At 74.2% G+C, this 43,077-nt stretch carries 38 protein-coding genes (1 of these 38 running past the window's edge); 21 read left to right on the top strand and 17 right to left on the bottom strand.

Annotated elements, in window-relative coordinates; genetic code table 11:
- Positions 1-35 precede the first annotated feature (35 nt).
- Together ABT014_RS04295 and ABT014_RS04290 are read left to right on the top strand one after the other, a co-directional pair.
- On the top strand, positions 36-4,205 hold the full coding sequence (locus ABT014_RS04295) for an RHS repeat domain-containing protein (RefSeq protein ID WP_350636877.1): 4,170 nt from the start codon (positions 36-38) through the stop codon (positions 4,203-4,205).
- A 93-nt stretch (positions 4,206-4,298) separates the two neighbouring features.
- Complete coding sequence (locus tag ABT014_RS04290) at positions 4,299-4,925, top strand: hypothetical protein (protein ID WP_350636875.1); 627 nt, start codon at positions 4,299-4,301, stop codon at positions 4,923-4,925.
- 98 nt (positions 4,926-5,023) lie between these two features.
- Here ABT014_RS04290 and ABT014_RS04285 read toward each other — a convergent pair whose 3' ends face one another.
- Together ABT014_RS04285 and ABT014_RS04280 are read right to left on the bottom strand one after the other, a co-directional pair.
- Positions 5,024-6,574, bottom strand: coding sequence for a DEAD/DEAH box helicase (locus ABT014_RS04285; protein ID WP_350636873.1), 1,551 nt, complete (start codon positions 6,572-6,574; stop codon positions 5,024-5,026).
- Between the two features lie 183 nt (positions 6,575-6,757).
- The gene (locus ABT014_RS04280) at positions 6,758-6,961 is read right to left on the bottom strand and encodes a cold-shock protein (RefSeq protein WP_350636871.1); all 204 of its coding nucleotides are present in this window, start codon (positions 6,959-6,961) and stop codon (positions 6,758-6,760) included.
- 579 nt (positions 6,962-7,540) lie between these two features.
- Between ABT014_RS04280 and ABT014_RS34575 the strand changes: the two genes are divergently transcribed.
- The 3 genes from ABT014_RS34575 (at position 7,541) to ABT014_RS04265 (ending at position 11,941) form a co-directional block, all read left to right on the top strand.
- Positions 7,541-7,684: a hypothetical protein gene (locus ABT014_RS34575; RefSeq protein WP_502894838.1), complete on the top strand. Its 144-nt coding sequence runs from the start codon at positions 7,541-7,543 to the stop codon at positions 7,682-7,684.
- A 601-nt stretch (positions 7,685-8,285) separates the two neighbouring features.
- Positions 8,286-9,785, top strand: a complete 1,500-nt coding sequence (locus ABT014_RS04270) for a hypothetical protein (RefSeq protein ID WP_350636867.1) — start codon at positions 8,286-8,288, stop codon at positions 9,783-9,785.
- A 239-nt stretch (positions 9,786-10,024) separates the two neighbouring features.
- Positions 10,025-11,941, top strand: a complete 1,917-nt coding sequence (locus ABT014_RS04265; protein WP_350636865.1) for an AfsR/SARP family transcriptional regulator — start codon at positions 10,025-10,027, stop codon at positions 11,939-11,941.
- Positions 11,942-11,987: 46 nt separating this feature from the next.
- Here ABT014_RS04265 and ABT014_RS04260 read toward each other — a convergent pair whose 3' ends face one another.
- Together ABT014_RS04260 and ABT014_RS04255 are read right to left on the bottom strand one after the other, a co-directional pair.
- Entirely contained in the window at positions 11,988-12,170 is a 183-nt protein-coding gene (locus ABT014_RS04260; protein ID WP_350636863.1) for a hypothetical protein, read from the bottom strand.
- Between the two features lie 163 nt (positions 12,171-12,333).
- Entirely contained in the window at positions 12,334-13,083 is a 750-nt protein-coding gene (locus tag ABT014_RS04255; RefSeq protein WP_350636861.1) for a PP2C family protein-serine/threonine phosphatase, read from the bottom strand.
- A gap of 301 nt (positions 13,084-13,384) precedes the next feature.
- On the opposite strand from ABT014_RS04255, the gene gcl reads away from it, so the two are divergent.
- Positions 13,385-15,166: a glyoxylate carboligase gene (gene gcl / locus ABT014_RS04250; protein ID WP_350636859.1), complete on the top strand. Its 1,782-nt coding sequence runs from the start codon at positions 13,385-13,387 to the stop codon at positions 15,164-15,166.
- A 115-nt stretch (positions 15,167-15,281) separates the two neighbouring features.
- Here gcl and ABT014_RS04245 read toward each other — a convergent pair whose 3' ends face one another.
- Positions 15,282-16,694 (bottom strand): RICIN domain-containing protein, encoded by a 1,413-nt coding sequence (locus ABT014_RS04245; RefSeq protein WP_350636857.1) that lies wholly within the window; start codon positions 16,692-16,694, stop codon positions 15,282-15,284.
- Positions 16,695-17,111: 417 nt separating this feature from the next.
- Between ABT014_RS04245 and ABT014_RS04240 the strand changes: the two genes are divergently transcribed.
- Complete coding sequence (locus tag ABT014_RS04240) at positions 17,112-19,007, top strand: RICIN domain-containing protein (RefSeq protein WP_350636854.1); 1,896 nt, start codon at positions 17,112-17,114, stop codon at positions 19,005-19,007.
- Positions 19,008-19,018: 11 nt separating this feature from the next.
- Here ABT014_RS04240 and ABT014_RS04235 read toward each other — a convergent pair whose 3' ends face one another.
- Together ABT014_RS04235 and ABT014_RS04230 are read right to left on the bottom strand one after the other, a co-directional pair.
- Entirely contained in the window at positions 19,019-19,318 is a 300-nt protein-coding gene (locus ABT014_RS04235) for a DUF4190 domain-containing protein (RefSeq protein ID WP_350636937.1), read from the bottom strand.
- Between the two features lie 125 nt (positions 19,319-19,443).
- A complete protein-coding gene (locus ABT014_RS04230; RefSeq protein ID WP_350636852.1) occupies positions 19,444-19,596 on the bottom strand; it encodes a hypothetical protein in 153 nt (50 codons plus the stop codon).
- A 95-nt stretch (positions 19,597-19,691) separates the two neighbouring features.
- On the opposite strand from ABT014_RS04230, the gene ABT014_RS04225 reads away from it, so the two are divergent.
- Positions 19,692-20,333: a TetR family transcriptional regulator gene (locus ABT014_RS04225; RefSeq protein WP_350636850.1), complete on the top strand. Its 642-nt coding sequence runs from the start codon at positions 19,692-19,694 to the stop codon at positions 20,331-20,333.
- A 44-nt stretch (positions 20,334-20,377) separates the two neighbouring features.
- Here the strand turns inward: ABT014_RS04225 and ABT014_RS04220 are convergent, their stop codons facing one another.
- On the bottom strand, positions 20,378-21,541 hold the full coding sequence (locus ABT014_RS04220) for a caspase, EACC1-associated type (RefSeq protein WP_502894845.1): 1,164 nt from the start codon (positions 21,539-21,541) through the stop codon (positions 20,378-20,380).
- A 96-nt stretch (positions 21,542-21,637) separates the two neighbouring features.
- Positions 21,638-22,018, bottom strand: a complete 381-nt coding sequence (locus ABT014_RS04215; protein WP_350636846.1) for a hypothetical protein — start codon at positions 22,016-22,018, stop codon at positions 21,638-21,640.
- 215 nt (positions 22,019-22,233) lie between these two features.
- Between ABT014_RS04215 and ABT014_RS04210 the strand changes: the two genes are divergently transcribed.
- The 4 genes from ABT014_RS04210 to ABT014_RS04195 all read left to right on the top strand — a co-directional run bounded on the left by ABT014_RS04210 (position 22,234) and on the right by ABT014_RS04195 (position 26,364).
- Entirely contained in the window at positions 22,234-23,064 is an 831-nt protein-coding gene (locus ABT014_RS04210; protein WP_350636844.1) for a S1 family peptidase, read from the top strand.
- 124 nt (positions 23,065-23,188) lie between these two features.
- On the top strand, positions 23,189-23,806 hold the full coding sequence (locus ABT014_RS04205; protein ID WP_350636842.1) for a TetR/AcrR family transcriptional regulator: 618 nt from the start codon (positions 23,189-23,191) through the stop codon (positions 23,804-23,806).
- Between the two features lie 33 nt (positions 23,807-23,839).
- Positions 23,840-25,465 (top strand): acyl-CoA dehydrogenase family protein, encoded by a 1,626-nt coding sequence (locus ABT014_RS04200; protein WP_350636840.1) that lies wholly within the window; start codon positions 23,840-23,842, stop codon positions 25,463-25,465.
- Positions 25,462-26,364: an amidohydrolase family protein gene (locus tag ABT014_RS04195; protein ID WP_350636838.1), complete on the top strand. Its 903-nt coding sequence runs from the start codon at positions 25,462-25,464 to the stop codon at positions 26,362-26,364. The genes ABT014_RS04200 and ABT014_RS04195 overlap by 4 nt, the downstream gene beginning before the upstream one ends.
- A 35-nt stretch (positions 26,365-26,399) precedes the next feature.
- Here the strand turns inward: ABT014_RS04195 and ABT014_RS04190 are convergent, their stop codons facing one another.
- Entirely contained in the window at positions 26,400-27,185 is a 786-nt protein-coding gene (locus ABT014_RS04190; RefSeq protein WP_350636836.1) for an inositol monophosphatase family protein, read from the bottom strand.
- Between the two features lie 119 nt (positions 27,186-27,304).
- Here ABT014_RS04190 and ABT014_RS04185 point away from each other — a divergent pair, with 119 nt between their 5' ends.
- The 3 genes from ABT014_RS04185 (at position 27,305) to ABT014_RS04175 (ending at position 28,913) form a co-directional block, all read left to right on the top strand.
- Positions 27,305-28,270 carry an Lrp/AsnC family transcriptional regulator gene (locus tag ABT014_RS04185; protein ID WP_350636834.1) on the top strand — a complete coding sequence of 322 codons (966 nt, stop codon included), beginning with the start codon at positions 27,305-27,307 and terminating at the stop codon, positions 28,268-28,270.
- Positions 28,271-28,336: 66 nt separating this feature from the next.
- Complete coding sequence (locus ABT014_RS04180; protein WP_350636832.1) at positions 28,337-28,576, top strand: DUF2277 domain-containing protein; 240 nt, start codon at positions 28,337-28,339, stop codon at positions 28,574-28,576.
- Positions 28,577-28,625: 49 nt separating this feature from the next.
- A complete protein-coding gene (locus ABT014_RS04175; protein WP_350636830.1) occupies positions 28,626-28,913 on the top strand; it encodes an Imm32 family immunity protein in 288 nt (95 codons plus the stop codon).
- A gap of 11 nt (positions 28,914-28,924) precedes the next feature.
- On the opposite strand, the gene ABT014_RS04170 is transcribed toward ABT014_RS04175, so the two are convergent.
- The 3 genes from ABT014_RS04170 to ABT014_RS04160 form a co-directional block, all read right to left on the bottom strand.
- On the bottom strand, positions 28,925-30,079 hold the full coding sequence (locus tag ABT014_RS04170) for a damage-control phosphatase ARMT1 family protein (RefSeq protein ID WP_350636828.1): 1,155 nt from the start codon (positions 30,077-30,079) through the stop codon (positions 28,925-28,927).
- A gap of 35 nt (positions 30,080-30,114) precedes the next feature.
- Positions 30,115-30,600: a DUF2269 family protein gene (locus tag ABT014_RS04165; protein WP_350636826.1), complete on the bottom strand. Its 486-nt coding sequence runs from the start codon at positions 30,598-30,600 to the stop codon at positions 30,115-30,117.
- A 124-nt stretch (positions 30,601-30,724) separates the two neighbouring features.
- The gene (locus ABT014_RS04160; RefSeq protein ID WP_350636824.1) at positions 30,725-31,420 is read right to left on the bottom strand and encodes a 4'-phosphopantetheinyl transferase family protein; all 696 of its coding nucleotides are present in this window, start codon (positions 31,418-31,420) and stop codon (positions 30,725-30,727) included.
- A 277-nt stretch (positions 31,421-31,697) separates the two neighbouring features.
- On the opposite strand from ABT014_RS04160, the gene ABT014_RS04155 reads away from it, so the two are divergent.
- A complete protein-coding gene (locus ABT014_RS04155) occupies positions 31,698-33,086 on the top strand; it encodes a choice-of-anchor A family protein (RefSeq protein WP_350636822.1) in 1,389 nt (462 codons plus the stop codon).
- Positions 33,087-33,137: 51 nt separating this feature from the next.
- Here the strand turns inward: ABT014_RS04155 and ABT014_RS04150 are convergent, their stop codons facing one another.
- The gene (locus ABT014_RS04150; RefSeq protein WP_350636820.1) at positions 33,138-33,629 is read right to left on the bottom strand and encodes a F0F1 ATP synthase subunit B family protein; all 492 of its coding nucleotides are present in this window, start codon (positions 33,627-33,629) and stop codon (positions 33,138-33,140) included.
- Positions 33,630-33,788: 159 nt separating this feature from the next.
- Between ABT014_RS04150 and ABT014_RS04145 the strand changes: the two genes are divergently transcribed.
- The 4 genes from ABT014_RS04145 (at position 33,789) to ABT014_RS04130 (ending at position 40,213) form a co-directional block, all read left to right on the top strand.
- Positions 33,789-34,166 (top strand): CU044_2847 family protein, encoded by a 378-nt coding sequence (locus ABT014_RS04145; protein ID WP_350636818.1) that lies wholly within the window; start codon positions 33,789-33,791, stop codon positions 34,164-34,166.
- Between the two features lie 8 nt (positions 34,167-34,174).
- Positions 34,175-36,073: a VMAP-C domain-containing protein gene (locus ABT014_RS04140; RefSeq protein ID WP_350636816.1), complete on the top strand. Its 1,899-nt coding sequence runs from the start codon at positions 34,175-34,177 to the stop codon at positions 36,071-36,073.
- 74 nt (positions 36,074-36,147) lie between these two features.
- Entirely contained in the window at positions 36,148-37,164 is a 1,017-nt protein-coding gene (locus ABT014_RS04135; protein ID WP_350636814.1) for an AAA family ATPase, read from the top strand.
- Positions 37,154-40,213 (top strand): TIR-like protein FxsC, encoded by a 3,060-nt coding sequence (locus ABT014_RS04130; RefSeq protein WP_350636812.1) that lies wholly within the window; start codon positions 37,154-37,156, stop codon positions 40,211-40,213. Before ABT014_RS04135 ends, ABT014_RS04130 begins: the two co-directional genes overlap by 11 nt.
- Here ABT014_RS04130 and kynU read toward each other — a convergent pair.
- Together kynU and ABT014_RS04120 are read right to left on the bottom strand one after the other, a co-directional pair.
- Positions 40,188-41,414, bottom strand: coding sequence for a kynureninase (gene kynU / locus ABT014_RS04125; protein WP_350636810.1), 1,227 nt, complete (start codon positions 41,412-41,414; stop codon positions 40,188-40,190). The genes ABT014_RS04130 and kynU overlap by 26 nt on opposite strands.
- A complete protein-coding gene (locus tag ABT014_RS04120; RefSeq protein WP_350636808.1) occupies positions 41,411-42,241 on the bottom strand; it encodes a tryptophan 2,3-dioxygenase in 831 nt (276 codons plus the stop codon). The genes kynU and ABT014_RS04120 overlap by 4 nt, the downstream gene beginning before the upstream one ends.
- Positions 42,242-42,421: 180 nt before the next feature.
- On the opposite strand from ABT014_RS04120, the gene ABT014_RS04115 reads away from it, so the two are divergent.
- The gene (locus ABT014_RS04115) at positions 42,422-42,856 is read left to right on the top strand and encodes an Lrp/AsnC family transcriptional regulator (RefSeq protein ID WP_350636806.1); all 435 of its coding nucleotides are present in this window, start codon (positions 42,422-42,424) and stop codon (positions 42,854-42,856) included.
- Between the two features lie 11 nt (positions 42,857-42,867).
- Here the strand turns inward: ABT014_RS04115 and ABT014_RS04110 are convergent, their stop codons facing one another.
- A protein-coding gene (locus tag ABT014_RS04110; RefSeq protein ID WP_350636804.1) for a RidA family protein crosses the window boundary here: on the bottom strand, positions 42,868-43,077 show its 3' portion. The gene runs 192 nt beyond the window's last position; only the last 210 of its 402 coding nucleotides appear in the window; its start codon lies beyond the right edge, outside the window; its stop codon occupies positions 42,868-42,870.

Raw genomic sequence — 43,077 nt, 5'->3', positions numbered from 1 at the left:
CGCACGTGCGGGTCGAGACCGGCGGGGTGTCCGCCATGTCCACCCAGGCCGACCACTACTACCTGCGCGGCATGGACGGCGACCGCAACGACCCCGCCGACAGGACCAGGAAGCGCACCGTCACCGTCGACGACGGCCAAGGCACCACCCTGACCGACGACGACGCCTGGGTCGGCTACGAGTACCGCACCGAGCAGTACGACAAGCCCGGCGGCAAGATCCTCTCCAAGACCGTCAACACCCCCTGGAAGAAGACCACCGCCACCCGCGTCCGGGACTGGGGCACCACCACCGCCAACCTCACCGCCACCCGGATCACGCGGACCTTCACCTCGCTCGACAACGGCACCGGCAGCTCCTGGCGCGAGACCCGCACCAACACCACCCAGGACGCCTACGGCCGGGCCGCCCAGGCCGAGGACCTCGGTGACGTCACCGTCGGCACCGACGACAAGTGCACCCGAACCACCTTCGCCGACAACACCACCGCCTGGATCCTCAACGGCGCCGTCCGTGCCGAGACCGTCTCCGCCGACTGCGCCGCCGACATCAACCGGGACACCCAGCCGGACGGCAGTTCGGTGGTCTTCTCGGACGTCCGGGCGCGGTTCGACGGCCAGGCCTACGGCGCCGCACCCACCAAGGGCGACGTCACCCTCACCGAGACCCTGAAGTCGCAGGCGGGAACGGTCGCCACCTACCTCGACGCCGCGAAGACCTTCGACATCTACGGTCGGACGCTGATCAGCACCGAGCTGGCCTCCACCACCGTGTTCGACACGACGGGTGCCACCGGACCGGTCACCACCCCGCACCCCTCGGCCCGGGTCAGCACAGCCTCGTACACCCCGGCGACCGGCCGTCCGACCAGGTCCACGGCCGTCTCACCACCCGCCAAGGCCGGCGACGCCGCCACGGTACGTACCACCTACACCGACTACGACCTGCTGCGTGGGCTGACCGTCGACACCGTCGACGCCAACAACCGCAGGACCGATCAGACCTACGACGCGCTCGGCCGCACCCTGAAGGTCTGGTTGCCGAACCGCTCCAAGGTCAACGGCCAGAGCCCCAACCGCCAGTTCGGCTACGAGGTCGCCGAGGGCAGGATCGCCTCGGTCGCGACCCTGACCCTGAACGCCGACGGCTCCCAGGACACGTCCTACACCCTGTACGACGGTCACGGGCGGGCACGGCAGACGCAGTCGCCCGGTGACAACGGCGGCCGACTGCTGACCGACACCTTCTACGACGAGCGCGGCCAGGCGGCTCTGACCTACGCGCCGTACTACGCCACCGGCGCACCCTCGACCACGCTGTTCAAGGTCGAGGACGCGACCGGCGTGGAGACCCAGACCGCCACGGCGTTCGACGGCCTCGGACGCGCCGTCAGGTCCACCGTCCTCGCGGGCAACGGCGCAGGCACCCCGCTCGCCACCACCCTCACCGAGTACGACGGTGACCGGGCCACCGTCACCCCGCCCGCCGGTGGCACCCCCACCACCACCATCAGCGACGCGACCGGCAGGACCACCGAGCTACGGCAGTACAGATCCGCGCTGCCCACCGGCGCCTACGACAGCACCACCTACGGGTACGACCCCGCCGGTCACATGACGAGGCTGACCGACCCGGCCGGTACCGTCTGGACCTGGCAGTACGACCAGCTCGGCCGGCTGCGCAGGACGGTCGACCCGGACGCCGGCACCACCACGAAGGCGTACAACGACCGCGGTGAGCTGATCAGCACCACCGACGGCCGCAACAAGACCGTGGTCACCGTCTTCGACAACCTCTCCCGGGTCGTCGAGACCAGGGACGGATCCGCCGGCGGGCCGCTGCTGACCTCCCAGACCTGGGACCCGAGCGGAAACCTCAACTCCCTCGCCACCTCGACCCGTTACAGCACGGTCAACGGAACCACCTACCAGTACAAGACCACCTACTCGCTGTTCGACGTGCTGTCCCGGCCGACCCGCACGACGCTGTCCGTGCCGTCCGTGCCCGGACAGGAGGCGCTGGCCGGCAACTACGTCAGTGGCACCGTGTACCGCCTCGACAACCTCCCGCAGAGCGTCAGCTACCCGGCCGCGGGCAACCTCGCCGCCGAGTCGCTCGCCTTCACCTACGACGCGCGGCACCGGCTGACCGCAGCATCCGGCCTCAGCAGTTACCTCACCGGGCAGACGTTCAGCCTGACCGGCAAGCCGCTGCAGTCCACCCTCAGCAACGGCACCGCAGGAAAGGACGTCTACCTCACCAACGGCTACGAGTGGGGCACCCAGCGCCTCGCGTCCAGCCGCACCGACCAGTACGGCATCGCCGTCCCGGCGCGCGCCGCCGTCTACACCTACGACCAGAGCGGCAACATCACCTCGCTGACCGACACGTCCCGCACGGGCACGGACCGGCAGTGCTTCCAGTACGACTACCTCACCCGTCTCACCGAGGCCTTCACCCCCACCGGCACCAGCTGCCCCGGCACACCCGACGGTGCCACCCTCGGCGGCCCCGCCCCGTACTGGACCAGCTACACCTACAACACCAACGGCACCCGGGCCACCGAGACCGACCACGACCCGGCAGGTAACACCGCCCAGCAGACCACCACCACCTACAGCTACCCGGCGGCCACCGCCGCCCGGCCGCACAGCCTCACCGGCACCAGCACCGTCACCGGCGGCACCGGACCCGCCGTCACCCGGACCTACGACTACGACACCGCCGGCAACACCACCGGACGCCACCTCAAGGCCGCCGGCGACCAGACCCTCAGCTGGAACACCGAGGGCAAGCTGGAGCAGGTCACCGGCGGGGGCAGGACCACCAACTACGTCTACGACGCGAGTGGCAACCGGATCCTGGCGCACACCGCGGACACCGGGGCGCCGGCCGCCGAGAACTGGACCCTCTACCTCGGCAACAGCGAGCTGAACCTGCTCAAGGGTGCGGCCAAGCCGACCGCCACCCGCTACTACGCCATCGGCACCGCCACGGCGGTGCGCACCGACGACGGCAAGGTGGTCTTCCAGCTCGCGGACCACCACGGCACGGCCGAGCTCAACATCGACGCCACCACGGGTGCGGTGACGCAACGCCGCAGCACGCCGTTCGGCGAGGACCGCGGCACCGCCCCGACCGCATGGTCCGGCACCCGCGGCTTCGTCGGCGGAACCAAGGAGGCCACCGGCCTCACCCACCTCGGGGCCCGCGACTACGACCCGGCCACCGGCCGTTTCATCAGCGTCGACCTCATCCTCGACGTCGACGACCCGCAGCAGTGGAACGGCTACGTCTACTCGCACAACAACCCGGTCAACCGGGCCGATCCCGGCGGCCTGTACGACCCCGACCAGCGCGCCGCGGAGATCGAGGCCCGGCGCAACAGCGGGAGTTCCTTCTGGGCCCAGATGACCAAGCTGTTCAACCAGATCGCGGACGAGATGGCGGCGGCGGCCAGTGCCCGGCGCGAAGCCTCGCAGAGCCAGGACCGGACCACCCGGCACAACCAGGCCGTGGCCGTGGCGGCGGACGAGATCAAGAAGCAGGTCAAGAGCATGGGGGTGAAGAACTTCACGGTCACGGTCAAGTACAACAGGGTGGACGACGCGAACAAGGACCTGATGTACCCCGGCTTCAAGAGCCCCGAGTCGACGTTCGGCCTGGTCGACATCCTCGGATACGACGCGGACAGTGACGTCTACTACGTCTGGGAGGTCAAGTCCGCCAGCGAGGCCGCCAGCGCCGTTCCCGAGGCCCAGTGGTACGTGAGCCGGATGAAGGCCAACGGCCAGAAGGCGGTGCTGGGTTGGACCATCGGCGGCCCGTACGACGTGCACGCCAACGGTGACAAGGTGATCGGCCCGGCCCCGGGAGCGGTCATCTACGGCAAGCCCAACGACCGGGACTTCAAGCGCGTCTCGACCTCCAGCCCGGCGTCCGTCGCCGCCCAGCAGGGGGCTCAGCGGGTGCCCAGCCCCAGCCCGGGCCCCGGGCCGGGTGAGTACGCCGGCACGATCTACCAGCCGGGGCTCGGAACCCGGCCGCTCGGCCCCAGTGTCGGAGGCCCCAGCGCGCTGCTGGTGGTGCCGTTCGTCGTGATCGGTGCCGTCGGTGTGGTGGCGGCGCTGCCCGAGGAGGCTGCGGCGGCCGGGGCCGTCGCCACCGTGGCGGTCACCAAGGCCATGTTCGACCTGGCCGCGTGACCGGCCGCACCCCGCAGTGATCTGATGGTCGGGATCCGGCCCGGTCCGTAGTGTCCGGGCCGGATCCCGACCTCGGAACGACAGGAGGATCTGTTGAATCATCTGGACGACCTGATCCGGCAGTACGCCGCACCCGAGCTGGAGGAGGCGGGCTTCACCCGCGCTGGGCGTTCCTTCAGCCGGATCTCGGAGCGGGGGGACGCCGCGTTCCTCGAGTTCGCCGACTTCCCGCTCGGGCCGATGGTCGTGCTCTTCGACGTCTCGCTCGCTCTCACCCCGCGGGCGCACTGGGAGTGGCTCCGCCGGCAGACCGCTCCGCAGTACCTCGGGCCGCCGGAGAGCTCCAGCCCCTTCTTCCGGTGGTGGTGCCCGCCGCCCGACCGGTTCGCGCAGGACCCGGAGGACGAACCGCAGACCTGGATGTTCGGCCCGCTGACCGACGAGCGGGAGTTCGGCGCGGCGCTCGCCCTGGCGCTGCGCAGCACCGCCGTCCCGCAGCTGCTCCACCTGCTGGACCGGGACAACCTGCTGGAGGAGAGCCGCAGTTCGCGGATCGCCCGGATGAAGGGCCTCGGCTCGCCGCTGGAGCGGCAGATCATGGCGATGGTGGACGACGCGCCCGTAGAGGCGGTCGAGGCGGCCCTGCGGCAGCGGCCCGAGGGGGAGGGGCACCGGGACTTCGCACCGTGGGTCCGGGCCCGGCTGGCCGCCCGGGCGTAGCGCTCGTACCGGCCGGGCGTGCGCCTCGGACGCGGACGCGGACGGAGCAAGGGCGGGGAGGCCCGAAGACCTCCCCGCCCTTGCTCGTTCCGTCAGGGTCAGCGCGGCTGGCCGCCGGCGCGGCGGGCCGCGCCCGGGCGGGAGCCGGAGGTGCCGGACGAGCCGGCGGTGGCGCCGCCGCTGCGGGCGGGGTGGGCCGGGCCGCCGGTGCGGGCGCGCCGGTTGCGGTTGGCACCGGGCGAACGGCGCGGGCGCTCGATCACCGGGTCGGGGATCACCACCGGGACGCCGCTGGGCACCCGGGCGCCGGTGATCTTGACCAGCTCCTCGCCGGTCGAGTGCACCTGGGCCGAGTTGGGGGTGATGCCGGCGGTCGCCATCAGCCGGGCCATCTCGCGGCGCTGGTTGGGCAGGACCAGGGTGACGACGGTGCCGGACTCGCCGGCCCGGGCGGTGCGCCCGCCGCGGTGCAGGTAGTCCTTGTGGTCGCCCGGCGGGTCGATGTTGACCACCAGGTCGAGCCCGTCCACGTGGATGCCGCGGGCCGCGACGTTGGTGGCCACCAGCGCGGTCACCGCACCGGTCCGGAACTGCTCCAGCGTGCGGGTGCGCTGCGGCTGCGACTTGCCGCCGTGCAGCGCGGCCGCCTTCACCCCGCTGTTCAGCAGGTCCTGCACCAGCCGGTCGGCGCCGTGCTTGGTGTCGGTGAACATGATCACGCCGCCGTCGCGGGCCGCGATCCGGGTGATCGCCGCGTGCTTGTCGGAGTTCTGCACGTGCAGCACGTGGTGCTCCATCGTGCTGACGGCGGCCGCGGACGGGTCCACCGAGTGGGTGACCGGGTCCTTGAGGAAGCGGCGCACCAGCCGGTCGACGTTGCGGTCCAGGGTGGCCGAGAACAGCATCGTCTGGCCGTCCGCCTCGACCTGCTCCAGCAACTCCGTGACCTGCGGCAGGAAGCCCATGTCGGCCATCTGGTCGGCCTCGTCGAGCACCGTGACGGAGACCTCGCCGAGCCGGCAGTCGCCCCGCTCGATCAGGTCCTTGAGGCGCCCCGGGGTGGCCACCACGACCTCGGCGCCACGGTTGAGCGCGTGCGCCTGGCGCCCGATCGACATGCCGCCGACCACGGTCGCGATCCGCAGCCGCACCGTGTGGGCGTACGGGATGAGCGCCTCGGTGACCTGCTGGGCGAGCTCGCGGGTGGGCACCAGCACCAGGGCGAGCGGGGTGCGCGGCTCGGCCCGGCGGCCCGCGGTGCGGGCCAGCAGCGCGAGGCCGAAGGCGAGGGTCTTCCCCGAACCGGTGCGCCCGCGGCCGAGCACGTCCCGGCCGGCCAGCGAGTTGGGCAGGGTGGCGGCCTGGATCGGGAACGGCGAGGTGACGCCCTGGCGGGCCAGTGTGGCCAGCAGCGACTTCGGCATGTCCAGCTCGTCGAAGGACTCGACGGCGGGCAGGGCCGGGGTGGTGCTCACCGGCAGCGCGAACTCGCCGCTCGGGCCGGCCTGGCGAGGCCGGCGGCCCGCACCACTGCCAGGGCGCGGGGTGGAGCGAAAACCGGAACGTGCGCCGGAGCGCGAGCCGGAGCCGGCACCCCGGTAGGACGAGCGGTTGGAATTGACCACAGAAAAACCTTCCTCGGGCGGCACGGCTCCCGGGAAGGCTCCACGGCGCGCGGGCGTCGGGGCATCGCAAGAACGGGCCGGGGATCGGGCGGTGGCGGGGCGGCGTCCGACGCGGCGCCCGCAGACACGCCAAAAAGGGCCCGCACCGTGCGAGTGCGCGGTGCGGGCCCCGGCTGCGCCGGCGGATGCCGGTGCAGCATCACGTACTTAGAGGGGGCGAATGTTCTCCGCCTGCGGGCCCTTCTGGCCCTGCGTGACGTCGAACTCGACCTTCTGGCCCTCGAGCAGCTCACGGAAGCCGCTGGCGTTGATGTTCGAGTAGTGGGCGAAGACGTCCGGGCCGCCACCCTCCTGCTCGATGAAGCCGAAGCCCTTTTCCGAGTTGAACCACTTCACAGTGCCATTAGCCATTTAAAGAATCTCCTTCAGGGGACCTCGAGACCCGCACCTCGCGGATTTCGCGTCGCCGTGATGATGACCCGCCCGGGAAAACAAGCCGGGAAACAAAAATGCGCCTGTCGGTCACAAGCCAACAGGCGCACACAAAGTTCATGGGAACCAAAACTGCAACTGGTACCGACTGTAGCAGGCCGGGGGCCGGAACGGGTGATCGCCGGGCCACCAGTTTCCGGGCGGCCCGTAGGGCCCGGTCCGGGCGGGGGCTCGGGGGCGGGGCCGGGTGGGGGCCCGGGTGGGTCCGGATGGGCCCACCGCGCGGCGTCCCGGGGCGTCCGGGCCCGCAGGTGGGGGCCGGCGGGCCCGTTCGGGCCGGCGTCCGACGGTGCGCCGGCGATCTTCGACCCCCCTCGAAGTTCACCCTCCGGGGTGCAAGATCCGGATAACTATTCAACTCCGATGCGCCCAGGTATGGCGCGCCCCGATTGGGTGGGGCGCATACTGGCGATGATGACGAATTCAGCCGCAGCCCGGCGACACCTGCCCACCAGTCCCTTCAAGGCTCCTGTCCCGCCGGTCCCCAAGCGGTTCGCCGTGGGTGACCGGGTTTCGCACGACCGCTACGGCCTGGGCCGCGCGATCGCCGTCGAGGGCGACGGCGAGATCGCGGTGCTGGTCGACTTCGGCTCGCGCCAGGAGCGGCTGGTCCAGCCCTTCGCGCAGCTGTTCAAGCTCTGAGGGTGTTCAAGCTCTGAAGGTGCGGACGGCCCCGGCGGCCTGAGGGTCTCCGGGTCCGATGCGCCGGAGCCCGCGCCCCCGCGCTCCCGTGATCCGGCACGCCCCGAGTGGTGCGCGCCGGCGGATACGGTCGCGCGACCACCGCGATACGCCGCTTTGCCAGGATGGGTCCCGGCGGTGCGGCGACCGGTTGGCACGGGGCGATCCGGCAGCACGCCGCCGCACGGGGACGGCGGACAGCCGGACGGTCACCGACCGGTCCGGCCTGACACCACGGGGGAGTGGGCAGTTCGAACCGAGGGGGCCCGGCTGCGGGCCCCCGGTGCGTACCGCGGATCGCGGGGGCGGTGCCCTCGAAAGGTCCGGTACGAACCACGGCTGGCCGGCCGTCCGGCCCAAGGGTGCGCCGGTGGGACTCAGTCCCACCGGCGCACCCTTGTGTTTTCCGGGCCCACGTGGGCTGGGACGGAGTCAGCTCCCGGCCCGTGCAACGGACCTGATGCGGCGACTTGTAAGTTGCCCTGGTCAGGTTGCGCCGTGCGGACGGGTTCCCCGGCCGTCGTACCGCCGCGGCGAGTTCGAGCAGAGGCTAGGAGAAGCGTTGGCTCGCAAGCCCCGCCCCATCGATCCGAACGAAGGTCCACTCCAGGCGTTCGCCTACGACCTGAGAGGGGTGCGCGAGGACGCCGGCAATCCCACCTACCGCGTGCTGGCCGGCCGGGCCGGCTTCGGCGCCACCACCCTGAGCGACGCCGCCGGTGGTGTGCGCCAACCCAGCCTGGAAGTCACCCTCGCCTACGTCGGGGCGTGCGGGGGCGACGTCGAGCTGTGGGAGCGGCGCTGGCACGAGCTGGACCGGCGGCTCGCGGAGGAGCGGGTCGACGACGCGGCGCCGGAGGCGGCGGACGGGACCTCCACGGGCCCGGCCGGGGCGCAGGGCGCCGACCCCGCGGACGCGCACGCCGGCGGGCCCTCCGGCGGACTCTCCGGACTGCCCGCGCACGAGGACGCCGATGCGCCGGCGCCCGACGGGGCGCAGGACACTGCCGATGCGCCGGAAGCCGTGCCCGAAGCTGCGGCGGAATCCGCGCCGGAGTCCACCACGGAGTCCGCCACGGAACCCCTCGCGGAGAGCGCCGCCGACCGCGCCGCCGTCCGCGTCGCCGCCGAGGCGGGCCCGCAGGAGCTGAGCGCCGACGCCGCCGAGCTGTCCTCCTCGCCCGAAGGGGAACCGGACGGGCCGGAGACGAGTCGCTCCCGGCGCTGGCCGGTGCTGGCGACCGCGGTCGGGCTCGCGGTGGTCGCCGCCCTCCTGGCCGTGCTGATCCCCAAGCTGTCCGGCGGCTCCGCGGCCTCCGCCGCGCCGAGCCCGACCCCCACGCCGAGCGCGACGGTGGTGCCCCCGTGCGCGGACTACGGCGGCGCCGGGGCGTTCTCCGGCACCACCTACCTGCCGACCACCCGGGTCCGGGCCGGGGCCGGCACGCACTCGGCGACCCTCACCCAGTACCCCCCGGGGTGCCAGGTCGAGTTCAGCGGCTTCTGTCTCGGCGAGGTGATCACGGACGCCTTCTCCAACACCCCGGACATGCGCTGGTTCAAGGTGCGCGGCGGCGGGGTGATCTCCTCGGGGGTCATCCACGGGAATCCGCCGAAGACCATGCACAGCGAATCCTGCGACGGCGGCGCACCGCCGCCCTCCGCGATATCCCTGACCGTCTCCGGCCCGGCCGACGGAATGGACACGATCTATCTGAAGGCGACCGGCGAGCACCTGGGGATCGTGGGCTACGCCGGATTCTTCGCGACCGGCGCGCCGCAGGCGCCCGCGCCCAGCTGGCAGCAGCTCGGCTTCACCGACAACGCGCTCGCCGCCTTCGCCGAACCCTGGCGACTGGAGCCGCTGCGTGCGGAGCTGGCCACCCGGCCGCAGCTCCAGGTGGTCGCCGTCGCCTGCATGGGCGGCGAGGGGCCGACCGGGATCGTGGACGCCGAGCTGGTGCGGCCCGGCGACCCGGGCGCCCCGGAACCGCTGCAGCTCGATGCCGACCAGCTCGCCGCGGCCCAGGCCGCCGCGTGCAGCTTCCCCAAGACCAGCTGAGCCGCCCAGCCCGCCCACGCCCACCCCGCCCGGCCCCGGCGCTGGCCCCAAGGATTCGCCCCGGACCATTCCGGGGCGAATCCGACCGTTCCGGGCGGCAATTGTCCGTCATTGATTGACCGGACCCCTGACGCGCGCTGGACAACCTGACGGATCGATAGAAACGGAGGTGTTGATCGACGACGGTGATCCGCACCCCGGGAACCCGGGGGGAGCGGCGCCGGAGGGAGTGCCGGTAGATGGAGTTCTGCGTTCTTGGGTCGCTGCTGGTCCGCGACGGTTCGGACGAGTACGTCGTCCCGGCCGCCAAGCAGCGGGCGCTGCTCGCCGCGCTGCTGCTGAGGCCCGGACAGGTGGTGCCGGCGGACGTCCTGGCCGACACCATCTGGAACTTCTCCCCGCCGCCCAGCGCGGCCACCACCCTGCGCAACTACGTCATGCGGCTGCGCCGCAGCCTCGGCGCCGCGGGCGAGCGGATCGGCACCCGCGAAGGCGGCTACCTGATCGAGCTGGACCCCTCCGAGCTGGACGCCTGGCGGTTCGAGACCCTGCGCGCGCAGGGGGTGGCCACGCTGCGCGAGGGCGCGTACGAGCGGGCGAGCGAGCTGCTCGGTTCGGCGCTGGCGCTGTGGCGCGGGCCGGCCCTGGTCGACGTGCCGTCCGACGCGCTGCACCAGTTCGAGGCCGACCGGCTGAACGAGGGGCGGCTGGACGCGGTGGAGGCCTGGGTCGAGGCGGAGCTGCGGCTCGGCCGCCACCAGGCCGTGGTCGCCGAGCTGCGCGCGCTCACCGCCGAGCACCCGGGCCGCGAACGCTTCTGGGCGCAGCTGATGACCGCGCTGCACCGCGGCGGGCGCCGCACCGAGGCGCTCGGCGCCTACCAGCAGGTCCGCCGGACCCTGGTGGAGGAGATCGGGGTGGAGCCCGGGGCGGAGATCCGCGAGGTGCACCGGATCATCCTCCGCGAGGAGGAGTCGAATTCCGCGCCGGGAACCGAATGTGCCGATCGGACGGTGGTCGAACCGCTTCCGGTGCCTTTCCAGCTTCCGGCGGACCTCGCGGATTTCACCGGGCGGGCGGTGGACCTGCGCCGCATTTCCGGATTCCTGGTCTCGCGGCGCACCTGTCCGCCGGTGGTCGCGGTCTCCGGTCAGCCGGGCGTGGGGAAGAGCGCGCTGGTGGTGCGCGCCGCGTACGAGGCGCGCGAGGAGTTCCCGGACGGCGTGCTCTACGCGGAGCTCGGCGGGAGCACCACCGAGCCGGCCGAGCCGGGGGCGGTGCTGGAGTCGTTCCTGCTCGCGCTGGGCGTCGCCGCGCCGGTGATCCCGCCGGGGATCGGGGCGCGCGCCGCGCTCTACCGGTCGGTGCTGGCCGGCCGCCGGCTGCTGGTGGTGCTGGACGACGCGCTGGACAGCGCACAGCTGCGTCCGCTGCTGCCGGCCGACCCGGCGGCGGCGACCCTGGTGACCGGCCGCCGGCTGCTGGCCGACCTTCCCGGTGCCCGCCAGGTGGGGCTCGGGCTGCCCGAGGAGTCCGAGGCCCGTCGACTGTTCGAGCGTATCCTCGGCCCGGCCCGGGCCGCGGCCGAACCGGAGGCGGTCACCGCGGTGGTGGCCGCCTGCGGACGGCTGCCGCTGGCCGTTCGGGCCGCCGCCGCGCGGCTGGTCGCCCGGCCGTCCTGGGGCGTGCGCGAGCTCGCTGCCCGGTTGGCCGACGGCGACCGGCTCTTCGACGAGCTGCGGGTCGGCGGGATCGACGTCCGCGCCGCGATCGCCGCCGGGGAGGCCGCACTGTCACCCGCCGCCGCGCGGGCCTTCCGGCTGCTGGCCTGGTCGGACCGGCCGGAGCTGGGCCTGAACATCGCCGCGGCGGTGCTGGGACGGCTGCCCGGGCGGACCGAGGAACTGCTGGACGAGCTGGTGGACGCCCACCTGCTGACCATGCCGGCACCGGGTCGGTTCGGCTACGACCCGCTGGTGCGGGCGTTCGCCCGCGAGCAGGGGCGGCGGCACCGGCCGGTGCGCCCGGACGCTGCGGGCACCCGCTGCGTGGTGACGGCGGCGGGACGCCCGGGCGACGGGCCGAAGGTGCCGGCCCAGCGGCAGCGCGGGGTCGGGTGCCCCACCTGCAGCCCGTCGGACGTCCGGGCCGCCTGAGCCCTTCGCGTCCGCGCCGCAGCCGGCCCTTCGCGCCGGGCCCGGCTCAGCGGTGGTCGCTCTCCTGGATCGGGCGGCCCACCGGCACCGGGCGCCGGCGGCGGGCGCCGAGCAGGACGGCGGCCGCGCGGCGGGCGGCCCGCCAGCGGCCGTCCTCGACGGGGGCGGTGGCGGGCGGGGTCGCGGGCGGCTGCTCGGTGGCCGGCGCCGGTATCCGTACCTCGGTCATGTCTGGACTCCCCCTCGGTCGGCCGCTGCGCGGGGCCGGCCTCGCTCCCCGCGGGTGATGCTGCATCAGGCCCGGCGGCCCGGCGTGAAGTCTACGCGCCGCGCCCCGCGACCCCCCGGCCGCGCACACCCCGACGCACGACCGTCCGCCCCGACGGCGCGGCTCAGTCCTCCGGGTGGACGGAGACCAGGGCGAGCGTGATGTTGTCCGGGCCGCCCGCGTCGATCGCGGCCCGCCACAGTTCGACGGCGGCCTCGGTGTCGTCGTGGCGAGCGAGGATCCGGGCGATCTCCTCGTCCGGCACCGGGTCGGTGAGGCCGTCGCTGCACACGAGGTAGCGGGCGCCGTCGGCGGGCAGCGGCCGGCCGGTGACGTGCGGGAGCACCGTCCGGGGCGAGATCGCACCGCCCAGCGTCTGGGTGACGATGTTGGTGGTGCGCTGCCCCGGAGGCGGCGGCGGGCTGTCGTCCGTGCTCAACTGGCTCAACTCCCCGCCGGAGAACTCGAACACCCGGCTGTCGCCCACGTTGAAGACCGTCACCTCCGGTCCGGCGATCACCAGGCCGGCCAGGGTGGTGCCCATCCCGATCAGCTCGGGGATGCGTTCGGTCGCCTCGAACACCTCCTGGTTGCAGGCCAGGACGGCCTCCCGGACGGCGTCCGGCCCGGGGAGCGCGGTGCCCAGGGCGGCCAGCCGGCGGACCACCAGCGCGCTGGCGACCTCGCCGCCCGGATGGCCGCCGAGGCCGTCCGCGACCGCGACCAGGCAGGGCGATCCGAGCGGGAAGAGCAGGGTCTGCGGGCTCTCGGTCACCGTCGCGCAGAGCGTCCACGGGCCGATCACCAGGCTGTCCTCGTTGTGCTCGCGCACCAGGCCTTCGTGGCTCAGCGCTGTCACCGCGATATGGGCCATTGTCCTCGTCCCCCGCTCGACGGCTTCTCCTGTCCCCATTGTGGCCGGGTCCGGCCCCGGTGCGCCGCGACCCACCGTCGGCGGGGTGGTGCGGGTACGGCCGGTCCGCCCCCACCAGGGGGTGGCGGCTGGTGCCCGGGCGCGGCGCGCCCGGACCCCCCTTGACGGCCGCGCGGGGCTCGGCTTACTTTGCTTTCGCATACCAAAACTATTCTTCCGCATCGTGGAAATAGCCCGCAGTCGGCGGGCCACCGGACGGAAGAGCCCCCGACCATCTCGGGCCGGACGCAGGAGAAACCCGATGCCTCGTATGACAGCCGCCCGCGCGGCAGTGGAGATCCTCAAGCGCGAAGGCGTCGAGGTCGCGTTCGGCGTGCCGGGCGCTGCCATCAACCCGTTCTACGCAGCCCTCAAGGCCTCCGGGGAGATCCGCCACACGCTCGCCCGGCACGTCGAGGGCGCCTCGCACATGGCCGAGGGCTACACCCGGGCCAAGGCCGGCAACATCGGTGTCTGCATCGGCACCTCGGGCCCGGCCGGCACCGACATGATCACCGGCCTGTACTCGGCGATCGCGGACTCCATCCCGATCCTGTGCATCACCGGCCAGGCGCCGACCGCGGTGCTGCACAAGGAGGACTTCCAGGCCGTCGACATCGCCTCGATCGCCCGGCCGGTCACCAAGGCCGCCACCACCGTGCTGGAGGCCGCCCAGGTCCCCGGCGTGTTCCAGCAGGCCTTCCACCTGATGCGTTCGGGCCGTCCCGGTCCGGTCCTGATCGACCTGCCGATCGACGTCCAGCTGACCGAGATCGAGTTCGACCCGGAGACCTACGCGCCGCTGCCGGTCTACAAGCCGGCCGCGACCCGGGCCCAGATCGAGAAGGCGATCGGCTTCCTGCTGGCCGCCGAGCGCCCGCTGATCGTCGCGGGCGGCGGCATCATCAACGCCGACGCCGCCGACCTGCTGGTGGAGTTCGCCGAGCTGACCGGTACGCCGGTGATCCCGACCCTGATGGGCTGGGGCATCATCGCCGACGACCACGAGCTCAACGCCGGCATGGTCGGCCTGCAGACCTCGCACCGCTACGGCAACGCGAACTTCCTGGAGTCGGACTTCGTCCTCGGCATCGGCAACCGCTGGGCCAACCGCCACACCGGCGCCCTCGACGTCTACCGCAAGGGCCGGACCTTCGTCCACGTGGACATCGAGCCGACCCAGCTGGGCAAGATCTTCGCCCCGGACTTCGGCATCGCCTCCGACGCCCGGGCCGCGCTGGAGCTGTTCGTCGAGGTGGCCAAGGAGCTGAAGGCCGCCGGCAGCCTCCCCGACCGCAGCGCCTGGGTCGCCTCCACCCAGGAGCGCAAGGCCCAGCTGCAGCGCCGCACCCACTTCGACAACGTGCCGCTCAAGCCGCAGCGCGTGTACGAGGAGATGAACAAGGCCTTCGGCCCGGAGACCCGGTACGTCACCACCATCGGCCTGTCGCAGATCGCCGGTGCGCAGATGCTGCACGTCTACAAGCCGCGGCACTGGATCAACTGCGGCCAGGCCGGCCCGCTGGGCTGGACCATCCCGGCCGCGCTCGGTGTCGCGACCGCGGACCCCGAGACGCCGGTGGTGGCGCTCTCCGGCGACTACGACTTCCAGTTCATGCTGGAGGAGCTGGCGGTCGGTGCCCAGCACCGGATCCCCTACGTCCACGTCCTGGTCAACAACGCCTACCTGGGCCTGATCCGGCAGGCGCAGCGCAACCTGGACATCAACTTCCAGGTCAACCTGGAGTTCGAGAACATCAACTCGCCGGAGCTGGGCGTCTACGGCGTCGACCACGTCAAGGTGGTCGAGGGCCTGGGCTGCAAGGCGATCCGGGTCACCGAGCCGGACCAGCTGCTGCCGGCCTTCGAGCAGGCGAAGAAGCTGGCGGCGGAGTTCCGCGTCCCGGTCGTGGTCGAGGCGATCCTGGAGCGGGTCACCAACATCTCGATGGGCGGCGCCGGGATCGACGCCGTCAACGAGTGGGAGGAGCTGGCCACCGAGCCCGGCCACGCCCCCACCGCCATCAAGGCCCTGGCGGTCTGACCGACCGGCCGACCTGCGGTGGGCCACGGCCCGGCGGCGCCCCGCGCGCCGCCGGGCCGTGGCCGTGGCCCGTGTCCGGCCCGGTGTCGTGGCCCCGTGGCGTGGTCCGGTGCCGTCAGACCGGCAGGTGCCACTGCTGGTTCGCCGCGCCGGAGCAGTCCCAGATCTGCAGCCGGGTGCCGTTGGCGGAGCTGGGGCCGGTGGCGTCCAGGCAGCGGCCGGAGGCGGGGTTGACCAGGGTGGAGCCGGTGCCGGGCCGCCACGTCTGGGCCCCGGTGCCGTTGCAGTCCCAGAGCTGGACCGGGGTGCCGTTGGCGGTGCCGGCGCTGGTCACGTCGAGGCACTTGCCGAGCGCCCGGAGCGAACCGTCCCCGGCCACGGTCCAGTTCTGCGCCGCGGTGCCGTTGCAGTCGTAGAGCTGGACGGCGGTGCCGTTGGCGGTGCCCGCGGCCGCGACGTCCACGCACTTGCCGCCGTACCCGGTGATCCGCCCGGTGGGCTGCCCCGGGGTGCCGGTGCCGCCGGTGATCGCGTTGAAGGTGCGGGCGAACTGGTACGGGCCCTGCGGGGTGCCGCTGCAGGAGTCGGACAGGGTGCCGTTGGTGGCGCAGGCCTTGTCGCGGCCGAGCGCCCAGAAGGCCAGCAGCTGGACGCCGTTGGTCGCGGCGAAGCTCTCCAGGGTCGCCGCGTTGCCGGTGGTGAACACCTCGTTGGTGGAGTCGTTGACCCCGATCATCGGGGTGTTGCCCTCCATCGCCCACAGCTGCTGGGAGGTCTTGGCCGTCCAGATCCGGCCGAGCTGGGTGTGCAGCGCGGTGGCGGCGTCGGTGGCGGCCCGGCCCATGTCGAGGGTGGGCCCGTAGTCCATCGTCATGATGTTGACCACGCCGACGTCCAGCCCGCGGCTCTTGGCGTTGCCCAGCAGGCTGAGCGAGTTCGCCTCCAGGCCGGTGGGGTCGACCGGCAGGGTGTAGTGCACGGCGAGGCTGCGGCCGGCACCCGCGTACTCCTGCTGGAGCTGGGCGAGGGCCTGGTTGCGGCGGTCGTTGGCGGCGGTGTCGTTCAGCGCGCCGCCCTCGATGTCCAGGTCGATCCTGGTCAGGTTGAGGGTGTCGACCACCTTCTTGTACTGCGCCTTGAGGCTGCTCACCGTGGTGCAGGCCTGCCCGAGTTCGGTGCCGGCGGCGCCGCCGAAGGAGGCGATCACGTCGCCGCCGGCGGCCCGCAGGCTGTTCACGGCGGAGGTCCAACCGGCCTCCGAGACGGGGGTGTTGCCGTTGAAGGTGGCGTTGCAGCTGCCGTCGCTGATCACGAAGGCGAGGGTGAAGTACTTGAGGCCGGTGGCGGCGCGGGCGTCGGCCAGGGCGGCCGGGGAGTTCCAGGTCTCGACGTAGGGCGCGGCGTACTGCGCCGGGAAGCCGGGGCCGGGGTTGGCGGCGGCGCTCGCCTGCGGGGCGGTGGCCAGCAGGGTGGTGGCGGCGAGGGCGAGCGGTGCGACGAGGGCGGCCGGGCGCGAGAGGCGTGGCATGGGAAGTCCTCCTGGGGACCGGGTGGGGGATCGGTGCCGCGGGCGCGCCCTGGGGCGGGCGGCCGGTGCTGACGGGACGTCATGCGGGGTGGCCCGAGGGCGGGGAGGCCGCGGTGCGCCGCGGCGCCGCTCGGCGTGGCACCGGAGTCAACTCGCCGTCAGGGCGGCCGTCAAGGGTTACCGATGGGAACCTTTCCTAACGGTCATCCCGTCAACTCCCGAACGATCACCCGGCGAGAACTCCCGAGCTTTGGCTTCACGAGTTGATGACAATTGGTTCAGACCAAAGTCTTGACGCTTTGATGTGTCCAGGAGTTGAATCGCACCGCGCCACCGGCTGCCCACCCCTCTCGCAGCCCGTTCTGCTGGCCACCACCCCACCCGCCGACCTCTCGGCCACCGAAAGGCGGAGCCGACATGCCTTGGCCCCCTTCTGCCCACCCCTCCCGCGGGCGTCGTACGGCGCTCGCCCTGCTGGCCGGCGCACTCGCCGCCTCCGGCCTGCTGGCCACCGGTGCCGGACCGGCCCGGGCGGCCGGCGAGCCGGTCTCGATCTGGCTCACCAGCACGGACGACGCCGGCGGCCGCCACGTCACCCGCGGGCTCCAGCAGCAGCCCTCGATCGCCTTCGGCACCGGTACCGGCAGCGGCGGCCAGCAGATCACCGTCGACGAGTCCGTCCGCTACCAGCAGTTCACCGGCGGCGGAGCCTCGTTCACCGACACCGCCGGCTGGCTGCTCAACAGCAGCGGGGCGCTGAGCACCGCCACCCGGGACGCCACCCTGCGGGCGCTGTTCTCGCCCACCGACGGGATCGGCCTGTCCTTCGTCCGCAACCCGATGGGCTCCTCCGACCTGGCGCGGTACGGCTACACCTACGACGACCGCCCGGCGGGCCAGAGCGACCCCGGGCTGGCGAACTTCTCGATCGCGCACGACCTGGCCGACGTGCTGCCGCTGACCAAGCAGGCCAGGCAGCTCAACCCGGCGCTCACCGTGATGGCCTCCCCCTGGAGCGCGCCGGCCTGGATGAAGGACAGCGGCAGCCTCGACGGCGGCTGGCTCAGGGCGGAGTACTACGGCGCCTACGCCCAGTACTTCGTGAAGTACCTCCAGGCCTACCAGGCGCAGGGCGTGCCGGTGAACTACGTGACGGTGCAGAACGAGCCGACCTGCTGCGCCGGCTACCCGTCGATGAGCTGGAACGGCTCGGGCCTCCAGTACTTCACCGGCACCGACCTGCTGCCCGCCCTGCAGGGCGCCGGGCTGGGCGCCAAGGTGCTCGCGCTGGACTGGAACTGGGACCAGTACGCCGGCTACGCCGCGCCCACCGTCGACGATCCGGCGATCCGCAACCACCCCAACTTCGGCGGCATCGCCTGGCACGGCTACGGCGGCGACGTCTCGGCGCAGAGCACCGTGCACGACCGCTACCCCGGACTGGACGCCTTCGACACCGAGCACTCCGGCGGCACCTGGATCGGCAACCAGCAGCAGGAGGACATGCGCAACATCATCGACTACACCCGCAACTGGGGGAAGTCGGTGACCAAGTGGAGCCTGGCGGTGGACCAGAACATGGGTCCGCACCACGGCGGTTGCGGCACCTGCACCGGGCTGGTCACGGTGCACGACGGGGACGCCCGCAGCGGGCAGGTCGACTACACGGTCGAGTACTACACGATGGGCCACCTCACCAAGTTCGTGAAGCCGGGCGCCTACCGGATCGCCTCCACCGCCAACTCGGCGGTGCCGAACGTGGCCTGGCAGAACCCGGACGGCTCCAAGGCGCTGATCGCGTACAACGACAGCGGCTCGGCGCAGACCGTGCACGTCAACTGGGGCGGCCAGAGCTTCGGTTACAGCCTGCCCGCGAAGACCTCCGCCACCTTCACCTGGAGCGGCGGCCAGAGCGGCGGCGGGGCGAGCGGTCCGGTCACCGGGCTGGCCGGCAAGTGCCTGGACGTGGCCGCGGCCGGCACCGCCAACGGCACCGCCGTCCAGCTCTACGACTGCAACGGCTCCGCCGCCCAGCGCTGGACCTTCGGCGCCGACGGCACCGCGCGGGCGCTCGGCAAGTGCCTGGACGTCTCCGGCGGGGCCACCGCGGACGGCAGCAAGGTGCAGTTGTGGGACTGCAACGGCACCGGGGCGCAGCGCTGGAGCTACTCGGGCGGCTCGCACGACCTCGTCAACCCGGCGGCGGACAAGTGCCTGGACGTGACGGGCAACAGTTCCGCGAACGGCACCCGGGCGCAGATCTGGACCTGTACCGGGGCGGCGAACCAGAAGTGGACGGCCCCGACCGGCTGATCCGTGCCGGCTCAGCCGAGCTGGAGCAGGGTGCCGTGGCCGGCGGCCAGGGTGCCCGCCAGGACGGCGAGGTCGGCCACGCCGAGGGCGAGCCCGAGCAGGGCCCGCCCTCGGCGCGCGGTGCCGCGGAGCAGGGCCAGGCCGCCGAGGACGATCGCGATCGGGCCGAGGATCAGGTTGAGGACGAGCAGGCCCGGCAGCCCGAGGACGAAGGAGGCGACGGCCATCTGGTCGGCCTCGGCCCGGCGGCGGGCGGGGTTGCCCGCGGCGGGGCTGTTCACGGTGCGGGCGGTGTGCGCGGTGGTGTTCATGGTGTGCACGGCGGGACTCCTCGGTGGTCTCGGTCGGTCCGTCGACGGTGCGGTGCGGTCGGGTGCGCCGCGCGGTCATCCGTGCGGTGCGGTCAGGTGCGTGGCGCGGTCGGGCGCGGTGGCCGTCAGCGCCGGAGCAGGCGCGGCAGGTGCTCGCGGGCGCCGAACAGCAGCAGCCAGGCGGCGATCGCGCCGGCCGCGGCCAGGAAGACCGGCATCGTGGTGTGGACGGCGGCGCCGGCCAGCAGGCCGAGCGCGGCGAGGGCGAAGAGGAGCATGGCAGGCCTCCTGAGATCGTTTCAGCTAACAAGTGTTCGCTGACATCTCCAATCTACCCTTCCCAGACTCGGCAAACAGTTGTTTACTGAATGATGTGAGTCACAGTGAGGGCGGTACGGGGGTCCGGCAGGCCCAGAAGCAGCAGAGCCGGCGGGCGCTGCTGGACGCGGGGCTGCACCTGCTGGAGCGGCAGAACCTCAGCGGTCTCGGGGTGCGCGAGGTCACCCGCGCGGCGGGGATGTCCCCGGCCGGGTTCTACCGGCACTTCCCCGACCTGTCGGCGCTCGGCGTGGTGCTGGTGGAGGAGTCGCTGGCCAACCTGCACGGCATGATCCGGGCGGCGCTCGCCGAGCAGGGCGGTCTGGGCGACGATCCGGAGGCGCTGATCGACCGGGCGGTCGAGGTGGTGGCCGCGCACGTCGGTGAGCACCGCGCCTACGTCCGCTTCCTGGCCCGCGAGCGGCACGGCGGGGTGCGCGAGGTGCGCGAGGCGATCGCGGCCGAACTGCGGCGTTTCGCCGATGAGGTGGCCGGGGCGCTCGCCCTGCAGCCGGTCTCCGCGGGCTGGCCGGCGGGCGAGGTGCGGATGCTGGCGGAGCTGTACGTCGACCTGCTGGTGATGGCCGCGACGGCGTTCCTGGAGGCCGGTCCCGAGGGCGAGGCGGAGGTCGCCCGGACGGCCCGCACCAGGCTCCGGCTGATCAGTGTCGGGCGCCGCCACTGGCACGACGGCTGAGCGCCCTCCCCGCGCCGTGCTCGGTGCGGCCGGCCGGACAGGGCCTAGTCAGGAACTCCGTGGTTCCGGGCGGCATCCCTGATCTCGGTGAGGAACGTCTGCATGGCGTGGTGGCCGATGGGCCGGGTGGGAACGGCCAACTCCGAGCCGTCGGACACGATGCGCACGCCGGCCACCTCCGTCCGGACGCTTCCGTCGCTGATTCCGGTGGGGTGGGAGGCCCAGGTGAGCTGAACCGCCATGTGCTTGAGTGCCCCGTAGGAGACCTGTCTGGTGGTCCCCTTCCAATGCCAGATGATGCGTCTGTTGCTGAAGGCGATGAACCGGCCGGTGAAGATCAGCGACTGGTCGAGGAATCCGAGGAGTCGCTCTCCGTCGAGCGCGGTCGGCCACGTGCCGATCGTCGACCACGGCAGGGCGTCGCCGGTGACCGCCTTCGGCACGCCGTCCAAGTGCCTGAGGACGCTCAGGAGCAGGTCGGACTCGAAGCCCAGCCTGGTCTCCTCCTCCTCGGGTCTCAGGATCGGGACGGCACCCGGAGCAGCCTGGACGTTGCGCGTGATGGACATCCCGACCCCACCGTCGAGCACAAGGATGCGGGGTTGGGGCATCGCCGACTTCTCCAGCCGCCTGCTCACCTCGGTGTGGACCTCGTGCAGGGTGAGCAGCGGCCTTCCGCCGGGGAGGCCGCCGCCGAGCACCGAGATGAGTTGGCCGGTGTACGCGGTGTACTCGGCTCCCCGTTTGGCCGTCGAAGTGGACATCGGGCCTGATGAGACCAGAGAGACCGCGCCGGACGTTGTGATCTCTTCCTCGCTGATTGCGGTGCCGTCGTCCATCGACTCGAAGGACTTGGCGGAGTAGCAGGTGTCCAGGACGACCACCTTGCGAGGGACCGAGTACAGCGCTTCGCCGAGGGTCGTCTGGATGTCCGCGTACTTGATGGCGCCGGTGTTGTAGTTCCCGTTGAGCCGCGCGCCGCTCAGGCACAGGTAGAACTCGCGGGTGACGGGATGGCGCATCCCGTGACCGGCGAAGTAGAAGACCACGGTGTCGGTGGCGTCCCTGAGCGCGTCCTGCAAGGCGATGAAGACCGCTTCGCGGGAAGGGTTCACGAGTGCGACGCAGTGCTCGTCGGCGAGGCCCCAGACGCGAGGGTGCCTGAGCAACTCCGAGAGCCGTTGCACGTTGCGCGCGGTGGCGGGGATGCTGTGGAAATCGGTGGGGGGGGGGCGACTGTTCGGACGTGCCGACGATCACCGCTCTGGAGCGGGACGGGTCGTTGAGTCTCACCTCCAAAGCGTTCAGCCCTCCTGGGTGAGGGTCAGACGGGCCGTCGCCTCGGCCGCCTGCGTCTCCAGGTCGTCGTCCCCGGTGTGCACCAGCTCGGCCTCCCCGCCGAGGCTCGACGTCAGCAGGATCGGCGGGGCCGCGGTGCGGGAGTCCTGCCACTGCAGGAAGGTGATGACCGCCTGGAAGACGGTGGGAACGAGGGTGACGGACGAGATGATCAGGGACGCGATGGCGATCCCGTCCATGTCCTCGGTCGGCTCGTCGGACCGCACCGTCCTGATGTGCGGGTTCGCGGTGAACGTCGGGTGGGTGATGAGCCAGTCGCCCAGGTCGGAAGCTTCCTCCGCCAGGCCCCCGGGGATGTCGAAGAAGATCTCCACGGACTCGTTCACGTCTGTTCCCCCTCCGTGCCGGGTGGTCAGCGCCCGGCGACAGTAGTCGACCTACCCGCCTCCGGCCGACCGCACACGGCCCGGCGGCCTGTCCGAGGACCCGCCCGAGGCTGACCGGTCGGAGCTGGGTCTTGACGAGATCTTGGGGTCCGGCGCTCTTGACATGGCGTCATGTCCACGCCAAATTTTGAGGACCCCCACCGAGAGGCCCTCTCATGCAGAAGCCGCTCATCGGCGCGTCCTGCGCCGCGCTGCTGTTCTCCGGAGTCACCGCCCTGGCCGGCGCCGCCCCCGCCTCGGCCGCCCCCGCCGTCACCGTCACCTACGCGGGCACGGTGGCGCTCAGCAACTGCTCCGGCTCGCTGGTGCGGCTCCCCAACTCCGCCGCCACCGACCCGGCCCTGATCCTGTCCAACGGCCACTGCCTGGAAACCGGCATGCCGGGCCCGGGGCAGGTGCTGGTCAACCGCTCGTCCAGCCGCAGCTTCACGCTGCTCAGCTCCACCGGCGGCAGCCTCGGCACGGTCCGCGCCAACAAGATCGTCTACGGCACCATGACCGACACCGACGTGTCGATCTACCAGCTCACCAGCACCTATGCCGCGATCCAGTCCCGGTACGGGATCGCGCCGCTCACCGTCTCGCCGAACCACCCGACCCAGGGCGCCGCGATCAAGGTGGTCTCCGGGTACTGGAAGCGCACCTACTCGTGCAACGTGGACGGGTTCGTCTACCGGCTCAAGGAGGGCGGCTGGACCTTCAAGGACTCGGTCCGCTACACCTCCAGCTGCAACACGATCGGCGGCACCTCCGGCTCGCCCGTCATCGACACCGGCACCGGCCAGATCGTCGCCGTGAACAACACCGGCAACGAGGACGGCGAGCGCTGCACCGAGAACAACCCCTGCGAGGTCGACCAGAACGGCACGGTGACGGTCCGCAAGGGCATCAACTACGCCCAGGAGACGTACGGCATCCCCGCCTGCTTCGCCCCGGGCAACCGGCTCGACCTGACCCTCGCGGGCTGCGTCCTGCCCCGGCCGTAACGGCCCCCCGAACGCCAGGGCCACCCGTCCACCCCCCCGGCGGGTGGCCCTGGGCTCCTCCTCCCGCGCCGCCGTGCGCCGTGCCCCCTGTGCTAAGAGCTGAATCGGTGGTTCAATTCTTGGTGTGGCATACCGACGCACCCCCGCCGTACAGGCCCGACTGGACGCCCAGCGCGAGGCGGTGCTGCTCGCCGCCGTCGAGCTGATGGCCGAACGCGGGTACGGCGGCTGCTCGATGGCCGCGGTCGCGCACCGGGCCGGGATCGCCACCGGCTCGATGTACCAGCACTTCGCCGGCAAGGCCGACCTCTCGGTCGAGCTGTTCCGGCTGACCGTGGGCCGGGAGCTGCAGGCCGTCACCGAGGCCGCCGCCCGCGAGAGCGGACCGCAGGCCCGGGTCGCGGCCGTGGTGGAGACCTTCGCCCGCCGCGCCCTGAAGGCCCCGCGACTGGCCTACGCCCTGCTCGCCGAACCGGCCGACGCCGTGGTCGACGCCGAGCGGCTGGTCTTCCGCCGCGCCTTCCGCGACCTGTTCGCCGCCCAGATCTCCGAAGCCCTCGACGCCGGCCAACTGCCGCCGCAGGACGCCGCGCTGACCGCCGCCGCCCTGGTCGGCGCGGTCGGCGAGGCCCTGGTCGGCCCGTTGGCCGCCGGCGGCGGGCAACCGGACGACGTGATCCCCGCCCTGGTCGCCTTCACCCTGCGCGCGCTCGGGGACCAGCCCCCCGGCGCCGTCCGGTGAGCGGGACCACCCGATGAGCCGAGGAGCAGCCTGATGCCCGCCACCCACGAGGTCACCAACCAGGTGCCCGCCCCGTACGGCCACGACGTCGCCGACGACCCGACCCTGCTGGCGGCGCTGCACCGGGCCGGCGCCGGCTGGGTCGAGCCCGAGCTGCACGAACTCGGGCTGCTGGCCGGCTCCGAACAGGCCGCCGAATGGGGGCGGGCGGCCAACGAGAACCCGCCGGTGCTGCGCACCCACGACCGCTGGGGCCACCGGATCGACGAGGTGGAGTTCCACCCGTACTGGCACGAGCTGATGCGGGTCGCCGTCGGGCACGGCCTGCACGCCGCGCCCTGGCAGGACGCGCGGCCGGGCGCGCACACCGCGCGGGCCGCCAAGTTCCTGGTCTGGAGCCAGGTCGAGGCCGGACACACCTGCCCGATCTCGATGACCTACGCCGCCGTCCCCGCGCTGCGCGCCACCCCGGCCCTGGCGGAGCGGCTGGAGCCGCTGCTCGCCTCCCGCACCTACGACTTCGGGTTGCGCGAGCCGCACGGCAAGCGCGGCCTGATCGCCGGCATGTCGATGACCGAGAAGCAGGGCGGCTCCGACGTCCGTGCCAACACCACCACCGCCACCCCGCAGGCCGACGGCAGCTACCGGCTCACCGGGCACAAGTGGTTCACCTCCGCGCCGATGTCCGACCTGTTCCTCACCCTGGCCCAGGCGCCCGGCGGGCTGAGCTGCTTCGTGCTGCCGCGGGTGCTCCCGGACGGCGACCGCAACCGGCTGCTGCTGCAGCGGCTCAAGGACAAGCTCGGCAACAGGTCCAACGCCTCCGCCGAGATCGAGTACGACGGCGCCGTGGGCTGGCTGGTCGGCGAGGAGGGCCGCGGGGTGCGGACCATCATCGAGATGGTCAACATGACCCGGCTCGACTGCACCATCGGCGCCGCCGCCGGGATGCGGTACGGCGCGCTGCGCGCGGTCCACCACGCCACCCACCGGCGGGCGTTCGGCGCGGCCCTGATCGACCAGCCGCTGATGCGCAACGTGCTGGCCGACCTGGTGCTGGAGTCCGAGGCGGCCACCGCGGTCGCGATGCGGCTGGCGGAGTCCACCGACCGGGCGCTCGGCGGCGACGAGAACGAGACCCTGGTCCGGCGGCTCGGCCTCGCCGTCGCCAAGTACTGGGTGTGCAAGCGCGGTCCGGCGCACGCCGCCGAGGCGCTGGAGTGCCTGGGCGGCAACGGCTACGTCGAGGAGTCGGGGATGCCCCGGCTCTACCGGGAGGCGCCGCTGGTCTCGATCTGGGAGGGCTCCGGCAACGTCGCCGCACTGGACGCGCTGCGCGCCATGGCCCGCAACCCGGAGAGCGTGGCGGCCCTGCTCGGGGAGCTCGACCTCGCGGCCGGCGCCGACCACCGCCTCGACGCCGCCGCCGCGGCGCTGCGCAAGCAGCTCGGCGACACCTCCGAGATCGAGTACCGCACCCGCCGCCTGGTGGAGTCGATGGCGCTGGCCTTCCAGGGCTCGCTGCTGGTCCGGTACGGCGACCCGGCGGTGGCCGACGCCTTCTGCGCCTCCCGGCTCGGCGGCGACCACGGGGCCGCCTTCGGGACCCTGCCGGTCGGGGTCGACACCGCGGCCGTGCTCGGCCGGATCCGGCCGTGACGCCGGCGGCCGTCCCGGAGCGCGCCGAAGTCCGGTCGTTCTGGGGCGGGTTGGGGCTGCCCGGCCTGGTCGACGTGCACACCCACTTCATGCCCGAGCGGGTGCTCGCCAAGGTGTGGGCGTACTTCGACTCGGCCGGCCCGCTGACCGGGCGGCCGTGGCCGATCGCCTACCGCCAGGACGAGCAGCAACGGGTCGACACGCTGCGGGAGTTCGGGGTGCGGGCGTTCACTGCGATGCTGTACCCGCACAAGGCGGGGATGGCCGCCTGGCTGAACGGCTGGGCGGCCGACTTCGCCGCCCGGACGCCGGACTGCCTGCACACCGCGACCTTCTTCCCCGAGCCCGGCGCCGGCGGGTACGTGGCGGCGGCGCTGGACCGGGGCGCCCGGGTGTTCAAGGCACACGTCCAGGTCGGCGGGTACGACCCCGGCGACCCGCTGCTGGACCAGGTCTGGGGCCTGCTCGCGGAGTCCGGCACGCCGGTGGTGGTGCACTGCGGCTCCGGCCCGGCGCCCGGCAAGCACACCGGGCCGGGCCCGATCGGGGCCGTCCTCGCCCGCCACCCGCGGCTGCGGCTGATCGTCGCGCACCTCGGGCTCCCGGAGTACTCCGAATTCCTGGACCTCGCCGAGCGCCACCGGCACGTCCGGCTGGACACCACCATGGTGTTCACCGACTTCACCGAGCTGACCGCGCCCTTCCCGCCCGCCGAACGCCCGCGCCTGGCAGCGCTGCAGGACCGGATCCTGCTCGGCACCGACTTCCCCAACATCCCGTACGGCTACCCGCACGCCCTGCACGCGCTGGCCCGTCTCGGGCTCGGCGAGGACTGGCTCCGGGCGGTCTGCCACGACAACGCCGCCCGGCTGTTCGGGCTGCCGCCGGCCGGGCCCTGACCCCGGGGGCTCGAGGTGCGGCGGCCCGCCGCGCCTCAGGCCACGGTGGCCAGCACCGCCAGCAGGTCCCGGTGCAGGCTCGGTGCGGCGGCCACGAAGCCGTCCGCCTGCGGCGTCCACGGCCGGCCGCGCGGGTCGGTCACCGCGGCGCCCGCCTCGCGGGCGATCAGCGCGCCCGGCAGCAGGTTGGTGACGTCCGAGCCGTACTCCCAGAACAGGCTGAGGTGACCCGAACCGACCTGGGCGACCTGCAGCGCGGTCGGCCCCAGGTTCCGTACCGCCAGCACCCGCGGTGCCACCGCGGACAGCGAGGCACCGGCCCGGCGCAGCGCCACCGCGTCCCGGGCCGGTAGCGGCGGTTGGCCGGTGGCCGCCACCGCCGCCGCCAGCTCCCGCGCGGGCGGGGCGATCGGCCGGCCGTTCAGGCGGGCGCCGGCGCCGAGGGCGGCGGTGTAGGTGGCGCGCTGGAGCGGTGCGTGCACCACGGCGAGGACGGGTTCGCCGTCCCGCAGCAGGGTGGCGGTGACCGCCCAGTGCGGCAGGCCGCTCAGGTACTGCACGGCGCCGTCGGTGGCGTCGCACACCCACCACTCGCCCTCGGCGGGGACGGTGCCGGTGAGCTCGTCCTCGCACCAGCCGGCCTGCGGGCGCAGCGCGTGCAGCCGCTCGCGCAGCAGCCCGGCGGCCGGGCCGTCGACCGCCGCGAAGGCCGCCATCGCCTCGGCGACCGTCACGGCGGGCACCGGTTCGGCGGGCTGGCTGCCGGCCAGCCGTCCGCCGACCTCGTGCACCGCTTCGACCAGCCCGGTGATGATGTCCATGTCCGTCCTCCTGCTCGTGCTCCCGGTCCCTCCGGCCGGACAAGGACTATCGTGATGCCGGCCGGTGGCGTCCCTCCTCGCCCCGGCAGCTGCGGAGATCGGACACCATGGACACGGATGTGGCGGATCCAGCCGGGATGCTGGACGAGCTGGACCGGCGGCTGGTCGGCGCGCTCCAGGTCGACGGCCGGGCCGAGAGCGGTCGGATCGCCGAGGTGCTCGGGGTCTCCGCCCGCACCGTCACCCGCCGCCTGGCCCGGCTCACCGGGGCCGGGCTGGTGCGGGTGGTGCTGATGCCGGACGCCCGGGACTCGGCGGTGGGCGCGGTGCTGCTGCGGGTCCGGGTGCTCAAGGGCAAGGTCGACACCATCGCGCACGCGCTGGCCGCCAGGTCGGACGTGCCGTTCGTCGACGTGATGCTGGGCGGGCAGGAGATCGGCGCCGTGGTGCTCGGCGACGGCGGCGCCCGCGACCGCCTGCTGCACGCCCAACTGCCCGCCACCGGCGCCGTCCTGGAGACCGTCCCGTACGCCGTGCTGCACCTGTTCGCGGACGCCGGCCACTGGCGCGCCGGCCACCTCACCCCGGCGCAGGAGGCGGCCCTCGCCCCGCCGCCGGCGACCACCGCGCCCCCGGAGCCGGACGGGCTGGACCACCGGCTGCTGGCCGCCCTCGCCGAGGACGCCCGGCAGTCGCACGCCGCGCTCGGCGCCCGGGTCGACGCCCCCGAGTCGACCGTCCGCCGCCGGCTGCACCGGCTCGCCGCCGGCGGCCTGCTACGCACCCACGCCACCGTCGACCCGCGGCTGCTCGGCATGACGGTCGACGCCAACCTGTGGCTGGCCGTGCCGCCCGGGCGGCTGGCCGCGGTGGGGGAGGCGCTGGCCCGGCACCCGCAGGTGCACGGCGTGCTCGCCACCAGCGGGCCGGCCAACCTGATGGCCGCGGTGTTCTGCACCGACCACGCCGGGCTGTACCGGTTCACCACCGAGACCCTCGGCCCGCTGGGCGTGGACCGGGCCGAGATCGCGATCGTGGCGCGGGCCGTGAAGCGGGCCGGGGTGGTGCTGCCGCGGCTGCCGTGATCCGTTGCCGTGCTCCCTTGCCGTGATCCGCCACGCCGATTGCCCGGCCTGGCGCAGACTGGAGTCATGTGCCGCAGCATCAAGACCCTCAGGCCGCCGATGTCCCTCGACGTCACCGACGAGGACATCCGGGCCGCCGCGCTCCAGTACGTCCGCAAGATCTCCGGGTTCCGAGCCCCGGCCGCCCACAACCGGGCGGTCTTCGACGAGGCGGTCGACGCCGTCGCGGCGGCCACCGCCCGCCTGCTCGACGGCCTGGAGGTCCGCGGCGCCACCGACCACCCACGCGAGGCCGCCGCGGGCTAGCGCCGGGCCGCCGAACGGCGGGTGGGGCGGGTCCGGCAGGATGGGCGCCATGGCGGAGCAGCAGGACACCCCGGCGGGCGGATGGACGGTGGCCGTGCAGACCGACGCCGTGCGGACGGAGTTCCGCCGGCCGTCGCAGGCCCGGATCACCGTGCGCGCCGGGAAATCGGAGGTCGTCGTCGAGGCGAACGCCGACGGCCTGCGGGCGCTGGCCGGTCACCTGGTCACCCTGGCCGGGGACGGTGTCCCGGACGGTGCGCACCTGCACCTGGAGGCCGGTGTCGGGCTGACCGGGGGATCGGCCGGGCTGGTCCTGGAGCGCGACGACGAGGCGTGAGCCCCCGGGGCTCAGCCCGGGTGGACCTGGAGGACGGCGTGGTGGCCGTCGGTGCGCCAGGGGGTGCCGGTGCGGTCGAGGTCGGCGACCAGGGTGGCGGGCAGGCCCACCACCACGTCCGACTTGAGCGTGCGCAGGGCGGCGACCGGGGACGGGAAGTGGTCGACGGCGGCGCCGAAGCCGGTGGTCGGGGGCCACTCGCGGTCGCCGACCAGCCGGCGGTAGTTGAGGTCGCCCTTGAGGACGGTCAGCGCGGCGCCGGCGAACTCGGCGCGCAGGTCGGCCGGCAGGTCGTGGTACGGCAGCGGCGCGCAGAAGAACGGGTGGGTCCGGACCGTGAGGGTGCCCCGGTTCATCGCCTGCCACAGCCGGTCGCCGATCGGCCCGGCGCCGGCGCGCAGGCGTTCCAGGGTGGCCAGCAGATCGGCCGTGGTCGCGTCGGAGACGAAGTACGGCCGGGGTTTGAGGTACAGGCCCACCGAGCCGGCCAGGCCGGTGGCCAGCAGGTGGTCGATCAGGGCGAGGTCCGGCAGCAGCTCCCGCCCGGCGTTGTCCGCCACCACGCACAGGTGGCCGCCGCCGGCCCGGTCCAGCACCTCCCACAGCGCGGCCCGCTGGTCGACCAGCAGCCCCGTCGCGCGGGGCCCGTCGTCGGTGTCCGCGGTGTCCGCGGTGAGCCGGAAGCCGAGGTCGGCGCGGTTGCCCCAGAGCGCCGAGGTGAGCAGCGCGTCCGCCCGGTCCTGCGGCGGCAGCTCCCCGAGCGCGGCCAGCTCCTCGTCCACCGCGGGGCTCGCCAGCTCGGCGGCCTTGAACGGGCCGAACGGGTCGACGCCCTGCCAGGCACCCGCCCGGAAGTACCCGGTCGCCTCCAGCAGCCGCCGGTGGAACCAGTTCTCGGCCCACAGGAACGGGGCCTGCCCCCACGGCCGCCCCCACAGGCCCTCGCCCCAGGCCAGCCACTCGGCGTGGTCGTGGGCGTCCGCGCCGAGCGGCTCCAGGACGCCGGCGGTGCTCTCGGCGAGCAGCCGCTCCAGGGCCGCCCGCTCGCCGGGGCCGTACGGCAGGGCGGCCAGTACCCGGCGGATGAGCTCCGGGTGCCGCTCGTGGAAGACGGTCCAGGGGAAGGAGCCGGGGCGGTCGCTGCGGATCACGGGTGCGGTCGGCACGGTGGGGGCCCGTCGGGGTGGGGGAGGGAGCTCGGTCAGGCGCCGGTGGTGGAACCGGGGCGGATCACCATCATGACCACCACGACCGCCCAGAGCAGGTTGAACACCCCGGCGGTCATCGGCAGCAGCCGCAGGCCGCGCTCGGCCCGGTCCCGGTCCTCGCCGGCCGGCTCGCCGGCGTCCAGGGCGTCGATGGTGGCCTGCTGCGCGGGCACCACGAACAGCAGCAGGGTGCCGGCGGAGAGCGCGGTGAGCACGATCGAGACGATCAGCCAGGGCTGCCCGATGATGCCCATCACCTGGGCGGTGCCGATGCCGAGCACCGGCACCGCGATCCCGAGCAGCGCGTAGACGTTGGTGATCCGGTGCAGCAGCCGCACCGAGGCGCCGGCCGTCGCCCGCTCCGGGCCGTCCGCCAGCGCGGCCTTGGCGCGGGTCGGGAACATGCTGACCGCGACCGCCACCGGGCCGATGAACAGGACCGAGGCCAGGACGTGCAGGCTCAGCAGGAACTTGGCCATGGTGACGGGAATCCTTACGCGTGCGGGAGTGCCTACCGGGGGCCCGCCCGGCGGACCACAGGGACGCTAACACCCGCTTACCGGCCCGCCGGGGGCCGGGTGGCCGGTCGCCGCGGGTGCCCGGTCAGGCCGTCCCGATCACCGCCGGCACCGGGCTGACCACCGCGGCCAGGGCGCCGCGCAGCAGGTCGGCGCGGTCGAGGACGTACAGGTCCTGGTAGGCGTGCACGGTGGTCGCCGGCCCGTCCGGCAGGCCCGGGGGGAGGGCGGAGAGGTCGATCCCGGCGAGCGAGTCGAGGTCGGCCCGGCCGATCTTGACCAGGGCCTCCTTGCGCACCCACTGGCGCAGGAAGGCGTGCCCCGGGTCCGGGTGCCCGGCGACCTGCGCCTGCTCGGCGCCGGTGAGCACCCGGGCGAGCAGCGAGGAGTCGGGCGCGGGCCGGTCCAGCACCTCGACGTCGATGCCGACCGGCACCGGGCCGGCCGCGGCGGCCACCACGCCCGCGGTGTGCGAGAGGCTCAGCCAGAGGTCGGGCCGGTCGGCCAGCCGGGGCCGGCCGTGGCCGATCAGCCCGCAGCCGGGACAGTGCTGCTCGAAGGCCAGCTCGGCCGGCTTCACGCCGAGCTGCCGGGCGGCGCACAGCCGGACCAGGATGTGGGCGGCGATGAAGTCCCGCCGGGTGGACTCCTTGCGGAACCGGTCGGCGCGTTCCCGCTCGATCGGGTTGAGCAGCTGCCTGCTGGCGTCGGGGTGCCCGAGCACCTCCGCCGTGGTGGCCACGATCGCCAGTGGCGCCGTCTGGTCGGTCCCGTTCGGCATCCCGCTCCTCCCCTGGACATCTTCCTACGGGTACCAACCTACCTGCCCACCAAGGCTGTTCCCGGATCGCATCGGGGACTGGTATCGCGGGGGCGCGGGCCGCGGCGGCGGGCCGGCCGTGAGCGCCCCCGCCGATGCCCCCGCGCAGCTGACGGCCCGTCACGGGGCCGCCCGGATGAATCCGGCGGGGGCCGGAGCGTGGTGCGGGGCGGTCGGTGTCCGGACGGTCTTGGGTGGTGGCGTCCACTGTTCGACCCCCACCCGATCGGAGACAGCCGTGGTAGCACGGACCCGTACGCCCGCCGCGCCGCGGCGCCGCATCACCACCCCGGGGCGGGTCGCCCTGGTCGCGGGGCTGAGCCTTCCGCTGTTCGGCGCGGCCGCGCTGATCAGTGCGGCGCCGCTGCCGCCGCCGCTCGGCGCCTGCACCGGGCCGGCCTGCCCGGACCCGTTCCCCGGCCACAACAATGGGCCGTTCGCCGGGCGGGACGCCTCGATCAGCGTGTTCACCGGCGGCGGTTTCAGCGTGCGCGGCCGTGCGGCCGAGGCCGAGGGCCAGATCGTGGCGCTCGGCGACATCAGCGTCGACAAGACCGGCGGCGGCGTCTACAACATGGGCTCCGCCGGCGTCGGCTCCCGGGTGCCCCCGCCGGACGGCACGGACTTCGTCACCACCGGCGGCAGCCTCACCGTCGCGACCGGGACCACCCTGCTGGTCGGCGAGGGCGACCCGGCCGTCCCCGCCGCGCCCTCCGCCTGGGGCAACGTGCGCCACCGCGGCGCCAGCACCGGCGCCGTGAACATCGCGCCGAACGGGCAGTCGATCCAGGACGCCACGGCGAGCGACCCGTACGCCCGCCTGCGCCCGCTGATCACCGACCTGTCGGGCTGCGCCGCGGCGGCGGCCACCACCGGGACGGTCGGCACGGACGGCTTCACCGTGACCTTCACCGGTGACGGCACCAGCGCGCGCCAGGTCTTCGAGGTGCCGGGCAGCATCGGCACCGCGGACCGCGCCGCCGACCTGGTCTTCAAGGGCATCCCGGCCGGCGCGACCGTGCTGGTCAACCTGACCGCGACGGACGCGCTGATCAACACCAACACCGGCTCGGCGCTGCCCGGCGACCAGCTCACCGCGCTCGGCCCGAAGCTGATGTGGAACTTCCCGACCGCCAGCACCGCGATGATCACCGGCGGCGCCCAGTTCCAGGGTTCGGTGCTCGGCGGCAACCCGGCCGGCACCACCACGGTGTCCACCCCGGGCCTGGACGGCCGGGTCTACCTGGCCGGCAGCCTGGTGCACGACTCGCCGCGGACCGGGGTGGAGATCCACAACTACCCGTTCAACGGGGACCTGCCGGACTGCGCGAGCCCGTCGCCGTCCCCCAGCGAGTCGGACTCCGGCTCCCCGTCCCCCTCGCCCAGCCCGTCCGAGTCGGAGTCGGAGTCCGCCTCGCCGTCGCCCTCCGCCAGCAGCTCGCGCCCGCACCCGAGCCACAGCACCACCGCGCCGGCGCCGAGCCCGTCCGCCAGCCGTACGCACGACCCGCTGCCCACGACCGGCACCGCCCGGCTGCTGCCGGTCGGGGCGGCCGCGGGAGGGCTGCTGATCGCCGGCGGTACGGCGCTGTTCCTGGCCTGGCGCCGCAAGGGCCGGCACAGCTGACCGCGGCCCGGTGACCACGGGGCCGGTCCGGCGCAGCTCGCCGGGCCGGCCTCAGGCCGTACGGGTGGCGAGGAACCGTTCGACGATCCGCCGCTGCTGGGCGATGCCGGAGAGCGGCTCGCCGACCACCCGGCCGGCCAGCTCCACCGCCAGGTCGCCGACCTCGCCGTGCAGTTCGGCCTCGGCGAGGGCGCGGTCCCGGGCGATCGCGGCCCGCGCGTCGGCGAGCAGCGCGGCGCACTCACGCCGGCCCTCGGCGCGGATCTCGGCCATCAGGACGAGCCCCTGCTCGGTGGCCTCCTGGCGGATCCGGGCCGCCTCGTGCCGGGCGGAGTCGAGTTCGTGCCGCAGCGCCGCGAGGGTGTCCTCGGCCTCGGCGCGCAGCTGTTCGGCGCGCTCCTGCCGGCCCTCGGTGGCGTCCCGGCGCAGGGTGAGCATCCGCTCCACGCGGGGCAGCAGCACCTTGCCGAGGACGGCGAACATCAGGAAGAACACCACGAGGCCGACGAGGAGTTCGGCGGGGTCAGGCTCCAGAGGTCCCATGGTGCCGACGGTAGTTGCTGTCCTACTGTCATGTCCTGTGAACAAGAGCGAGACTGATCACACCCCGATCGGGTTTGAGCGCTCGCCGGCGGGTGCAAGCTGTGCAACGACCGCCACAGGCCTGGTAGGACCATCACAGCTATCCCTGGGGGGCGTGCCGTGCCGGAGCGCATCGAATTCCTGACCGCCGAGGGCGCCGTGGTGCGCGTCGAGACGGCCGCGGACCCCGGATCCGGCAACTCCGGTGCGGACAGCGGCCCGTACGGGATGGAGCCGGTCGGCCGGGGCACCGACGCCGCGGTCCACCAGGCCACCGCCGGCTTCGAACAGGCGCTGGACGGCGTCCGCGCCGCCGCCCGGTCCGCGCTCGCGGTCTTCCGTGACGACAGCCTGCGACCGGACGGCGTGGAGATCGAGTTCGGTGTCCGGCTCACCGCGGAGGCCGGCGCCCTGATCGCGCGCACCGGCGGCGAGGCCCACCTGACCGTCAGACTCACCTGGGGGAGCGGGAGTTCGGGCGCAGCGGACCGGCCCTGAGCCCGCCGATGCCGGAAGTCCGCTGGCTGGCCAGGATCGACACCGAGGAGGCCGCCCCGACCGTCGGGGCCGGGATCCTGATCTCCGAGCGCGAGGTGCTCACCTGCGCCCACGTGGTGCGGGGCGCCGAGCGCGCCGGCGTCCGGCTGGTGAACCGGCCCGACCATCCGGCGCTGCCCGCCACCGTGGTGCTGCGCGGCCCCTGGCCGAGCCGGCCGGCCGGCGGCGGTGACGTGGCCGTGCTGCTGCTGGACCGGCCGGTGCCGCCGGAGGTCGCCGGGCCCGCGACCTTCGCGCCCCCGCACCGCTGGGCCCGCCGGCCCGAACCGCTCACCGCCTACGGCTTCCCGATCGGCCACGACAGCGGGCTCAGCAGCGAGGTCAGGCTGACCAGGGGCGGCTTCCGGATCGGCGGCGAGCTGCTGCAACTGGAGCACGAGGGCACCGGGATGCCGCTGTCCCCGGGGTTCAGCGGCGGCCCGGTGGTGCTCGCCGACACCGGCGAGGTGGTTGGCATGGTCACCGCCGCCCAGGACACCGTGGGCATCGTGCGCAGCCCCGGCGACCGCGGCCGGCCGTCGGTGCGGCTCGGCCGGATGCTGCCCGGCGAGGTGATCGCCGGCTACGTGCCGCAGCTCGCCGACCGGCTGCCCGGGCTGCCGCTACCCGCCCCGGCGGTACGGGAGTTGCGGTTGCTGCTGGTCGGTGAGGTGCCACCGGCCGACCCGCTGGAGCTGTACCGCGCCGCCGTCGGCCCGCTCGGCTGCCTGGAGCCGCCGAGCCGACCGGGCACGCTCTGGGAGGCCTGCTGGTACCTGCTGACCGAGACCCTCGCGCAGCCGGGCCGGGCGCACCCGGTGCTGGCCTTCGTGGCGCGGACCGCCGAGGCGGCGGGGGCCGGCCCGCTCGGCACCGAACTGCGCGGCTGGCTCGACGACTGGGCCCCCGGCGGGCTCTCGCCCGCGCCCGCACCGCCCGTCCGGCGCACCCCGCCGGCGGCCGCGCCCACCCCGCCGGCCCCGTCCGTGCCCGGTCCGCCGCCCGCCACCGCGGCCCGGCGGCCCGAGCCCTGGCGCCCGATCCTGGTCGAGATCACCCCCAGCGGCGCCGGCCGGGCGATGTACCACGTCACCGTCTCCGCCGTCCGCTCCGGGCGCCCGGTCGACCCGCACAGCCGGGCGGCGCTGCGGCTCGGCCCGGGCATCCGCCGGTTCGTCCGGGAGCGGATCGACCACGAACTCGGCCGGCTGGAGGCGGACGGCGCCGAACTGGTGGTGTTCGCGGTGCCGCGCCGGCTGCTCACCGAGTCCGTCCACGGCTGGGCCCGGGACAGTGACTTCGGCCCGCTCGGCGCCGACCACGCGGTGGTCGTGGTCGACCAGCAGCGCCGCGCCGACCCGGTCGACCGGCTCCAGCTGGAGCGCAAGTGGGCGGTGACCCGCGACCGGCGGACCACCCGGCTGCACCCGGTCGGCTGCACCGAACCGCCGGACCACAAGAAGCTCTACCACCACCTGCGCCCGCCCGAGCGCACCGAGCTGCCGGCCTTCCCCGGGCCGCCGCGCGGCGCCCCGTACGACCGGCTGCTGGCCGCCGCGCTCAAGGCCGGGGCGCCCGCCGTGCTGTGGGCCCGCTGCCCGTGCACCGCCGAGCACACCCCCGCCCGGGACTGCCCGGGGGAGCGGTTCCTCGCCACCCTGGCGGCCGAACTGGCCGATGTCGGCCCGGCCGATCTGCCGCGCCGCGTCAAGGAGTTGCGGCACCGGGTCGAGGAGAGTGACGATCCTCTGGGGCACTGGGCGGCCGACCTGGTGCTGCTCTGGGAGGACCCGGAGGTCGTCCCCAGCCCGGCCCGCCCGTTCCGTACCGTCCCGACCGCCCCGCCGCTGCGCAGCACCGACCCGTGACGGACGCCAGGGGCCCGCACCCGCACCCCAGGACGCCGACCAGTGATGGCACACCCGACCAGGAGCACATGCCCATGCCGTTGAAGCGGATCTACCGTGGCGCCGTCGAACCCCACGACGGCATCGCCGAGTTGCCCGCCCCGCCGCCGTGGCGGGCCTTCGACGGCGGCCCCGTGCTCGCCCCGCCGGCCGGCCCCGGCGACCCCGGCGGCGCCGGCCCGACCCCGGTCGGCCACCGGGCGCAGACCTTCCGCCCCACCCGGGAGACCGTCGAACTGGTCAACGCCGCCCTGCACCTGCGCCGCCCGCTGCTGGTCACCGGCCCGCCCGGCGGCGGCAAGTCCAGCCTGCCGTACGCGGTCGCCCGCGAGCTCGGCCTCGGGCCGGTGCTGCGCTGGAACATCACCAGCCGCTCCAGCCTGCGCGACGGCCTCTACCAGTACGACCCGCTGTCCCGGCTCTACGCGGCCAACCAGGCCGGCCCGGACGCCCGCTCCTCCGACCTGGACGAGCACCTGCGGCTCGGCCCGCTCGGCACCGCGCTGCTCCCGTACGGGCGGCCGCGGGTGCTGCTGATCGACGAGATCGACAAGGGCGACCTGGACCTGCCCAACGACCTGCTGCACGTGCTGGAGGAGGGCCAGTACGAGATCGACGAGCTGGTCCGCGCCGCCCCGCAGCAGCCCGAGGCCCGGGTGCTGACCGCCGACGGCGGCACCCGGGCGCCGATCCGCGGCGGCCGGGTGCGCTGCCGGGCCTTCCCGTTCACCGTGCTCACCAGCAACGCGGAGCGCGAGTTCCCGGCGGCCTTCCTGCGTCGCTGCGTGGTGCTGGAGCTGCGCCGGCCGCAGGGCCCCGAGCTGGAGGCCATCGTCAAGTCCCACCTGCCGGAGACCGACGCCGAGTTGGTGGACGAGCTGGTGCAGGTCTTCCTCGCCCGCCGGGAGGAGGGCGAACTCGCCACCGACCAGCTGCTGAACGCCATCTACCTCACCTCCCGGCCCGAACTCGCCGACGCCGCCGACCGGGCGGCGCTGGCCGCCCAGGTGATGCCCTACCTGAGCCGGGGCCGGGACGACGATGTCTTCTGAGACCGGCGGACTGGACCGGCTGGCCGCCCTGCTGACCGGCCTCGGCCTCGGCGAGCCCGGACCGGTCGAACTGGCCGAGCTGCTCTGGCTGGCCGCCCGCAGCGCCGAGGCCGGCGCCGACCCCGAGCCGGAGCACGCCGCGCCGGCCGGCGAGGACGGCCGGGACCGGGACGGCAGCGGCGGCGCGGGCAGCGGCGGCGACGGCTGGACGGCCGCCGGCGGCAAGGAGTCCGCTCCCGCCAGGACCGCCCTGCACCTGCCCTCCGACGACCCCGCCGACCGGCTCGCCGACGCCGCGCCGGTGGCCGCGGCCAGCCCGCCGATGCTGGCCCGCCCGCTGATGCTCCAGCGGGCGCTGCGCCCGCTCAAACGGCGCGTCCCGCACCCGCGGCGGCGCCTGCTGGACGAGGCCGCCACCGCCGACCGGCTCGCCGAGGTGCTGCGCTCGCCGCGCCCCGACGGGCGCCGCCAGCCCGCCGCGCTGCGCTGGCTGCCGGTGCTGCGCCCGGACACCGAGCGCTGGCTCGACGTGCACCTGGTGCTGGACTGCGGCCCCACCATGGCGATCTGGCGCCCGCTCGCCCGGGAGCTGCGCGCGGTGCTCCAGCAGACCGGGGCGTTCCGCACGGTGGTCACCGCCCGGCTCGACGCCGCCGGCACCCTCGACGAGTGCCGGCCGACCGACGGGCGCAGCGCCGTCCTGGTGCTGAGCGACTGCATGGGGCCGCAGTGGCGGCCCGGGGCGGCCGGCGACCGCTGGCACCGGACCTTGCTGGGCCTGGCCCGCCGGGTGCCGGTCGCGGTGGTCCAGCCGCTGCCCGAGCGGCTCTGGCCGCTGGCGGCGGTGCCGGCCGCGGCCGGCGAGTTCACCGCGGCGGAGGCCGGCCAGCCGGCCGTGGGGTACGGCTTCGCGCCGGTGGGCGCGGTGCGCGGGCCGGGCACGGTGGCGCTGCCGGTGCTGGAGCCCTCGGCCGGCTGGCTGGCCAACTGGGCTCAGCTGGTGGGCAGTCCGACCGGTGGACGGGTGTTCGGTGCGGCGCTGATGGTCGGCGCCGACCGGTGCGCGGCCGACGGTGAGCAGGGCCCGGAGCCGGACCAGCTGACGGCCGAGGAGCTGGTGCTGAGGTTCCGCTCGACGGCGTCCCGGGAGGCCTTCGCGCTGGCCGGGCTGACCGCCCTGACCACGCCGGCGCTGCCGGTGATGCGGCTGCTCCAGCGGGCCGGTTTCGCCCGGCCGCAGCCGCAGCACCTGGCCGAGATCGTGGTCAGCGGGCTGCTGCGGGAACAGCCGGGCCGCCAGGGCTACTTCGACTTCCGGCCCGGCGTGCGGGAGGTGCTGCTGGGCACCGTGCCGCGCTCCACGGCGCACCAGGCGGTCGACCTGCTGACCCGGATCGGCGGCGAGCTGGCCGAGACCTCGCGGCGCGCGTCGGCGGAGCGGGCCGGGTTCCCGGCGCTGGCCCCGACCGACCGGGGCGGGGTGGCGGCCCTGCTGGAGCAGCGTCCGTTCGCGCTGGTCGATCCGGAGGCGCTGCAACTGCTGGGCGCGCACGGCGGCACCGAGCTGCGGCCGTTCGAGGCGCCCGCCCCGGCCCGCGAGCGGACCGGTGGCCCCGGCCCCGGTGCGGGCCCCGGCGGTGGCCCGGGTGGGGCCGACCGGGGCGGCCCGGTGCCCGGTCGGGCGCCGCACCCGCCGGTCGTCGCCGCCGCGGCCGAGGGCCTGCCGGACCCGGAGCGCTCCCGGGCGGTGCTGCTGCTCACCACCTCCCGGCCGGATCCGGCGGAGCCGCGCCGCCCGGACGAGTACCGCGCGCTGCGCGAGCTGGCGGGGCTGGCCGAGGCGCTGGCGGACCCGTACCTGGTGGGGCTGGACCGGCGGCACATCTGGCTCGGCGAGGACGACCCGGAGGGCTTCCTGCGGGCGCTGCGGCGGGCGGCCCAGGAGGCCGAGGACGCGCTGATCGTGCACCTCGGCGGTCCGGCGCCGACGGTGGCGGCGGAGCCGGGTCAGCCGGCCGTGGAGCGGCCCGGCGCGGTCGGCTGGCAGGCGGTGGCGGGGCTGGTGGCGGGCGCGGCGGCGACCAAGCGGCTGCTGATCCTGGACGGTTTCGCGGAGCCCTCCGCGGAGCCGGCGCCGACCCCGGCCGTCCAGCTGGACGGGCACCTGGTGATGGGGGTGCGGGACGCCGCGGAGCGTTCGGTGGCGGGCTGCCTGGCCGCCGCCCTGCGGCTCGGCGACCCGGGCCTGACCAGAGAACTGACAGCCAGTCAGGTGATCTCGCTGGCGCTGTTCGAGCAACCGGCGCCGTCCTTCGGGGTGCGGGAGCCGGAGGGCGGGCGGTCCTTCCCGCTGTCCCGGAACGCGGCGCTGCCGATCGGCCGCGGGCCGGTGGCCGGCCCGCCCTCGCACGCGGGCGGCCGGCGCCGGGAGACCCAGCCGCTGGAGACGCCCCGGCCGTACTTCTTCCTGAGCTACTCGCGGTCCGCGGGCGCCGACCGCTGGGTGGAGCAGCTCTTCGACGACCTGAGCGAGGAGGTGCTGCAACTGACCGACCTGCCCGCGGCGGTACCGGCCGGGTTCGCCGACCGCGGCGCCGAGCTGGACAGCTGGGCCCGCTGGCAGATCACCGAGGCGCTGGCCGGCTGCCGGGTCTTCGTGCCGCTCTGCTCGCCGCGCTACTTCGCCGACGAGCGCTGCGGCCGCGAGTGGTACGGCTTCGCCCGGCGGGCCGAGCGCTCGCCGCGGGCGGCCGGCGGCTGGTCCAGCGGCATCGTGCCGGTGCAGTGGCTGCCGACCGAGCCGGCCCTGCTGCCGGAGCCGGCCCGCCGGCTGGGCCTGGAGCACGGCGTGGCCGGCGCCGATGCGCAGGCCGGCGGCCTGTACACGCTGCTGCGGACCGGCCGGGGCCGGGGTCAGTACGAGCTGACGGTGCACCGGCTGGCGGTGCGGATCGTGCAGGTCGCGCACGAGACCCGGATCCCGGCCGCCCGGCCGCTCTCCTGGGAGTCCCTGGAGAACGCGTTCACGTCACCGCCACCCGCCGGCTGAACCGCTCCTCGCGCCACTCGCCGGTGTCCAGCACCTCGGACAGCTGCCGGGCGGCGTCCCAGACGTCGGCGTACGACAGGTAGAGCGGGGTGAAGCCGAACCGGAGCAGGTCGGGGGCGCGGAAGTCGCCGATCACCCCGCGCGCGATCAGCGCCTGCATCACCGCGTACCCGTCCGGGTGGCGCAGCGAGACCTGGCTGCCGCGGCGGTGCGGCTCGGCCGGGGTGACCGAGGCCAGGCCGAGCGGCTCGACCAGCTCCAGGAACAGGCCGCTCAGCGCCAGGCTCTTGGCCCGGACGTCCGCCAGGTCGACCTTCTCCCAGACGTCCAGGCTGGCCTCCAGCGCGGCCATCCCGAGCAGCGGCGGGGTGCCGGTCAGGAACCGCCGGATGCCCTCGGTGGGTTCGTAGCCGGGCTCGAAGGCGAACGGCCGGGCGTGGCCGAACCAGCCGCTCAGCGGCTGCCGGGCGGCGGCCTGGTGGCGTTCGGCCGCGTACAGGAAGGCGGGCGCGCCGGGGCCGCCGTTGAGGTACTTGTAGGTGCAGCCGACGGCGAAGTCGACCTGGCAGCGGTCGAACTCCACCGGCATCGCACCGGCGCTGTGGCAGACGTCCCAGATCATCAACGCCCCGGCCCGGTGCACCCGTTCGGTGATCGCGGCCATGTCCAGCAGCTCGCCGGTGCGGTAGTCGACGTGCGAGAGCACCACGGCGGCCACCTGCTCGTCGAGCAGCCGGTCCAGGTCGGCGGCGCCCGCCAGCAGGGTCGGGTGCACGCCGTCGACGAGCGAGGTGACGCCCTCGGTGATGTACAGGTCGGTGGGGAAGGCGGCGCGCTCGGCGAGCACGGTGGGCCGGCCGGGGCGCAGCCGCAGCGCGGCGCCGAGCACCTTGAACAGGTTGACCGAGGTGGAGTCGCAGACCACCACCTGGCCGGGCGCGGCGCCGAGCATCGGCGAGAGGCGCTCGCCGAGGCCCTGCGGCAGTTCGTACCAGCCGGCCTCGTTCCAGCTGCGGATCAGGCCGTCGCCCCACTCCCGCTCGACCATCCGGCGGACCCGGTCGGAGGTGCCGCGGGGCAGCGCGCCGAGCGAGTTGCCGTCCAGGTAGAGCACGCCGGCGGGCAGCGCGAACTCGGCGCGCAGCGCGGCCAGCGGGTCGGCGGCGTCCAGGGCGGCGCAGGCGGCCCGGGTGCGGGTCACAGGGCGTTCCGTACGGTCCACAGCTCCGGGAAGACGTCCTGGTCGGCCGCCTGCTTCAGCCAGGTCAGGCCGCTGGAGCCGCCGGTGCCGGGCTTGCTGCCCATCGAGCGCTTGACCGCCGCGAGGTGCCGCTGGCGCCAGCGGGTGACCCGCTCGGCGGTGTCCAGCAGGGCCTCGCCGAGCCGGGCCTGCTCGGCCAGCTCCGGGTTGCGGTAGACCTCGAACCAGGCCTGCTCGACCTCCTCGCTGGGCCGGTGCCGGGCGGGGACGGGCTCGTGCGGCACCGCGACGCCGCGCCGGGACAGCAGCGCCAGCGCGTCGTCGTACAGGCTGGGGGCGTGCAGTGCGGCGGTCAGCTCGGCGTGGGTGGCCGGTGAGTCCTGGTACATCCGAAGCAGCGAGCCGCTCTTGTTGCCGACCAGGAACTCCAGCCGCAGGAAGGCGGAGGACTGGAAGCCGGAGGCCTCGCCGAGCACCGAGCGGAAGCCGTTGAACTCGGCGGGCGTCATGGTGGCCAGTAGGTCCCAGGAGGCCACCAGCACGTCCTGGACGTGGGTGCCCCGGCGCAGCGCGGCCAGCGCGGCCGTGAGGTCGTCCTCACGCAGCGCGTGCTGGGCGGCCGTCCACTCGTGGTGCAGCAGGTCGAAGAGCAGCTCCATCACCTGGGTGCTGATGATGAACGAGTACTCGGCGGGCACCTTGCTGCGCGGCTGCTGGAGGCTGTGCAGCAGGTCGAGGTGCACGTAGCGGGCGTACGGGGTGCCGGTGCCCGGCTCCTCCGCCTGGCCGAAGGACAGGTTCGGCCGGTCTGCGACGTCCCCGTTCATCCTGATTCCTCCTGGAGCGCCGTGAATGCCCCGCCCAGCGGCGGGTGGGACCTATTGTGCGGTCGCGCGGGCTGCTCTTGAATGGGCGACGGGCATCCGATCGGCCTGTCAGCCTTGTGGACGAAAGGCACATGGCCGGATCCGCCTTGCGAACCGAAACCGCTGATCCAGGGAGCCCCGATGGACGCCGTCGACCGCCTGCTGCTGGCGGAGCTGCAGGCCGATGCCCGGCTCTCCTACAACGAGCTCTCCCGCCGGGTGAACCTCTCCGCGCCGGCCGTGGCCGAGCGGGTCCGGCGGCTGGAGGCCGACGGTGTGATCGCCGGCTACCACGCGCACGTCGACCCGGCCCGGGCCGGGGTCGCGGTGATGGCCCTGGTGTCGGTCCAGTGCTACGGCCCGCGCTGCCTGCTGCGCGACCCCGAGGTGCCCGGCTGGCCGGAGGTGCTCCAGCTGCACCGGGTGACCGGCGGCGCCTGCTGCACCCTGCTGATCGGGGTGGCCGACATGGCCGCCTTCGAGCGGCTGATCGACCGGCTGGCCGGCCACGGGCAGCCGGCCAGCTCGATGATCCTCTCCAGTCCGGTCCCGTGGGCGCCGGTGGTGGCGCCCTGACCGGGGCGGCCTCAGCCGATGTACGCCTGCGCGTCGATCTCCACCAGCATCGCCTCGTGCGGCAGGGTGACGAAGACGGTGGTGCGGCACGGCTTCACACCGCCGTCCGGCAGGTGCCGGTCGATGAACTCCCCGTACACCTCGTTCATCGCCGCGAAGTCGGCGCGGTCGGTCAGGTAGACCCGGAACATCAGCACGTCCTCCACGGTCGCGCCGCCCGC

This window comes from Kitasatospora sp. NPDC094015, from assembly GCF_040304075.1.
Taxonomy (GTDB): domain Bacteria; phylum Actinomycetota; class Actinomycetes; order Streptomycetales; family Streptomycetaceae; genus Kitasatospora.
This window is presented reverse-complemented; position numbering and strand designations above follow the sequence as displayed.

Bases quoted from the DNA above. Each gene is read 5' to 3' on its own strand.
- ABT014_RS04130 (WP_350636812.1), top strand. From the start codon at position 37,154: ATGTCTTCTGAGACCGGCGGACTGGACCGGCTGGCCGCCCTGCTGACC.
- ABT014_RS04280 (WP_350636871.1), bottom strand. From the start codon at position 6,961: ATGGCTAATGGCACTGTGAAGTGGTTCAACTCGGAAAAGGGCTTCGGC.
- ABT014_RS04175 (WP_350636830.1), top strand. From the start codon at position 28,626: ATGGCGGAGCAGCAGGACACCCCGGCGGGCGGATGGACGGTGGCCGTG.
- ABT014_RS04150 (WP_350636820.1), bottom strand. From the start codon at position 33,629: ATGGGACCTCTGGAGCCTGACCCCGCCGAACTCCTCGTCGGCCTCGTG.
- ABT014_RS04140 (WP_350636816.1), top strand. From the start codon at position 34,175: ATGCCGGAAGTCCGCTGGCTGGCCAGGATCGACACCGAGGAGGCCGCC.
- ABT014_RS04160 (WP_350636824.1), bottom strand. From the start codon at position 31,420: ATGCCGAACGGGACCGACCAGACGGCGCCACTGGCGATCGTGGCCACC.
- ABT014_RS04295 (WP_350636877.1), top strand. From the start codon at position 36: ATGTCCACCCAGGCCGACCACTACTACCTGCGCGGCATGGACGGCGAC.
- gcl (WP_350636859.1), top strand. From the start codon at position 13,385: ATGCCTCGTATGACAGCCGCCCGCGCGGCAGTGGAGATCCTCAAGCGC.
- ABT014_RS04230 (WP_350636852.1), bottom strand. From the start codon at position 19,596: ATGCTCCTCTTCGCCCTCGCCGCGCTCGGCCTGCTGGCCGGCGCCGCC.
- ABT014_RS04120 (WP_350636808.1), bottom strand. From the start codon at position 42,241: ATGAACGGGGACGTCGCAGACCGGCCGAACCTGTCCTTCGGCCAGGCG.
- ABT014_RS04265 (WP_350636865.1), top strand. From the start codon at position 10,025: ATGGAGTTCTGCGTTCTTGGGTCGCTGCTGGTCCGCGACGGTTCGGAC.
- ABT014_RS04245 (WP_350636857.1), bottom strand. From the start codon at position 16,694: ATGCCACGCCTCTCGCGCCCGGCCGCCCTCGTCGCACCGCTCGCCCTC.
- ABT014_RS04255 (WP_350636861.1), bottom strand. From the start codon at position 13,083: ATGGCCCATATCGCGGTGACAGCGCTGAGCCACGAAGGCCTGGTGCGC.
- ABT014_RS04235 (WP_350636937.1), bottom strand. From the start codon at position 19,318: ATGAACACCACCGCGCACACCGCCCGCACCGTGAACAGCCCCGCCGCG.
- ABT014_RS04210 (WP_350636844.1), top strand. From the start codon at position 22,234: ATGCAGAAGCCGCTCATCGGCGCGTCCTGCGCCGCGCTGCTGTTCTCC.
- ABT014_RS04115 (WP_350636806.1), top strand. From the start codon at position 42,422: ATGGACGCCGTCGACCGCCTGCTGCTGGCGGAGCTGCAGGCCGATGCC.
- ABT014_RS04180 (WP_350636832.1), top strand. From the start codon at position 28,337: ATGTGCCGCAGCATCAAGACCCTCAGGCCGCCGATGTCCCTCGACGTC.
- ABT014_RS04135 (WP_350636814.1), top strand. From the start codon at position 36,148: ATGCCGTTGAAGCGGATCTACCGTGGCGCCGTCGAACCCCACGACGGC.
- ABT014_RS04260 (WP_350636863.1), bottom strand. From the start codon at position 12,170: ATGACCGAGGTACGGATACCGGCGCCGGCCACCGAGCAGCCGCCCGCG.
- ABT014_RS04200 (WP_350636840.1), top strand. From the start codon at position 23,840: ATGCCCGCCACCCACGAGGTCACCAACCAGGTGCCCGCCCCGTACGGC.
- ABT014_RS04240 (WP_350636854.1), top strand. From the start codon at position 17,112: ATGCCTTGGCCCCCTTCTGCCCACCCCTCCCGCGGGCGTCGTACGGCG.
- ABT014_RS04190 (WP_350636836.1), bottom strand. From the start codon at position 27,185: ATGGACATCATCACCGGGCTGGTCGAAGCGGTGCACGAGGTCGGCGGA.
- ABT014_RS04165 (WP_350636826.1), bottom strand. From the start codon at position 30,600: ATGGCCAAGTTCCTGCTGAGCCTGCACGTCCTGGCCTCGGTCCTGTTC.